The sequence below is a fragment of the Bradyrhizobium sp. Kon58 genome (assembly GCF_055807455.1).
In genome coordinates this window covers 381,473-437,684 of sequence record NZ_JBVVOT010000002.1, presented here as the reverse complement: position 1 = coordinate 437,684, position 56,212 = coordinate 381,473, and the positions used below count along the sequence as shown (strand labels likewise).

The window sequence follows — 56,212 nt, the reverse complement described above, 5'->3', positions numbered from 1 at the left end:
GAGCCGCGTCTCGTGGCCGGACTCATCCTGTTCGGTGCATTGGCCAAGGGCTGCTGGTCGCAGGATTATCCGCACGCCTTGCGCGCCAGCCAGTACGATGCCTGGAGCAAGCACCTCATCGCGCAATGGGGAGGTCCGGTGGAGATTGAGACCTTTGCGCCCAGCCTTGCCGGCGATCCCCAGGCCCGCGCCTGGTGGGCCGGGCTATTGCGCGCGGCCTCCAGTCCCGGCGGCATCTCGGCGGTGCTCGAGGCGTTTCGCGACGCCGACGTGCGGCAGCTTTTGCCGCAGATTGCCATGCCGACGTTGGTGCTGCATCGTCGTGACGACAAGGCGGTACGAATCGCGGCCGGCCGCGATGTGGCGAGCCGGATCAAAGGTGCGCAATTCGTCGAGCTCGACGGCAATGATCACTGGTTCTTTGCGGGTGATCAGGGACCGGTGCTGGAGGCGATCCGGCGCTTCATTGCTGCGTTACCGAGGGAGCGGCTGCGAGCGCTGTAGCCCGGATGAGCGGAGCGACATCCGGGGACAGCCGTCCCGCATGTCGCTGCGCTCATGCGGGCTACGGGATGGGCGCGATCACACCGCCTCTAACTGATCCGCCGCGCGCTTCTTCTTTGCCTTGGGCTGGCTGAGCAGGGGACCTGCCGTCAGCGCCGCCGTATCCGCGACGCCCGGATCGCGCGACACCATCGCTGCGACGATGGCGCCGTCGATCAACAGCCCGAGTTGATGTGCGAGCACGAGGGGCTCGTTCGAACCGAGCTCGCCGGCGAGCTTCTCGATATGGCCGAGCACGATCTTCTTGTGCTTCATCGCGATGTTGCGGAACTGCTTGGCGTCCTTGTCGTGCTCGCCGACCGCGTTGATGAAGGGGCAGCCGTAGAAGCGCTCCTCCGCGAACCAGCTCTTCAGGGCCGGGAAGATGCGCGTGAGCTTGGCTTGCGCATCGCCGCCGCCTTCTTCCATGGCGCCGATGAACCATTCGCGCCACTGCTTGCCTTCGCTCTCCAGCACGGCGTTGACGAGATTGGTCTTGGAGCCGAACAATTTATAGAGCGTGGTCTTCGCGGTGCCGGCTTCCGCGATAATCGCGTCGATGCCGGTGGCGTTGATGCCGTTCTTGCAGAACAGATGCGTCGCGGCGTTGAGCAGGCGTCCGCGCGCGGACTCGTCGTCACTGGCGCCGCCGTGCGGCGAATGAGACTTCTTCCTTGACGTCTTGTTCGGTGAGGGCTTGGCCATGAGTCCAAACTTACCCGCAGCCGCGCCGCATCAGCAAGCCGCATCTGTTCGCGCTGAAAAGATTCGCACGGGAAAGCCCGTCTGCATCGCCTTTGAGCAAACGGCGGCTGATCAATCCGCAGGCAGTGTTCGCTAAGCGGCTCCAATGCTTCGCCTTTTGATTTTGGCCTCATCTGGCACGCTCCATGCAAGGAAACAGACCGTTCGGTATCCTACCGATTTCCACTTCTGCCAGGGAGAAGATGATGACTGCCGTCGTTCAAAAGACAGTGCTGACGGGTTGCCTCGCGCCCATCGACAAGAATGGCCTCGAGCAACTGATCGCCAACGGCAAGGCCAATCCGAAGGTCATCAAGACCTTGAAGTGCAAGACGGTCGCCGAAGGAAAATTCCGCCACGCCAACTACATCCGCAATTTGCAGCCCTACATCGTCGACGAGCCGCCCGGTCTGCTCGGCGACGACACCGCGCCCAATCCGTCCGAAGCCTCGCTGGCCGCGCTCGGCTCCTGCCTTGCCGTCGGCCTGCACGCCAACGCCGTGCATCGTGGCTGGATCGTCAACAAGCTCGAGCTCGAGCTCGAGGGCGATCTCAACATCACCGCGGTCTGGGGCACCGGCGACGTCTCGGACAAGCCCGTTGGATTTACGGATGTGCGCGTCAAGGTCGACATGGAATGTGAGGGGATCTCGCCGGACGAGATCAATGCGCTGGTCGCCCATGTCAAGCAATGGTCGCCGGTCGCCAACACCTTCACCCGCCCGGTCAATCTCGAGGTCGGCATCTGAGCTGACGGCAACAGGAAGGTGCGGGAGACGATCATGGGTTCACTGGCTTTATCACGGACCGAAGTTTTGGATCAGCCCGCACCGTCCATTGCAGGTGAGGTGGCGCGGATTGCACGGGAGCAGCTCGCGCCACTCGCCGCCGGCATTGATGCCGGCACCATTTATCCCGCCGATGTGCTGCGCAAGTTCGGCGAGATCGGCGCCTGGGGCAGTCACGTGCCGCACGAAGGGCCTGCCGATTTGCGCTGCGCCATCCAGGCGATGGCTGAGATCGGCGAGGTCTGCGGCAGTACCGCCTTCATGGCGTGGTGCCAGAACACGCTGGTCTGGTACGCCGCCAACTCGACCAACATGAAGCTGGCAAAGCGCTTCGGCGATGCGTTCTCGACCGGCCGCGTGCTCGGCGGCACCGGGCTCTCCAATCCGATGAAGAGCTTTTTCGGCATCGAGAAGCTCAAGCTGAAGGGGCGCAAGGTCGAAGGCGGCTACATCGTGCGCGGCGCGCTGCCCTGGGTCTCCAATCTCGGCCCGGGCCATTATTTCGGCACCATCTTCGAGCGCGAAGACGAGCCGGGCCAGGTGATGTTCCTGGCCGACTGCTCGGACTCCGCGATCACGCTGACGCCATGCAAGCCGTTCCTCGCCATGGACGGCACCGGGACCTATGGCGTGCAGTTCCGTGACGCCTTCGTGCCGGACGAGCTGATCCTGGCCGATCCCGCCGGCCCCTTCGTGAAGAAGATCCGCGCCGGGTTCATCCTGCTGCAGGCCGGCATGGCGCTCGGGCTCATCAAGGACTGCATCAACATCATGGACGAGGTCGATAATCCCCTCGGTCACATCAACCGCTATTTGCCGCAACAGCCGGTGCACTTCCGCGATCTCGCCGCCGAGCTCGAAGCCGAGACCATGGCGCTGGCGCGCGATCCCTACAATGAAGAGGAGACCTACTGGCGCAAGGTGATCGCGCTCAGGCTTCGTGCCGGCGAGGCCAGCGTCGCGGCAGCGCATGCGGCGATGCTGCATTGTGGCGCGCGCGGCTACCTCAAGTCCCACCGCGCGCAGCGCCGCCTGCGCGAGGCCTATTTCGTCGCGATCGTCACGCCTGCCACCAAGCAGTTGCGCAAGATGCTCGCCGATTCCTGAGTTTTACGAGCCCACCCACCATCTAACCTCAACGGAGAGGCTGCCAATGACGGACGTTCTGATCTCTGCCAGCGAACTTGCCGATCTCTTGAAGACCGAGCCCTGTGTCGTGATCGACACCCGCAACCCCGACGCCTATGGCGCCGGGCACCTTCCCAACGCCGTGAACGTGCATGAGATATTCACGTTTCTTGCGACCTCGACGCCGGAGGGCATGGCCGAGCTGAAGACCAAGTTCGCCGATGCCTTCGGCGGCGCGGGTCTGTCCGGCAAGGAGACGGCCGTGATCTACGAGCAGTCGATGAACTCCGGCTTCGGCCAGTCCTGCCGCGGCTACTACCTGCTCACCATGCTCGGCTACCCCAAGATCAAGGTGCTGCATGGCGGCTTCGATGCCTGGGCGGCCGCAGGTCTTCCGGTGACGAAGGATGTGCCGGCACCGGCGAAGGCGTCGTTCGGAATCGTGCCTGAAGCGGGCGATATCCTGATCGACGCCAAGACCATGCTGGGGGCGGTCGGCAAGCCCGGCGTCGCCATTCTCGACGTGCGCGACGTCGACGAATGGATCGGCGACAGCTCGTCGCCCTACGGGAAGGATTTCTGCCCGCGCAAAGGCCGCATCCCCGGTGCGGTGTGGCTGGAATGGTATCGCATGATGAAACCGACCGCCGAGGGCCCGCGCTTCAAGTCCAAGGACGAGATTTTGGCGGAATGCGCCACTGTCGGCATCTCGCCGTCGACGCCGGTCTACCTCTATTGCTTCAAGGGGGCGCGCGCCTCGAACACGTTCCTGGCGCTGAAGAACGCCGGCGTGAAGGACGTGCGGATGTATTTCGGCTCCTGGAACGAATGGTCGCGTGATCCGTCGCTGCCGATAGAGCAGGGATTGCCGATCGCATCGGAGGTCACGACCAAGGCGGCGTGATCGCCGCTAGCCGCCGGCCCGCGGACGGGGCGCGATTCCCAGCGCCTTGATCCGCGAGGCCAGCGTGGTCGGCTTGATATCCAGCATCTCGGCCGCGCCACCGGGGCCGAACACTTTTCCGGCGCAGCCCTCGAGCGCGGCCAGGATGTTGGCGCGCTCGTGGTCGCGCATTTCGGATGACGTCATCACAGCGGGCCGTGCGTCAGCCTTCTGCCGCGCGGCGCCGGCTGGGGCCTGCGTGCCGGAGGGATCGGGCAGATCGATCCGCAAACGGCCGTTCTGCGACAGGATCGCGGCGCGCTCGATCACGTTCTGTAGTTCGCGGACATTGCCCGGCCAGTCATAGCGCGTCAGCCGACGCGCGTCGCCTTCCGACAAGCGCAGATTCGATTTCAGCGCCTTGCTCTCGCGCGTCAGGAAATGCTGCGCGAGCAGCGCAATGTCCTCGCGCCGTTCGCGCAGGGGCACCGTCTCGATCGGAAACACGTTGAGGCGGAAATAGAGGTCCTCGCGAAAACGCCCGCGCTGCACTTCCTGCTTGAGGTCGCGGTTGGTCGCGGCGATGACGCGGACGTCGACCGCGCGGGTGCGCTCCTGGCCGACGCGCTCGAAATTGCCTTCCTGCAATACGCGCAGCAGCTTGCCTTGCAATTCGAGCGGGATCTCGCCGACCTCGTCGAGGAACAGCGTGCCGCCATCGGCAAGCTCGAAGCGGCCGATGCGGTCGCGCGTCGCGCCGGTGAAGGCGCCGCGGACATGGCCGAAGAACTCGCTCTCGAATAATTCGCGCGGGATCGCGGCGCAGTTGACCCGGATCAGCGGCCGGTCGCTGCGGGTGGAATCCTCGTGAATGGCGCGCGCGATCAACTCCTTGCCGGTGCCGGACTCGCCGGTGATCATCACCGCCGCGCTGGTCGGCGCCACCAGCTTGACTTGGCGCAGCGTCGTCTGGATCGCCTCGCTGCCACCGATGATGCCGCGCGGATTGGTCTCGATGCGGATTTCTTCCTGGAGGTAGGCGTTTTCGAGCTCGAGCCGTTCGCGGAGGCGATCGACCTCGGCGAGCGCGGCGTGCAGCTTCTCGTCGGCCTCGCGCCGCTGGCTGACGTCGCGAAACACCACGACGGCACCGACCACCACGCCGCGGTCGCGAATCGGCGTGGAGGTGTATTCGACCCAGGCCGGCGAGCCGTCCTTGCGCCAGAACACCTCACCGTCGACCTGGTGCACGGCGCCGTCCCGGAACGCTGCGTAGATCGGGCAGTCATGGTTGTGATAGTGCCGCCCGTCATGGTGGGTGTGGTGCATGATGGGATGGATTTCCTTGCCGACCAGCTCCTCGGCAGTCCAGCCCAGCATCCGCTCGGCGGCGGGGTTCACGAAGGTGGTCTTTCCTTCCGCGTTGACGCCGTAAATGCCTTCGCCGGCGGCGCGCAGGATCAGCTGGTTCTCGCGCTCGATGTCCTGGAACACGCGCTCGACCCGCTGCCAGGTCGAAATGCCGCTGCGCATGTGGTCTTCGGCGGCGGCATCGACATTGCGGCGGCGGCGCGCTTCGAGATCGGTCAGGGTGAGCTGGACCAGCGTGCGGCCGTCATGGGGCAGCACGCTTCCTGCATATTCGAGCCGGAGATTTTGCCCGGTGGCATGGCGTGGTTTGAGCGCGGTGGTCCAGTAGGCGCCCTTGTGCAGCACGGCCTGGGTGAACACGGTCAGCGCCGGAATCTCGCCGGCATGCAGCGTGCTCGGCCTGGTCTGGCGGAGCAGAGCGCGGTCGTAGCCGAGCAGGGCGCAGGCGGCGGGATTGGCATCGACGATCTGGTCGCCGAAGGGATCGACCAGCAGCGTCGCCTCGACCGAGGATTCGAAGGCCGCGACGCGCGGATCGATGGTCGGGGCCACATCGTCGTGGGCGAGTATTGGCGTCGTTGCCATTACGAAATCTCGTTATTCAACTACGAAATATCGTTTATCACGAATTTTCGTAATGACCAAGTGTGAGCGAAAGTGCTGCGTCATCAAGGCACTGGCCGGCCTGAAGGTGATGGCATGCTCCTTGCGTAATTCTCCTCGCAATGACGCGCAGGAGGTCCGATGTCCACTTTCGACAATCCGTTTGATCCCGATCGCAAACTGCGAGCCGGCTGTGCCTGTGGTCAGCATCAATCCGTGGCGGAGCATGAGCAGGCAACCGCGTTGCGCTGTGATCCCGTCGAGAGCGAAGAGAAGCGCTACGAGGGCGTCGTCGCCTCTGCCGTGATGCGCGCGATGTTTCCGCAGGATGTGGCGCGGCGCGCGTTTCTGAAATCGGTCGGGGCCTCCACCGCGCTGGCCGCGCTGTCGCAGTTCTTCCCGCTTCAGACCGCCACCGAAGTCTTTGCGCAAGCCGGCACGCCGGAAAAGAAGGACCTCAAGGTCGGCTTCATCCCGATCACCTGCGCCACGCCGATCATTATGGCCGCGCCGCTGGGCTTCTATGCCAAGCACGGCCTCAACGTCGACGTGGTCAAGACCGCCGGCTGGGCCGTGATCCGCGACAAGACCATCAACAAGGAATACGACGCCGCGCACATGCTGGCGCCGATGCCGCTCGCGATCTCGCTGGGCTTAGGTGCCAACGCCATTCCGTTCGCAGTGCCCGCGATCGAGAACATCAACGGCCAGGGCATCGTGCTGGCGAGCAAGCACAAGGACAAGCGCGACCCGAAAGACTGGAAGGGCATGAAGTTCGCCATCCCCTTCGACTATTCCATGCACAATTATCTGCTGCGCTACTATCTCGCCGAACACGGCATCGACCCCGACACCGACGTGCAGCTGCGTTCGGTGCCGCCGCCGGAAATGGTGGCAAACCTGCGCGCCGACAACATCGACGGCTTTCTCGCGCCCGACAATATCTGCCAGCGCGCGATCTATGACGGCGTCGGCTTCATGCATCTGTTGTCCAAGGAAATCTGGGACGGCCATCCCTGCTGCAGCTTCGCCGCCAGCCGCGAGTTCATCACGACGGCGCCGAACAGCTTTGCCGCGCTGACGCGCGCGATCGTCGATGCCACGGCCTATGCGTCGAAGGCGGAGAACCGCAAGCAGATCGCCGAGGCGATCGCGCCGGCGAACTACATCAACGCGCCGGTCACGGTACTGGAACAGGTCTTGACCGGCACCTATGCCGACGGCCTCGGCGGCGTGAAGACGGATGAAAAGCGCGTCGATTTCGACCCGTTCCCCTGGCAGTCCTTTGCGGTGTGGATGCTGACGCAGATGAAGCGCTGGGGCCAGATCAAGGGCGATGTCGACTACAAGGCGGTCGCCGAGCAGGTCTATCTCGCCACCGACACCAGGAAGCTGATGACCGAAATGGGCCTGGCGCCGCCAGCCGGCAGCTACAAATCGTTCGCGGTGATGGGCAAGACTTTCGATCCGGCCAAGCCCGAGGATTATTTGGCGGGCTTCAAGATCAGGAAGGCGTCGTGAGCGGCCGCGCTCTCTTTTCACCTCGCCCCGCTTGCGGGGAGAGGTCGGATCGCATCGTTAGATGCAATCCGGGTGAGGGGGACTCTCCGCGAGTTCGTCTCTCACCGAATATGCGGAAGCATGCCCCTCACCCCGACCCTCTCCCCGTAAGAACGGGGAGAGGGAGATGACCACCGCCTCCCTCCGTCTCCGCGCTGGCCTGGTCTCGATCGTGCTGCTCGTCGCGTTTCTCGGCGTCTGGCATCTCGCCGTGCGCTCGGCGGCACCGGTGGCCACGATGAGCCCGGAATACGCCAAGCTGATGGGCCTGACTGCGACGCAGGGCAAATCCGCCATGCCCGGGCCGGTCGATGTCGCCGCAAAACTCTGGGAGCATTTGAGGAGGCCGTTCTACGACAACGGGCCGAACGACAAGGGGCTCGGCATCCAGCTCGGCTACTCGATTGCGCGCGTCGGCACCGGCTATCTGCTTGCGGTGCTCGTCGCCATCCCGCTCGGTTTCCTGATCGGCATGTCGCCGCTGCTGAGCAAGGCACTCGATCCCTTCATCCAGGTCTTGAAGCCGATCTCGCCGCTGGCGTGGATGCCGCTCGCGCTCTACACCATCAAGGATTCCTCGATCTCCGCGATCTTCGTCATCTTCATCTGCTCGATCTGGCCGATGCTGCTCAACACCGTGTTCGGGGTCGCGAGCGTCCGCAAGGAATGGATCAACGTCGCGCGAACGCTCGAGGTCGGAACCATCAGGCGCGCCTTCACCGTGATCCTGCCCGCGGCAGCACCGACGATCTTGACTGGCATGCGCATCTCGATCGGCATTGCCTGGCTGGTGATCGTCGCGGCCGAAATGCTCGTCGGCGGCACCGGCATCGGCTATTTCGTCTGGAACGAGTGGAACAATCTGTCGATCACCAATGTGATCATCGCGATCCTCCTGATCGGGGTCGTCGGCATGCTGCTCGACCAGATCCTCGCGCGCTTCACGCGCATGGTCACGTTTCCGGAGTAGGGCCGTTGACCGAAAAATTCATCTCCATCGAAGCCATCGCAAAGCGCTATCCGGGCGCGGACGGAGCGACAACGGCGGTCTTCGAGAATCTCTGGTTGTCGATGGCGCGCGGCGAGTTCTGCTGCGTGATCGGCCATTCCGGCTGCGGCAAGACCACGGTGCTCAACATCCTTGCCGGCCTCGATGCGCCGAGCGACGGCGCGGTGATCGTCGATGGGCAAGCCATTTCAGGGACGAGCCTCGACCGCGCCGTGATCTTCCAGAGCCATGCGCTGCTGCCCTGGCGCACCGTGCTCGGCAACGTTGCCTACGCCGTGAGCTCGAAATGGCGGAGCTGGGATCGCGCCAAGGTGAAGGCGCATGCGCAGAAATTTATCGATCTCGTCGGCCTGACGGGTTCGGAGCACAAGCGACCTTCCGAGCTTTCCGGCGGCATGAAGCAGCGCGTCGGCATCGCGCGTGCACTGTCGATCACGCCAAAGATGATGCTGATGGACGAGCCGTTCTCGGCACTCGATGCGCTGACGCGCGGCACGCTGCAGGACGAGGTGCGGCGCATCTGTCTGGAGACCGGGCAGACCGCGTTCATGATCACTCATGACGTCGACGAGGCGATCTACCTCGCCGACAAGATTTTCCTGATGACCAACGGTCCCGGCGCGGTGCTGGCGGAAGTGGTCGAGAACCCGCTGCCGAGGGACCGCGGCCGCACCGATTTGCACCGCCACCCGCTGTACTACGCGCTGCGCAACCACATCGTTGATTTCCTGGTAACGCGCAGCAAGACTTTCGCGGCTGAGACGCCCGGTCACGATCCGCGCAATGTGCCGGTGGTGCGTATCGGCAAGCCCGGACTGACCGTCGCGTCCGGTGGCGACGAGCAACGACAGACCTGGATACCTGGGACCAATCCCGGGCTGACTGCTTGAAAAAGGAGACCCTGACATGAAACGCGAAGACCTCACCGAGAAGCTGCTCGACATCAAACGCGAGAAGGGCTGGAGCTGGAAATATATCTGCGAGCAGATCGGCGGCTATTCCGAGGTGCTGATAACAGGCGCGATCCTCGGCCAGATGAAATTGACCAAGCCGCAGGCCGCAAACGCCGCTGAACTGTTCGGCCTGACGAAGGCCGAGACCACGATGCTGAACGAGACGCCGATGCGCGGCATGCCGATGCCGCCGACCGATCCCTTGATCTATCGTTTCTACGAGCTGGTCATGGTCAACGGTCCGGCGTGGAAGGCGCTGATCGAGGAGGAGTACGGCGACGGCATCATGTCGGCGATCGATTTCGACATGGTGATGGAGCGCCTGCCCAATCCGAAGGGCGACCGCGTCAAGATCACCATGAGCGGCAAATTCCTGCCGTACAAATATTACGGCGCCAGCGGCAACGTGCCGGAATATGGGTTCAAGGAGGGATAACTGGTAGGCATTCCGGGGTGCGTCGCAGACGTCCCCCGGAATGACGCTTCGCCTTATTTCCCGGCCTTCACCTCGGCCGCCGCCACCGCGATCAGCTCGTTCATCTTGGCGCGAATCACCTGTTCGGTGACGGCGACGTTCTTGGCGGCGAAATCGGCCATGACCTTGCGCAGGACGTCGGCGTCACCGGCTTCCTCGAAATCGGCCGCGACCACCTCCTTGGCATAGGCCGTGGCGGCATCGCCGCTGATGCCGAGCTTTTCGGCCGCCCACAGACCGAGCAGCCGGTTGCGGCGGGCTTCCGCCTTGAATTTCTGCTCCTCGTCGAGGGCGAACTTCTTCTCGAAGCCTTCCTCGCGCTTGTCCAACGTGCTCATGCCTTTTCCAATTCCCTGCTGACTGGACCCGGCTGGCCCTCGTTGCGAGAGCCCCGGTGCATGCCTAGATAGGGGGCACGAATCGGCAAAACAACGAGCCGTTAAGCCGCAGGCAAGACGGTATAAGTTTGATGCCGGACGGCCGGATCGATTGTGCTGGGACGGCCAATCGGATAGGTTGCCTAAGGCTGGGTTCCCGTTCTGTTTCCAGGGGTTCCGGGCCGTTCACGGCAGCTCCGCTGTGGGTCGTAGTCTCGTCAACCGGAGCACACCAAATACATGGATTTCAACAAAACACGGTACATCCCCATGAGCCGTCGGCGTCGCATTTATGAAGGCAAGGCAAAGGTTCTTTACGAAGGCCCGGAGCCCGGTACCCTGATCCAGCACTTCAAGGATGACGCCACCGCGTTCAATGCGAAAAAGCATCAGGTGATCGAGGGCAAGGGTGTCCTCAACAACCGGATCTCGGAGTACCTGTTTCAGCACCTCAATGACATCGGGGTGCCGACCCATTTCATCCGCCGCCTCAACATGCGCGAGCAGTTGATCCGCGAAGTCGAGATCGTGCCGTTGGAAGTGGTGGTGCGGAACGTTGCCGCCGGCTCGCTGTCGCAGCGCCTCGGCATCGAGGAGGGTACGCAGCTGCCCCGCTCGATCATCGAGTTCTATTACAAGAACGACCAGCTCAACGACCCCATGGTGTCGGAAGAGCACATCACCGCTTTCGGGTGGGCGACACCGCAGGAGATCGACGACATCATGGCGCTTGCCATCCGTGTCAACGACTTCCTCACCGGTCTCTTCCTCGGCATCGGCATCCGCCTCGTCGACTTCAAGATGGAGTGCGGCCGACTGTTCGAGAACGACATGATGCGGATCATCGTCGCCGACGAGATCTCGCCGGATAGCTGCCGTCTGTGGGACATCAAGTCGAACGAGAAGCTCGACAAGGACCGTTTCCGCAGGGATCTCGGTGGGCTGCTCGAGGCCTATACCGAAGTCGCCAAGCGTCTCGGCATTCTCATGGAGAACGAGCGTCCGGCCGGTTCCGGCCCGGTGCTGGTGAAGAGCTAAGAGGGATCTGACGTGAAGGCACGTGTTACCGTGACGTTGAAAACGGGCATCCTCGATCCGCAGGGCAAGGCGATCGAGGGTGCGTTGAAGTCGCTCGGCGTCGACGGCGTCGCCAGCGTTCGCCAAGGCAAGGTGTTCGACATCGAGCTCGCCGGCGCGGACAAGGCCAAGGCAGAGGCGGCGTTGAAGGACGCCGCCGACAAGCTGCTGGCGAACACCGTGATCGAGAATTATCGGGTCGAGCTGATCGGGTGAACGGGATGGCTCACAGCCATCCGACCCGACGAAAACGCCAGTACAGCGCGCCGCACGCCGTCAGCATCACGCCGAGCAGCGTGTAATAGCCGTACTCCCAGTCCAGCTCCGGCATGTGCTTGAAGTTCATGCCGTAGATGCCGGCAAGCGCGGTCGGGATCGCGATGATCGCGAGCCAGGAGGCAAGCTTCTTGGAGACCGCCGTCTCCTGGGCCTGGCCGACCAGCAGGCTCGCTTCGAAGGCGAAGGCCAGCACCTCGCGCATCGAATCGATCCGCTCCTGGATGTTCCTGACGTGGTCGGTGACGTCGCGGAACAGCGGCTGCATCGTCGCGCGCACCATCGCCAGCTCGTCATGCTCGAGCCGGCGGCAGACCTCCACCAGCGGGCCGATTGCGGTCCTGAGCCGCAAGAGGTCGCGGCGCAGCATGTAGAGCCGCTCGATCTGCGCCTTGCTGATTGCCTTGGAGAGCACGTCGTCCTCGATGCTCTCGACCTCTTCGTGAATGCTCTCGAGCACGGGCGAGTAGTTGTCGACGATGAAATCGAGGATGGCGTAGAGGATGTAGTCCTCGCCGCGCGCGAGCGCGCGCGGGCAGCTTTCGCAGCGTTCGCGCACCGGCGTGTAGGACGTCGACGCGCCGTGGCGCACCGAGACCAGATAGCCTTCGCCGACGAAGATGTGCGTCTCGCCGAAGGCGATCCGGCCCTCGATCAGTTGCGCGGTCCGCGCCACGATGAACAGGGCCTCGCCATATTGCTCGATCTTCGGTCGCTGATGGGCGTGGTTGGCATCCTCGGCGAGCTCGTGCAGGTCGAACTGCTTCTGCACCGCGCTGAGCAGCGCCATGTCGGGCTCGTGCAGCCCGATCCAGACCACGTGGCCGGGTTTCGCGCGCCAGCTCGAGGCCTCGCTGATGGCGATATTGGCGACGCGCCGGCCGTCGACATAGGCACCGGCGGCAATGACGCCCTCGGTGGACACCGGCTCGGAGAGGGATGCGGGCAGCGACGGGACATTCATGGCTTTAATCCCGGGCGAATCGATCGGCCGAATGGCGGGCTATGGCCTGTGCACAACGCTCGCCGCCAAGGCTAGCACTGGTAAAATCCCCGTCAAATGGATATGTCTGCTGCCGATTTGGCAGCCGTGCCAGCCCCATTCCAATCCTCGTTCGGAACCTCTGCCATGAAAGCCGCCATCCTCGTCTTTCCCGGAATCAACCGCGAGCGCGACATGGCGCGTGCCTTGAGGCTGATCTCGGGGAGCGAGCCCACAATGGTCTGGCATGCCGAGACGTCGCTGCCCGACGGCACCGACCTCGTGGTGGTGCCCGGCGGTTTCTCCTATGGCGATTATCTGCGCTGCGGCGCGATTGCGGCGCGGGCGCCGGTGATGGACGCGGTGCGCGACTACGCGGCCAAGGGCGGCCTCGTGCTCGGCGTCTGCAACGGATTTCAGATCCTCTGCGAATCCGGCCTCTTGCCCGGCGTCCTGATGCGCAATGCGCGGCTGAAATTCATCTGCCACGACGTGCATCTCCGTGTCGAGCGCTCCGACACGCCGTTCACGCGCGGCTACAATGCAGGGCAGGTGATCCGCGTGCCCATCGCGCATGGCGAGGGCAATTATGCGGCGGACGCGGAGACCATCAAGCGGCTCGAAGGCGAGGGGCGCGTGCTTTACCGCTATTGCTCGGCCGACGGCGCGATCGACGATGTCAGCAACATCAATGGCGCCGCGCAATCCATCGCCGGCATCGTCAACGACAAGGGCAACGTGCTCGGCATGATGCCGCATCCGGAAAACCACGTCGAAGACATCATGGGCTGCACCGACGGCCGCGGCCTGTTCGCCGGCCTCACCGCGCATCTGGAAAAAGCCGCGTGATTGCGTTCGTGCTGAAGCGGCTGCTAGCCGCTGTCGCCGTCGTTGCGTTCGCGACGGCCGCGTTCGCGCAAGATTTCCCCAAGCGTCCCGTCACCATGATCGTGCCGTTCGCGGCCGGCGGCACGTCCGACGTGATCGCGCGCACCGTTGCCGAGCAGATGGGCATCGCGCTCGGCCAGACCATCGTGATCGAGAACGTCGCCGGCGCCGGGGGCTCGACTGCACTGGCGCGCGCCTCCCGCGCCGAGCCCGACGGCTACACCATTGCGATCGGCAATGCCGGCACCAACGCCGCGACCTATACCATCTATCCCAAACTGCCGTTTACCCCGGACTCCTTCGTGCCCATCGCCATGGTGGCGAAGACGTTCGGCATCATCGCTGTGCGCAAGGATTTTCCGGCAAAGGACCTCAAAGAGTTCATCGCCTACGCCAAGGCGAATCCCGGCAAGATCAATCTCGGCCATGCCGGCGTCGGCTCTTCGAACTACCTGATCTGCAAGAGCTTCGTCACAGCCGCCGGGATCGACGCGACGCTGGTCGGCTATCGCGGCGCCGCGCCCGCGCTCACCGATGCGATCGGCGGCCAGATCGACGGCGTCTGCGATGCGGCAGCCTCGGTCTCGCAGTCGATCAACGAGAAGCTGGCGCGCGGACTCGTGGTCGGCTCGACCGTCCGGCTCGCCACAGTGCCCGACCTGCCGACGTCGGCCGAAGCCGGCCTCCCCGAATTCGAAGCGCAGGGCTGGAACGGCCTGTTCGCGCCGAAAGGCACCCCGCCGGCAATCATCGCCAAGCTGAATGCCGCTGCACGCACGGCGGTCGAAACCGACGCGGTGAAGAAACGGTTCGCCGATCTCTCGACCGTGGCACCCGATGCCGACGAGCACACGCCCGAGGTGCTGCAAAAGCTCGTGACGCGCGACGTCGAGAAGTATCGCAAAATGCTGGCCGACGACGCCAAGTAGTAGCTCAAGTAATAGCTAGCGTCGTTTCAGCCGCTCCGTCGGCACCGTCATGGCGGCGACGCCCGCCATGACCAGCACCAGGCCCAGCACCAGGTTCGAGGGCACGCTCTCGCCGAGCAGCAGCACGGAGAGGCCGACGCCGATCGGGATGCGCAAATAGCCTTGCGCGTTCGTCGTCAGCGTGCCGAGCCGTCCCAGGCACATGTAGAACAGCATCAGCCCCAGGGCGCTGGAGACGATGCCCATGACGATGGTGGCTATGATCGCCGTCGGCGTCGGGTGCAGCGTCCAGGGCTGGTCGATGATCAGCGAAGGCGGCAGCAGCACCAGGCCGCCGAACAGCAGCGAACCGGCCGCCACCACCATCGGGTCGTATTCGGACAGCCGCAGGCCGAAGATCGTGGCACAGGCAAAGGAGATGGTGGCGAGCAGGATGGCGATCTCCGCCACGATCTCGCTACCGAAGCCGCGCAGCGCATCCAAGCCAACGATGACGATGGTGCCGGCAAGGCCAAGGAGCGCGCCCGCGAGCTTCAGCAGCGTTGCCGGCTCGTGGCGCGTGATCAGGGAGGTGATCAGGAAGGCGAAGATCGGCGTGGTCGAGGCCAGCACCACCGTGTTCGACGCCGGCACATATTGCTGAGACCAGGTGATGATCAGGAACGGAAAGGTCGAGTTGATCAATTGCTGGGTCGCGAACAACTTCCAGGCCTTCGCATCGGTCGGGATCCTGACGCCGCGCATCCACAGGATCGCGAACAGGAAGGCGGCCGCGATCAGCGAGCGCGCCGAGATGAAGGTCACGGGTGGGATCGTATCCAGCGCGAGCTTGGCCAGTGGATAGGTTGAGCTCCAGCAGCAGGCGAGCGCGACCAGCAGCGCATAGTCGCGCCAGCTCCGCGCGCCTGTGGCAGCCATGGACGGCAATTGCGAGGCCGTGGCGCGAGCCGTCGGCGGTGTGCTCTGCGGCACCTTGATATTGCTCCCCGGCGCGACAGCGCTCGACACAAGTCTGGGCGAGGGGGCGCCAAAAGGGAAGGCGGCGAGCTATGCGTTTGGCTGCGGTGCCGGCTTCCGCTTCACCCGCTTGATCGTGCCGGAGAAGGTGAACAGCGGCCGCCCGCCCGATGTCAGCTTGCCGCGCAGGAAGATCAGCGAGCCGCCGGCGCGGGAGACCTCGCCGACGCATTCGATCAGCTCGCCTTCGCGCGCCGCGTCGAGGAAGTCGCAGGCGAAATTGGTGGTCACCGCCGGCCCATCCAGCTCGTGGGTGGCGATCGCGAACAGGCAGTAGTCGGAAAACGCCATGAAGCAGCCGCCATGGACGTTTCCGGAGCCGTTGAGGTGCTTTTTCTCGACCCGGAACGCCGAGCGGACGCTGCCGTCGTCCTCGATCTTGTGCCAGAACGGGCCGATATGGCTCTCAAAACTGTCGCGAATCCAGGTGCGCCAGCCCTGGAATTCACCCTCGGTGGCGACGTGGAGGTCGGGGCGGCGAGGCGGGGGCGCTTTGGTCAATTCGTGCAAGGAAATGGGCCTTCAATTGCGGGTCGTTTGCCCTTAAATCCGATCTGTCCGCGCTGTGCAATTCCTGTTCCCGCAGCCCCCGGCCGCAAAACGTGGGACAGCGGGAAAATGCGCCATAAAGGGCTTTTCCAAGCCGCCCGATGTTCCTAAGAACGGCCAACTGCTGCCGAAAGCCCAAATTCCATGAAGAACGAACCCAAGATCACCCCCGAGCTGATTGCCGCCCACGGGCTCAAGCCCGACGAGTATGAGCGCATTCTGAAGCTGATCGGGCGGGAGCCGACCTTCACCGAGCTCGGCATCTTCTCGGCGATGTGGAACGAGCACTGCTCGTACAAATCCTCGCGCCTCCATCTGAAGGGTCTGCCGACCAAGGCGCCCTGGGTGATCCAGGGTCCTGGCGAGAACGCCGGCGTGATCGACATCGGCGACGGCCAGGCCGTGGTCTTCAAGATGGAGAGCCACAACCACCCGAGCTACATCGAGCCGTACCAAGGCGCCACCACCGGCGTCGGCGGCATCTTGCGCGACGTCTTCACCATGGGCGCGCGTCCGATCGCCTGCCTCAACGCGCTGAGTTTTGGCGCGCCGGAGCATGCCAGAACCAGGCATCTCGTCTCCGGCGTCGTCGCCGGCGTCGGCGGCTACGGCAATTCCTTCGGCGTGCCGACGGTCGGCGGCCAGGTCCGTTTCCACACCCGCTATGACGGCAACATTCTCGTCAACGCGATGGCGGTCGGCCTCGCCGATACCGACAAGATCTTCTATGCGGCCGCCTCCGGCGTAAATATGCCGATCGTCTATCTCGGCTCCAAGACCGGCCGCGACGGCATTCACGGCGCCTCGATGGCCTCGGCCGAGTTCGACGACAAGTCCGAAGAGAAGCGTCCGACCGTGCAGGTCGGCGATCCCTTCGCCGAAAAGCTGCTGCTCGAGGCCTGCCTCGAGATCATGGAGAAGGGCTGCGTCATCGCGATCCAGGACATGGGCGCGGCGGGGCTGACGTGTTCGGCGGTGGAGATGGGCGCCAAGGGCGACCTCGGCGTCGACCTCGATCTCGATGCGGTGCCGACGCGCGAGATCGGCATGAGCGCCTACGAGATGATGCTCTCGGAGAGCCAGGAGCGCATGCTCATGGTGCTCAAGCCCGAGAAGGAGAAAGAGGCCGAGGCGATCTTCAAGAAGTGGGGCCTGGATTTCGCCGTGGTCGGCTACACCACGCCGAGCAAGCGCTTTGTAGTCAAGCATGGCGGCGACGTCATGGCCGATTTGCCAATCAAGGAACTCGGCGACGAGGCGCCGCTCTATGACCGCCCGCATGTCCCCTCCGCCGCTTTGCCGGTCGTGCATGCGCGCGAGGTGGGGGCGCCGATGGGTCTCGGTGCCGCGCTCGAAAAGCTGATCGGTACGCCCGATATGTGCAGCAAGCGCTGGGTCTGGGAGCAGTACGACCACGTCATTCTCGGCAACACCATGCAGCGTCCCGGCGGCGATGCCGCCGTGGTCCGCGTGCAGGACGGCCCGAAGGGCCTGGCGCTGACCGTCGACGTGACGCCGCGCTATTGCGAGGCCGATCCCTATCAAGGCGGCATGCAGGCCGTGGCGGAAGCCTGGCGCAACATCACCGCTGTTGGCGGCAAGCCGCTTGCGATCACCGACAATCTCAATTTCGGCAACCCTGAACGCCCCGAGATCATGGGCCAGTTCGTCGGCTGCCTGAAGGGCATCTCGGAAGCCTGCCGCACGCTCGACTTCCCGGTCGTCTCAGGCAATGTCTCGCTCTACAACGAGACCAATGGCCGCGCGATCCTGCCGACGCCCTCGATCGGCGGCGTCGGCCTGCTCGATGACTACACCAAGTCAGCCTCGCTCGCGTTCAAGGCCGAAGGCGAGGCGATCCTCTTGATCGGCGAAACTCACGGCTGGCTCGGTCAGTCGGTTTACTTGCGCGACATCTGCGGTCGCGAGGAGGGGGCGCCGCCGCCGGTCGATCTCGCCGCCGAGAAGCGCAACGGCGACTGCGTGCGCGGCATGATCCATGCGGGCACCGCGACCGCCGTGCACGATCTCTCCGACGGCGGTCTTCTGATCGCGCTCGCCGAGATGGCGATGGCGAGCGGCATCGGCGCCAAACTGCTCGAGGCGCCAACCTCGTTGGTGCCTCAGGCCTATTGGTTCGGCGAGGACCAGGCGCGCTATCTCGTCACCGTGCCTGAAACCGAGGCCGGGCGCGTGCTCGCCAAGATGCGCGGCTGCGAGGTGCCCTGCGTGCGGATCGGCACCACCGGCGGCGACGCGATCGCGATCGCGGGCGAGGCGCCTGTAACGATCGGCACGCTCAGGGCATCGTTCGAGCGCTGGCTGCCGGAATATATGGGCGGCAAGGCGGCGTAAGGGGCTGAACCCGTAGCCCGGATGAGCGAAGCGACATCCGGGTCTTTGTCGAGAGGTTTCCCGGATGTCGCTGCGCTCATCCGGGCTACGAGCGTCGTGCCTCACAACACGTGCGACGCCCCCGGAATCTTCCGCAAGCCCGCCGTCAGTCCCCAGCTCAGGATCACCGTGAGCACGAAGCCGATCGTGGCTTTCACGATCGCAGGCCAGCCGTAATCGAACAGCGCGTACTGAATCCACAACGCGATCGGATAGTGCACCAGGAAGATGCCGTAGGCATCCGCCTGCATGCGGTCGAGCAGGTTCGGGCCCGGCGACTTCTGGTGCAGGAAGAAGGCGAGGATCGCGAGCAGGATCGAGCCTGAGAACAGCACGAAGAACGTGCCGTAGATGGCCTGGTACCAGTGCGGCTGCGGGTCGGGATTACCGAGTATCTCGCGCTTGATGTAGATCATGACCCACATCATGCAGTAGGGGATCAGCGTGGCGATCACCCACAGCCAGCGCTGTTTCGGCAACTGGCCGTCGGCGCTGAGAATACCGCGATTGAAGTTCGCAGCTCCAACGCTGACGCCGATGAAGAAATAGGCGAAGTAGAGCAGGATGCGGCTCGCCTGCACGGAGAACGGCCCGAACTCGAACCATTTGCTGCCGCCGAAATAGAGCAGCGCCGGCACGTAGGCGATCGTGGTGACGACGACGAGCAGCAGCCAGAATGCGGCCGGCTTGTCGAATCCGCGTAGCGACACGCGATTGCCCGGATCGACCAGATGCGCGGAAACCCGGTAGAGCAGGCTCGCGCTCAGGTCGAATGCCAGCAGCACCCACACGAACCAGATCGGGCCGCTCGGCCACGGGCCAACCGTGATCGTCTTCCACCAGAACGCCGTGAAGCTCAGCCCGGGATCGTGCCGCAGCGCGATCGCGTAATAGGCGAGCGGGATGACGGTGAACGCCGCGATCGCGAACGGCAGCCCGAGCCGCAACAGGCGGTCGCGGAGAAAAACTGACGGCGCCTTGCGCGCGATGCCCGGCCAGGTGAACAGTCCCGACAGGAAGAAGAACATCGCCATGAAGAAGCTGTCGGTGGCGAGCACGACCACGTCGAAACCGGCCCAGGACGCCGAATCAGTGTGCCCGAAATAGGTGTAGGGGATGACGGCGTGGTGCAGCAGCACCACCAGCGTGAGGAAGGTGCGGGCGCGATCGAGCGACAGATTGCGCGCCTTGGCCTTCGGCGCCGCATGCGCCTCTGCTCCGATCGTCGCTGAATGTGACATCGTCATCGTGGCCGCCCCGGTCGCGCTTTCCGTCCCGGCCGGACTTTGCCGCCGGGAACCGGATTCAGCAAGGGTCGTTTGGGACGCCCGCAGGGCCCGCTGCCGCTAGGAACCAGTTCCCTGCGACGCAGTTAGCGTTCGCCAAAAGGGTTTGAGGGCCGCGACAGGCGGTACAATTTCGGAGCTGGCGATGACGATCCTGAAATGGGCGCTGATCTTCTTACTTGTCTCGATCGTGGCCGGCGTGCTCGGCTTCACCGGCATCTCGGCCGCCTCCGCCGACATCGCCCGCTTCCTGTTCTATGTGTTCGTCGCGATTTTCCTGGTGCTGCTGATCCTGGGGCTCACGATATTCAGGGCGTAGCGGGGCTCGCGTCAGCCATCGCTGCCGTCATGGCCGGGCTTGTCCCGGCCATCCACCCCTCGCCGCGCATGTCCAAGAACGTGGATGGCCGGGACGAGCCCGGCCATGACGGAAGCAGCTACCCCACTTCCTCGATCTTCACCTTGTCCGGATAGAAGGCGAGATGGCCCGAAATCTCGGTCATTGCGGGAAAGGGTGCCTCATAGGTCCAGATCGCGTTGTCCAGCGTCTTGCCGTCGGCCTTGACGCTATAATAGCTCGCATCGCCCTTGTAGGGGCAATGTGTGACGCGGTCGGTGCGCTCCAGCAGCGCCATGTTGGCGTCCTGTCGCGGCACATATTGCACCGCCGGATATTTCGCCTCTTTCAGCGTCAGCGCCTTGGTGGTCTCGGCGATCACGATGTCGCCAGCCGTGACGCGGACGCGCCGGGGATTTGGGGTGATGGTGATGGGGTGGTCGGGCCCTGGAAGCTTCATGATTCACGCCTTTTTCGATCACTCTGCCGCGCGCGGCACTTTGTCGTGGCTTTATCCAGATCGGATCACCGATATAGTGCCGGAAGGCGTGACGTAGAAGGCCGTTCACGCTAAGTTTGGCCCCGCCGGCAAGTTTGGCTTTGCAGATCCGGACCCCGGCAGCGATTCGACGACAAAGGCTGATTGCAGCCGAGACAGGAGCACGACCCGAATGCCTATGGACGCCCACGATATCGAGGCGATGATCAAGGCGGCGATCCCCGATGCCGAGGTGACCATCCGTGACCTCGCCGGGGACGGCGATCACTATGCCGCGACCGTGATCTCGGAGACCTTCCGCGGCAAGTCCCGCGTCCAGCAGCACCAGATCGTCTATCAGTCCCTGCGCGGCCAGATGGGCGGCGTGTTGCATGCGCTGGCGCTGCAAACCGGGGTGCCGGGCGCCTGATCCGATCGTGACGGGGGCATGACGATGGCTGCGGACAATCCGCGCGGCGCGATGTTTCGCGTCATCCTGCCGAACCAGCACAGCCGCGTCACCAATGCCGAGCTGTTCTTCGACCTGGTCTTTGTTTTCGCGATCACGCAGGTCTCGCACACATTGCTGCACCATTTCACGCCGCTCGGTGCGGTGCACGTCGCGGTGCTGTTTCTCGCGGTATGGTGGGTGTGGGTCTACACCGCCTGGGTCACCAACTGGCTCGATCCCGAGCTGACGCCGGTCCGGATCCTGATCTTCCTGATGATGCTGGGTGGCCTCGTGCTGTCCACGACGATCCCGACCGCCTTCGAGGGGCGGGGGCTGTGGTTCGCGATCGCCTACGCAACGATGCAGGTCGGGCGCACCGCCTTCTGGATGTTCGCGACTCCGCGCCACCGGACGGCGGTCCGGCACAATGCGATCCGCATCCTGACGTGGCTCTCGGTGTCCGCGATCTTCTGGATCCTCGGCGGCCTCGCCCATGACGAGGCGCGGCTGTGGTTCTGGATCATGGCACTGACGATCGAATACATCTCACCGGCGGTGCGCTTCTGGGTCCCGAAACTGGGCTTCTCGTCGGTCGAGGCCTGGGCCGTCGAAGGCGGCCACATGGCCGAGCGCTGCTCGCTCTTCGTCATCATAGCGCTCGGCGAGGCCGTCGTGGTCAACGGTGCGACGTTTGCCGAGCTGGACTGGACCGCGGACAACATTTTGGCCTTCGTCTCCGCGCTGGTCGGCAGCATCGCGATGTGGTGGGTCTATTTCCACAAGGGCGCCGAGGCCGGCGCCGAGCGCATCTCGAAATCCGCCGAATCCGGCCGGTTGGCGCGGCTCGCCTACACCTATTTGCACATGCCGATCGTCGCCGGAATCATCCTGACCGCGGTCTCCGACGAGCTGGTGCTGAAGCATCCGGTCGGGCATTCCGATATCAGGACCATCGTGAGCACGATCGGCGGTCCCTTGCTGTTCCTGGTCGGCACCATCCTGTTCAAGCACGCGATCCGCGGCTTTCTCCAGCTCTCGCACGGGATTGGCATCATCGCGCTCGCGGCGCTCTCGTGGTTCGCCGCCGAACTGTCCCCGCTATGGCTGTCGGTCGCCGCGACGGTGATCATGATCGTTGTTGCGGTATGGGAATCGGTCTCGCTGGGATCGGCGCCGGAAGAAGCCGAGGAGCATTGAGCCGGCGCCATTGGCGCCGGAGCGCTTACTCCGCCGCCTCCAGCGCATGCACCGAGAACATCTTCGCCGCATCCGTCCAGCTCTCGCGCACCCGCCAGCCCGCGCCTTGCGCCAGCGCCGCGAACCGATCGATGCTGTATTTGTAGCTGTTCTCGGTGTGGATGCTTTCGCCCGCGCGGAACGAGAAGCTGGTGCCGAGCAGGCGCACGGTCTGGCTCTTCTTGCTGATCAGGTGCATCTCGATGCGGTGCCGCTCGCGATTGTAGATCGCGCGATGGGTGAAGGCGGAGAGGTCGAAATTGCCGCCGAGTTCGCGATTGATCCGTACCAGCACATTAAGGTTAAAGCGCGCGGTGACGCCGGCGGCATCGTTATAGGCGTCGTGGAGCAGGCGCTCCTCCTTCTCGAGGTCGGCGCCGATGATCATCTGCGCGCCGCGGCCCAGGATAGCGCGCGCGCTTCTCAGGAAGGCCTGCGCTTCATGCGGCTCGAAATTGCCGATGGTCGAGCCCGGGAAGAACCCGACCTTGGGCATGGTCGCCACTGCCTTGGGAAGCTCGAACGGCGTGGTGAAGTCGGCCGCCACCGGGTAGATGCCGAGTGACGGAAAATCCCGCTTCAGGCCGTTTGCCTGCGCCGTCAGGAAGTCGCCGGAGATGTCGACGGGCACATAGGCCGCGAACTTGCAGTGGTTGAGCAGCAGGCGAACCTTTGTGGTCGCGCCTGCGCCGAATTCGACCAAGGCCGCGTTCTCCGGAATGATTTTCGCGATCTCGCTGCCGCGCTCCTTCAGGATCGCAAGCTCCGTGCGCGTCGGGTAATATTCCGGCAGCCGTGTGATCGCTTCGAACAATTCCGATCCGGCCGCATCGTAGAAATATTTCGGCGACAGCTTTTTGGGCTGCTGCGAGAGGTCCTCGATGGCCTCGCGCGCAAAGGCGGTGGTTTGTTCGTCGGGAAGATGGGCTTCGGCCAAAGCGCTGGCGTGCACATTCATGATACTCTCCTGAACGCGCTGTCCGGCGCGCATTTGTCGTCGGATGAGAATTTTACTCGTAGTCGGCGAGCCGCAGTCCCGTGAATTGCCAGCGGTGGTGCGGATAAAAGAAGTTGCGGTAGGTGATACGGCTGTGCCCCTCCGGGGTTGCAAGCGAAGAGCCGCGCAGCACCAGCTGGTTGACCATGAACTTGCCGTTGTATTCGCCGAGCGCGCCTTCGATGGCGCGATAGCCGGGGTAGGGCGAGTAGGACGATCGCGTCCACTGCCAGACGATGCCGAACGCATCGTTGAGCTGGCCCGCGCGGGCCGCGACCTCCCATTCCATCTCGGTCGGCAGATGTTTTCCGGCCCAGCGCGCAAAGGCGTCAGCCTCGTAATAGCTGACGTGGCAGACGGGCGCGTCGGGATCGACCGGCTTGAGGCCGGCCAGCGTCATGACATGCCATTGACCGTCGATCTCGCGCCAATGGCCGGGGGCGTCCCAGCCCTCGTTGTTCACGGCTGCAAAACCGTCCATCAGCCACAGCGTTGCGGTCCGGTAGCCGCCGTCGCGCATGAAGGCGAGCCATTCGCCATTGGTGACGAGATTGCGTGCGAGCTTGACTGGGCCGACGAGGGCGCGATGCGCCGGCTTTTCGTTGTCGAAATGAAAACTCTCGTCGACATGACCGACGGTGTGGATGCCTTCGTTCAGCGTTAGCCAATCCTCGCTGGCCGGCGTTGCGGCCGGGAAGCGCCAGTCCGGATCATAGGCCGGCGGGATCGGGTTCTGCGCGAAGGCGTGCAGGATGTCGGTGAACATCAATTCCTGATGCTGCTGCTCGTGGTTGAGGCCGACCTCGACCAGCGGCGCGATCGCGCGAAGCTTGTCCTCACCGGCGTCGCGGAAGAATTTCACGACGGCAGCGTCGACATGTTTTCGATAGGCGCCGACCTGATCGGCGCTCGGACGGGTGATATCGCCGCGGTGATTGCGGGAATGGCGTGGGCCGGCGCTGACGTAATAGGAATTGAACAGGAAGGCGAAGTCAGGGTGAAAGAGCCGGTAGTCCGCACAGTGCTCGCCGAGCACGAACTGCTCCCAAAACCAGGTGGTGTGCGCCCGGTGCCATTTCGTCGGGCTCGCATCCGGCATGGACTGGATCTGCTGGTCCTCCGGCGACAGCGGCGCGGCCCGGCGCTCGGTCTCGTCGCGGACGGCGAGAAACGCGTCTTCCAGCCTCTGGGCAAGGCCGCCCAAATCGGCCGACGGTGACGGAGCGGGGGCCGTAGCGGAGGCTTGTTTCGTCACGTTTTTCTCCAGACAGGACAAGAGAACGTTGTTGGCGTTGTCGGGTTCCAAAACGCCGGGTTCGTCCTAGATAGGGGCTCCGTGACGGTATGAAAGTCCTCCCCGGCGATGATATTCGTGGCATCATGCAATGGGCCAGTGCAGCCGAGAGCGGTCCACCCAGGGGCCGCTCGCCGCCATTTTACTTTGGATGCACAACGGTTTGGGCTACATATATAGGCAGGGATCGGGTTAAATCGGCTGAGCCAGCCCGAAGCGATTGGAGTGGGCTCCGCCCCAGAAGGACACGGATATGAGCATCGAGGAATTCATCGCCAACGAAGTGAAGTCGAACGACGTGGTTCTGTTCATGAAGGGCACACCGCAGTTTCCGCAGTGCGGGTTCTCAGGCCAGGTCGTCCAGATCCTCGACCACATCGGCGTCGGCTATAAGGGCCTCAACGTTCTCGAATCCGCCGAACTGCGCAACGGCATCAAGGACTTTTCGAACTGGCCGACCATCCCGCAGCTCTATGTGAAGGGCGAGTTCGTCGGCGGCTGCGACATTGTCCGCGAGATGTTCCAGGCCGGTGAATTGCAGCAGCTCTTCTCCGAAAAGGGCGTCGCTGTCGCGGCCTGATACGTGACCCAGCTGACGCGCCGGATCGGCGGCGCGGAGCTCAAGGTCATCGTTGCTGACATCACCACGCTGAGCGTTGACGCCATCGTCAACGCGGCCAACACGTCGCTCCTGGGTGGGGGCGGCGTGGATGGCGCGATCCATCGGGCGGCCGGGCCCGGGCTTCTCACCGAGTGCCGGAAGCTCGGAGGATGCCCGACCGGCGATGCGAAGATCACGAAGGGTTACCTTCTCCCTGCGCGCTATGTGATCCATGCGGTCGGCCCGGTCTGGCACGGCGGCACTCGCGGTGAGGCAGAGGCGCTGGGCTCATGCTATCGCCGTGCCCTTGAGCTCTGCGGGGCCAATCAGCTGACCTCCGTGGCGTTCTCCGCAATTTCGACCGGGGTTTACGGCTTTCCGGCCGACCAAGCGGCGAAGATTGCGGTCCATGCCACCATTGAAGCCCTGCCGGCCGCGCCGCTGGTCGCCGACGTCATATTTTGTTGTTTCTCGGAAAAGAGCGCGGCTGTGCACGCGGACGTTTTGGCGCGGCACGGCGGCCCTTGTGCCTGATGACGTGGTCGGTACACTCCGCCCGGCCATGTTCCGGGGAGGGGATATGATTTCACGATCTGGACTGCGCGCGCTGGTCTGCGCCGCGCTCGTGTCGTTGGGTACGATGTCGTTCGCGCGGGCGGAGGGCACCTACGAGATTCCGGCCGGCGCGCATTTCAACAAGGACAAGCTCGCGAGGGTCACCGAGTTCTTCAAGAACGAGGTCGCGACCGGCAAGATCGCCGGCGCAAACGTGCTCGTCAAGCAACATGGCAAGCCGGTGTACCACGAAGTCTTCGGCGTGCAGGACGCGGTCAGCAAGGCGCCGATCACCGACAAGACGATCTTCCGCCTGTTCTCGATGAGCAAGGCGATCACGTCCGTCGTCGCAGTGAAACTGATCGAGGAAGGTACGATCAAGCTCGACGATCCCGTCTCGAAATACATTCCGTCCTTCGCCAATGTGAAGGTCGGCGTCGAGAAGAAAGCCGAGGACGGCACCAAGTCGCTCGAGCTCGTGCCGCCGAGCCGGCCGATGAAGGTGCACGATTTGATGACGCACACTTCGGGCGTCACCTACGGCTTCTACGGCGATAGCCTGGTCCGCAAGGCCTATCGCGACGCCAACATCTATGCCGGCGATTTCGACCTCGCCGAGTTCGCCGAGCGCATCGCAAAACTGCCGCTGCACAACCAGCCGGGCGCGCTGTGGCAATACGGCCATTCCACCGACATCCTGGCGCGGGTCATGGAAGTCGCTGCCGGCAAGCCGCTCATCGAGATCGAGCGGGAGAAGCTGCTCGACCCGCTCGGCATGGTCGACACCGGCTTTTTCGTCACCGATCCCGTAAAGCAGAAGCTGCTGGCGCAGCCGGTGCCGAACGACAGCGATTTCCGGGTCGGGAGGATCAACGATCCGACGGTCGTCAAGAAGATCCAGTTCGCCAGCGGCGGTATGGTGACGACCATGGCCGATTATGAGCGCTTTACGCAGATGCTGCTCAACGGCGGCAGCCTCGACGGCAAGACGATTCTCAAGCCCGAGACGTTCAAGCTGATGGTGACCGACCAGATCGGCCCCAAGTCGGGCGTCGATCGCGATTATTTCTACTTCCCCGGCGATGGTTTCGGCTTCGGTCTCGGACTTGCGGTGCGCACCGATCCCGGCAACGCCAAACCGCCGCCGCCCGGCGATCTCGGCGAATTGAAATGGGACGGCGCCTCCGGCTGCTATTTCGTGATCGACCCCAAGCAGGACATGTTCTTCGTGCTGCTGGAGCAGACCCCGACCGAGCGCCAGCGCGTGCAGCGGACATTGAAGCAGCTGGTCTATGAAGCGTTGGAGAATTGACATGTTCGGGCGCCGCGCATTGATCGCGGCGCTCGTCCTTTTCGCCGGCGGCATCGTTGCGAAGGCAGGCTCCGAGAGACCTGCGGTCCGCACGCTCTCGCCCGCGGGGCTGGCGAAGGTTTCCGACTACATCCGCAACGAGGTCGCCACCGGCAAGATCCCCGGCGCCATCCTGCTGCTTCAGCAGCACGGCAAGCCGGTATATTACCAGGATTTCGGCGTCCGCGACGTCGCGACCGAGTTATCGATGAGCGCGGACACGATCTTCCGCCTCTACTCGATGTCGAAGCCGATCACCTCAGTCATGGCGATGATGCTGGTTGAGGAGGGCAAGCTGTCGCTCGACGATCCCGTCTCGAAATACATTCCGGCCTTCGCCGGCATGAAGGTCGGCATCGAAAAGAAGGCCGAGGACGGCAAAGTCGCCCTGGCGCTGGAGCCGCTGGAGCGACCCATCACGATCAAGGATCTGCTGCGCCACACCTCCGGGCTGCCTTACGGCTATTACGGCGGCGGCATGGTGCGCGAGCTCTACGCGGACGCCGATCTCTTCAACAGCAATCTGACCAACGCCGAATTCGCCGCCAAGATCGCCACGCTGCCGCTGGTCGAGCAGCCCGGCACGGTGTGGGACTATGGCTATTCCACCGACGTGCTCGGCCGCATCGTCGAAATCATCGCGGGAAATACGCTGCTGCAGTTCGAGAAAGAGCGGCTGCTCGATCCGCTCGGCATGACCGAGACGGCTTTCTTCGTCGCCGATCCCGCCAAATTCCCGCGCATCGCCGAGCCGATGCCGGAGGATCGCAACATCAATCCGACGACGCAGGTCCGCGACATCAGGCGGCCCGCGACATGGGAATCGGGCGGCGGCGGCATGGTCGGCACGGTCGGCGACTACGCCCGCTTCGCCCAGATGCTGCTCAACGGCGGCACTTATGACGGCCGGCGCTATCTCAAACCGGAGACCATCGCGCTGATGGCCTCGGATCATATCGGGCCGGAGACGAAGATCGCGCGCGACCAGAACTATTATCCGGGCGGATCTTCCGGCTTCGGTCTCGGCTTCGCCGTGCGTACCTCGGTGCCCCCCGGCACATCGTGGCCACTTGGCGAATATCGCTGGGACGGCGTCGGCGGCACGTTCTTTTTCATCGATCCCGAGGACGATCTGTTCGGGATCTTCATGGTGCAGACCCCGACGCAGCGCGGCCGGATTCAACTGGCGCTGAAGACGCTGATCTACCAGGCGATGGGGCGGTGAACCGCCGTTGTTTTGCCGCCGGATAAGAGCAGTAGCCCGGATGAGCGCAGCGACATCCGGGATCCCTGCGAGTGAAGTCCCCGGGTATCGCTGCGCTCACCCGGGCTACGGGACTGCTCGGCTTACGCTCCGCGCACGATCTCGCGGATATATCCGATCGTCTCTTCGATCTGACTCGCATTGACGTCGAGATGCGTGCAGGCGCGGATGCGGCCGTCCATCATCGCAAGCGTCACACCGCGCTGGCGCAGCGCCGCGACCATCTTGTCGCCGGGAATGCCGGCACCATCGGGCTTGAAGAACACCAGGTTGGTTTCGGGCTCCTGCACCTCGACGCCTGCGATCTGCGACAGTCCGCGGGCGAGCGCACGCGCATTGGCGTGATCGTCGGCGAGCCGATCGACATGATGGTCGAGCGCGTAGATGCAAGCCGCCGCGCAGATTCCGGCCTGTCGCATCGAGCCGCCGAGTCGCTGCTTCCACTGCCAGACCGCATCGATGAAGGCGCGCGAGCCCGCCAGCACGCCGCCGATCGGCGCGCCCAAGCCCTTGGAGAAGTCGATCCAGGCCGAATCCCAGCCCGCGGTCATGTCGCGCGGGGAGATGCCGCTCGCGACAGTGGCGTTGAGCAGGCGCGCGCCGTCCATGTGGGTGACGAGGCCATGTTGTTTCGCGATCGCGACGATCTCGTCGAGCGCGGCTTTCTTCCAGATCGTGCCGCCGCCGATATTGGCGGTCTGCTCGACGCTGACCACCGTCTGCGGCGGCTGGTAGCGGGTGCGCGGATGCAGCGCTCTGCGAAAGGTCTCCGGCGTGAACTGGCCGTCGGGTCCCTTCAGCTGCGTGACCTGGAAGCCGCCGATCGCGGCATGCGCGCCGCCTTCGCGTGCGATGATGTGTGCGCTCTCGTGCGCCAGGATCTCGTCGCCGGGGCGGCAATGCACCAGCGTCGCGGTGACATTGCACATCGTGCCTGACGGCATGTACACAGCGGCTTCCTTGCCGAGTAGCTCGGCGACGCGGTCGCACAGGGCATTCACGGTCGGATCGTCGCCGACCTGCTCGTCGCCGACCTCCGCCCGCGCCATCGCCTCGCGCATTGCAGGTGTCGGCTTTGTCTGCGTGTCCGACAGCAGATTGATGCGCACCGGCGGCGCTTTGGGATCGATCGGGGGAGGGGTGTAGAGCATGCGACGCCTCCTGAAAGTAAACGGCCACTGAAGTGTGGCTCTTTAAGCAAAAAGGCCCCGGCGAACCGGGGCCTTTCGATATTCAGATCTTAGCGCGAATAGAATTCGACGACCAGATGCGGCTCCATCTGCACCGGGAACGGCACGTCCGAGAGGTGCGGGATGCGAATATATTTCGCGGTCATCTTGCCGTGGTCGACTTCGAGATAGTCGGGGGTGTCACGCTCGGAGAGCTGGCTGGCTTCGAGGACGTGGGCGAGCTGCTTGGAGGATTCCTTGACCTCGATCACATCGCCGAGCTTGACCAGATAGCTCGAGATGTTGACCTTGCGGCCGTTCACCTTGACGTGGCCGTGGTTGATGAACTGGCGCGCGGCGAAGATCGTCGAGACGAACTTGGCACGGTACACGACCGCGTCCAGACGGCGCTCGAGCAGGCCGATCAGGTTCTCGCCGGTGTCACCCTTGAGGCGGCTGGCCTCGACATAGATGCTGTGGAACTGACGCTCGGAGATGTTGGCGTAGTAGCCCTTCAGCTTCTGCTTGGCGCGCAGCTGCACGCCGAAGTCGGAGAGCTTGCCCTTGCGGCGCTGGCCGTGCTGGCCGGGGCCGTATTCGCGGCGGTTCACGGGGCTCTTCGGGCGGCCCCAGATGTTCTGGCCCATACGGCGATCGAGTTTGTACTTCGCCTCACTGCGCTTAGTCATCGCGTCCTCTTCAGGTACATGGTTTGAGGAAACGCGCCCTCCTGTGTGACGGGCTAGCCCGGCACTGACAGGTCCAATCCCAAAGCTTAAGGGACAGGACCACGGGTCGCGAAACGCTTCGCGGGCCGAAATCGGCCCGCGAGCAAGCGGCTTTTAGGAGGATTTGGGGCTCGCTGTCAATGCGAATGGCCCGGACTCACGTCCCGACCGCCCGGATCGGCTTCGACCCGGCCGCCCGCAATTCGGCAGCGATTTCAGTGTTCAGGACCTGTTCAAGGCGGGTCAGGACCCGGGCGATCGGGGCGGCGTCGGTGACCCGGTGATCCCAGCGGATCACGACATGGATGGTCTGGTCAGGTCCGACCACGCCATAGCTGAGAATGAAGGGGCCGGGCGTGATCGGGTGAAGCTCGCCACCGCCATAGGCGGCCACCGAGCTCACCGCGAAGCTGCCGAACCAGTTGCCGCGCTGCCGGCCGAAATTCAGTCCTGTCGCCCAGGACAACCGCCGCAGCGGCAGCGGTAGACGGGTCACCCGCATGATCTTGCGAAACATGGGAATTTCGTCGATCGGGGCGGTCTTGGCGCGCCGGATCTCGGCGTCGACCGCAGCCAGGGTCATGGCCTCGGGAGCTGCGATTCGCTGCGGGATCACGCATTCCTCGCCACCCTCGACCCGGGCAATGGCCACCGAGGCCACACTCTTCGGCAGCTCGTAGAGCGACGGCCAGGGCCATTTGGCATAGACGGTACGCAGGACCGGTTCGTCCCTGGCGACGAGGGCAAAAGCCTTGACGAACATGGCCGCCCAGCCGGCTGGTGCCATCGCGCCCGCGCGGGCCTCCAGCAGGGGGCCGATATCGAGCGAACGGGACAGGGACACAAAGGGCACGCTCATCGAGGCGCGCATGAGGTCGATAATCAGGCGACGCGGCAGCGAAATGGTCTTGGACGTCCCGCGCATCGCTTTTAGGTTCCCCCTGATTAAAATTTGTGCAGCGAGCGGGTTCCCGCTCGCCGCCTGCTCTAGCACGAACCAACGAGCTCAGGGCCGGTCGGTTCGCCGCATCAGGGCGCCGGCGAGGCCAGCGGCTTGGTCTTGTCGACGATGTAAACTCCAAGCACTTTCATAGTCTTGTCGCCGTGGGCTTTGGCGTCGTGCACGACGCCTGCCGGGATCTGGTAGGAATCGCCGGCTTTCAGCGTCTTTTCCGGCTGCCCGTCGATGAGGAGATTGAGTTCACCTTCGAGCACGTAGCCGGTCTCGATGCCCGGATGGGTATGGCGTCCGGCCGCGCCGCCCGCCGGGACCTCCGCGATGGCGGTGATGGTGTTGTAGCCATCCGGAAATTCGACCTTCTGGAGCGGGGTGCGCTTGATGCCGGGCTGCTGGGCGAAGGCGGCAACGGCGAGGCCGGTGAAGGCGAGAGCGAGCAAGGTCTTTTTGAGCATGGTTTTTTTCCTCCCTGGAACGACTGAGCCTAGCAGCGCAGCAGTTCCCGGCAAGGTGGCAATCGGCTTTGCCGTCAGCGCTTGATCCCCTCGAACGCCGCCATGATGCCGCGCTGGAATAGCGACCAGTCGAAGCCGAGCGCGATCGCGCGGTAGCCCCGGTCGATCAGCTGGTTGGCCTGGTCTGCGGTCCGCGCCACGCCGCCGATCGGTACGCCGCTCCTGAGGATGCCGGCCTCGGCCCGCGCCACCAGCTCCAGCAATTCCGGATCGTCCATCTGGCCGCGCTTGTTGATGGAGGTGGCGAGATCGCCGGGGCCGATCACGGCGACGTCGATGCCGGGCGTGGCCATGATCTCGTCGATGCGGTTGACGGCGTCGACGTGCTCGATGGTGATCATGCAGATCATCTCGTCGTCGGCGCTGGCCATGTAGTCCGGCATCGACTGGCCCCAGCGGAATGGCGCATGGAACGGACCCCAGAGCCGATCGCCACGCGGCGGATAGCGCACGCTGCGCACCGCTTTCTCGGCTTCAGTGCGATTGGTGATCATCGGGAAATTGATGCCGAAGGCGCCGATGTCCATCGGTGCCTTCGCAAGCCATGGCTCGTTCGCCGCGATCCGCACCAGCGGTGTGCACGGCGTGCCGGTGGTGGCCGCGATCATCGCATGTGCTTCGGTCAATCCAATCGGCCCATGCTCGAGATCGACGATGATCCAGTCGAGCGAGCGCGCCATGATCTGCACGGTCTGCACGCTCGGGATCGTCGCGATCGCGCCAAAGGCGGGACGACCCTCGCGCCAGAGCTGGCGGAGACGGTTGAGCGGCGTTGCGGGGACCGACATGGGAAGAACCTGTAGGAAACGACGAGGGCGGAGCCTAGCAGCGCGCCGTCGAGGCGCAAGGTCAGGCTGGAATGCGGCCGCCGAAGAACGGCATCAGCGTGGCCGAAAGACCATGCACGCGGTTCGAGGTGAAGATCATCTCGGCGCCGGATTGCGCGATACCGCCGGTGTGCGGGCCGAGCAGATCCGAGACGCGGCGGGCGATCGCGGGCGCCGGATCGATCCAGTCGACCGGCCAGGGCGCGAGCTTTTTCAGCCGGTCGAGCAGCAGCGGGTAATGCGTGCAGGCGAGCACCACGGTGTCGGTGCGTGCGCCTGCGTCCCCGGCATCGCCGACGAAACACGGGGCGAGCTCGGCGAGAATGGCGTCGTCGCCGACGGGAGAGCCGCTGAGCTCGGCTTCGGCCAGCGCGGCCAGCTCGGGCGAGCCGACCAGCGTCACCTCGCAGCCTTGCGCGAAATCGCGGATCAGCGCCTTGGTATATTCGCGCTTCACCGTGCCCTTGGTGCCGAGCACCGACACCCGCCGGCTCCTCGATTGCGCGCAGGCCGGCTTGATCGCCGGCACCGTGCCGACGAAGGGCAGGGAATATGCGGCGCGCAGATGCGATAGGACCAGGGTGGACGCCGTGTTGCAGGCGATGACGACGAGGTCAGGATCATGCGTGCCGACCAATTCCCCCATCAGCGGCACCACGCGGGCGATAATCTCGTCCTCGCTGTGGTGGCCGTAGGGAAAGAAGGCGTCGTCCGCGACATAGACGTAATGCGCGTCGGAGCGCGCGGCCACGACCTCACGCAGGACCGTGAGCCCGCCAAGGCCGGAATCGAACACCAGAATCGTCGGGGAATTGGTCACGTGATCACTCTAGCCGGACATGGTTACCATTCGGTTTTTGGGGCGGTTTTGCGGCAGGGGCGCTTAGGGCTAATTTGGAACGATTCGATTTCGCGATTGCCGCATGGTCCCGGTATCAGCTGCCGTACTGCGGTGCGGATGGGGACAGGCCCGCAAAACTCCGGAGAACCGACATGATCAGAAATACCAGTCACGGCTGGGGCAGCATTTCCCGATGGCTGCACTGGGTTCTGGCGCTGACCATCATCGGCATGATCGGCTTCGGGTGGTGGATGAACCACGTCCCGGCGCGTCCCGACCGCTTCTTCTATCGCTCGATCCACGCCGATATCGGCTATGTGATCCTGCTGCTCACGGTGCTGCGCCTGGTCTGGCGCCTTATCAACCCGACGCCCGATATGCCGGCCGAGACCTCGCGCTGGCAGAAGGTCGCGGCCCACGTCAGCCACGGCGCGCTCTACCTCGCCGTCATCGTCGTCACCATGTTCGGCTGGGCGCATTCCGGTGCGCACGCACCTGATTATTCGGACTTCTTCGGCCTGTTTCACGTGCCGCAATTCACCGCTCCCGACCGCGCGGCGGCGGGCGCCTATGAAGACCGCCACATCCTCTTTGCCTATGTACTGCTCGCCTTGATCGCGGTTCACGTGATCGCCGCTCTCTGGCACCACTTCATCCGCCGCGACCGCGTCGTGGCGCGGATGGTGACAGACGAGGCGTAGTCGCAACCACACCTATGCGTTCTCGTGGCACATCCCACATTCTGCTTCATGTCTTCAGGAGGCCTCATGCTCATCGTCCATCATCTCGGCAAGTCGCAGTCCGAGCGTATCGTCTGGCTGTGCGAGGAGCTGGGGATTCCCTACGAGCTGAAGCGCTATACGCGCGATCCCGTCACCATGCTGGCCCCGGCCGAGTACAAGGCGCTGCATCCGATCGGGGCGGCGCCGGTGATCACCGACGGCGAGCTGGTGCTGGCGGAATCCGGCGCGGTCGTCGACTACATCGTTGCAAAATATGGCAACGGCCGACTCGTGCTCGGTCCCACTGATCCCGCCTTCGCGCAATTTCTGTATTGGCTTCATTTCGCCAATGGCACCCTGCAACCCGGCATGGGGCGGATGATGATCCTGAGCCGGCTCGATCTCGAAGGACAATCCGACCCTGCTCGCGATGAAGGGGCGTCTCGATCGGGCCTACGATCTTCTCGACGCAAGGCTTCGCGAGGCGGAATATCTTGCAGGCAGCGCCTTCACGACCGCCGACATCATGACGCTGTTCTCGCTCACCACCATGCGCTACTTCCAGCCCTATGACGTGTCGCGCTGTCCCAACGTGGTCAAATATCTCGGCCGCATCAGCGCGCGGGCGGGCTATCGGCGTGCGATGGAGAAGGCCGATCCGGGCATGGCGTTGCTCTTGAACTGAACGGCGGCGCGCACTCGATCACGCGATCCTGTTCGTGGTGGCCGCCCGCTCCGACGCCAGCTGCGTCTGGAGGCGCTCGATGTTCTGCAGTAGCCGCTGGCTGGTCAGCACCAGGAAGTAGTAGCCGAACTGCGGATCCTGGAAGTAGATCTCGAGTAACCGGTCATAGGTGATCGTCAACACCTGCCCGTCTTCGATGCATTCGATCGTGCCTGTGCGCCGGTTGCCCGGTGTGAGGAAGCCGAGCTCACCCATCAGCGCGCCCGGCATGATCTCGATATTGATCTCCTTGACCAGGAACTTGCCGGTGACCGTAAGGAGCATCTCCTTGGCTGGGTCGCCCAGTTTGAACAGCGTGTCGCCGCGGCGATATTTGCGTTCGGTCATGAACGGCTTGAGCCATTCGATCGACATGTCGCCTTCGGCCGCATGGCGCGCCTTCTTGACGAGCTTGAGCATCTGCCGCAGGCGCAAGGCGTTGATCGGTAGCAGCAGGAGATAGAGCAAGAAGGTCGAGACGTTGGCAGAGAGCGCGCCGAAGACGGCGAAGAACGCGCAGCCGACCATGTTGGCGACGCGCAACGGAACCATCGTCCGCATCAGGAGCGTGGCGACGAAGAAGCCGGCGCCGACCGCGGCAAACATATTGGCCAGCGTGATGTTCTGGACGAAGATCTCCAGCATCCGATTGAAGATCGAGTCATAGGTGACGTTGTTCGGATCGAGGCCCATCTGGACCAGGATCTTCGCGATCCTGAGGTTATCCGTCGCCGCCTCGAGAATGCGGTCGAGGATCGACGAAATGTCTGCGCTGCCGGACGGCATGGTACTATCCCCGCGTAAGGCCTTCAGTCACGGTCGGTCTTCTCGACACCTATAGCCGAAATCGAACGACGACCGCTTGAATGAAGCTTTCGGCCGCCGTGCCGCAAGAGGCAAATTTTAGCCTGATCGGGCGTTTCGGCAATTGCCTGTTTGGCGGTGCGTATGGCCGTGGCGCGCCCGCGATTCGGGGGTCACCGGGGACGAGCCTCGGCGTGGTGGACCTCGGCGCCGGACAGGGCGGGGCGGGACTAGGCGTGGGCGTGGGGCGATCCCCGCTCTTAGGGTTTGGCGGCGGGCGGCACGACCTGCTGCTCGACCAGGCTGAGGTGCCCCGGCAGCGAACCGGCGCGCAGCAGCATGGCGACGCTGTTTGCTTCCTCCAGGGTGAAATTGCCGGAGATCTGGCCCGAGCCGCCGGTGATGGGCTCGCGGATCACGGGGGCGGAGATCACCTTGCCATCGAGCACGATGGCGAAGGGCTTTGCGATGTTCTCTTCGGTGATATGGGCAAAGCGCCGCGTGCCGCGGCCATTGAAGCGGAACGAGGCGATCGGCTCTTTTGTGGCGCTTGCAAACCCCGGGCCCGCATAGCTGATGTCGTCGCCGTCGAGCACGCTGTCCTTGGCGACCAGATAAAGGCTCTTGTCCTTGAAGCCGGGCAGGACTTCCGTGCCTGTCGGCGGCGTGCCGGATTGCGCCTGCTCCGGCGGCATGGAGAGGTCGATCAGGTGGAAGCCGACCTTGACCCTTCGGGCGAAGACTGCGGTGACGCGCTGGGGCTCCATCACACCGGGCAGGAAGATTCGGATGCGGTCGGTGCCATCGGGCTGGACGCTGGCGAGCTGGACGCCAGCCTCCTTCAGACGCTGCTCGATCATGGCGATGGCATCTTCGACGAGTTCGTGCAACCGCGTGGCGGATGCCGCATTGGTCGGCGCGAGCCTGACCAGTCCGTCGCCGCCGTCAGTCACGGCGAGTGCATGCGACGGCAATCCTTCCGCGGCCGACGCGAGCTTGCGTGCGAGTTGCTCGCGGCCCTTGACGTCGGCAATCTTCAACTCGACGCCGCCGTCGCGGATCGCAAGACCGGAGAAGGCGATCTTGCCCTCGCGCAGGTTCTTGTAGACGTCGTCGCGCAAATCCGTAACGACGCTCTCGCGCAGGCCATCGGTGTCCACCTTGTAGACGATGCGTGACCCGCCGAGCTTCTCCATCTTGTCGCTGATGAAGGCCGAGATCTTGGCGCGCATCTTGTCGATCTGGCCGTCCTCGGCGTGTGCCGGGCGGGGCAGGGCGAGCACCGATGTCATGATCCCTGCTGTCACGGCGAGCGCGATGAACAGCCGGGTGGCGCAATCCCGCGGGGGCGTGGTCATGATCACCTCAAGTCTTGCGCCAGGGCGCTGGCAAGGACACCGGCATGTGAGTCCAATGCCAGTTCTTGGTCCCCGGATCGGGCGCGCAGGTTCAAAAGCCTCTCACCAGAGCCCGATTACGGCGGCCGTTAGGTCATGGACGAACGCCAAATCATCGATCATTCTGCCCTTGCTCGGCCGGCCATCGGTCGAGGTCTCGCCAACCCAAAAAGTCAAAAGACAGGGCGCGGGGACATGCATCTGAGGGAGGACGGAATTCCATGGCGGGCATCCACGCGCTCGATCGCTTCATCGGCAACGACTATCCGGACCTGGCAACGGACGCAGAGGTTCGAGCCTTCGAGCAGGTCCCTTACGTCGATCGCGTCGCGGCCGAGAGCACTTACGACGCCATCAGGCTGGGTGCGGCCCGTAACCCCGACGGGCCGGCGCTCCAGTTCCTGCAAAACGCCGATCCCGCCGACACGCCGGTCGTGGTGACGTACCGTGATTTCATCGCGCGCGTCACGCAGGCCGCCAACATGTTTCACGCGCTCGGCGTCGAGAAGGGCGACGTCGTCAGCTTCATGCTGCCGCTGGTGCCGGACGCCTTCGTAACGCTGTTCGGCGCGGAGGCCGCCGGCATCGCCAATCCCGTCAATCCGCTCCTGGAGCCGCACCAGATCGCGGAAATTCTGGAGGCCGCGAATACAAAAGTCCTGGTGGCGCTCGGGCCGATGCCGGGCACCGACATCTGGCAGAAAGTCGAGCAGATCAGGCCGCAACTCAAGCACCTCAAGGCGATCGTGCAGGTGTTCGGCGGTGGCGATCCGGCGACAGGAATCTTTGCCTTCAACGACCTCATCAAGCCGCAGCCTTCGGACCGCCTTATCACCGGGCGCAAGATTCTCGGCAGCGACATCGCCGCCTATTTCCACACCGGCGGCACCACCGGCACGCCAAAGCTGGTGCGGCACACGCATGCCAACCAAGTCTATCAGGCCTGGGCGCTCAATCTGCTGCTGGAGTCGAAGCCGGGCGCCAACATGCTGTTCGGCATGCCGCTGTTTCACGTCGGGGGCTCGTTGACGCAGGTGTTGACGACGCTATCGGCGGGCGGTTCGCTGGTCGTGCTGTCGCCGAGCGGATGGCGCAATCCGAATGCGGTCAAGAACATCTGGCAACTGGTCGAGCGCTTCAGGCCCGAAGCGCTGTCGAGCGTGCCGACGGTACTCGCCGCAACGCTCGCGGTGCCGCCTGGGAATGCCGACATCTCCAGCCTGAAATATGCAGCCGGTGGCGGCTCCGCGATCCCGGTCGCGGTGGGGTCTGCGATCCAGGACAAGCTCAAGCTGCCTGTCGTCGAGGTCTACGGCATGACCGAGACCTCGAGCGTTCACACGCTGGCCTATCCGTCGCGCCCGATCCGGCTCGGCTCGGTCGGCCTGCCGATGCCCTATGCGCGAGTCCGCATCGTCCAGCTCGATGGCGAGGGCAAGCTGATCCGCGACTGCGCGCCGGACGAGATCGGTGTCGTCATCATGGCCGGGCCCGGCGTGTTCGGCGGCTATCTCAACGACGAGCACAACAAGGGTGCCTTCGTCGACGAGGTCTGGGTCAATTCCGGCGATCTCGGCCGGCTCGATGCCGACGGCTATCTCTGGATCACCGGCCGCGCCAAGGATCTCGTGATCCGCGGCGGCCACAACATCGATCCGGCACCGATCGAGGAGATCATGTTCCGGCATCCTGCGGTCGGCTTTGCCGCGGTGGTCGGTCAGCCCGACGCCTATGCCGGCGAACTGCCGGTGGGGTATGTGCAGCTGAAGCCCGGCGCGACCGTCGAACCGGGCGAGCTGGAGACATGGGTGCGCGAGCGTACGCCGGAACGCGCGGCTGTCCCGGTGCAGGTCATCCCGATCGATCCGATGCCGGTGACCGGCGTCGGCAAAGTGTTCAAGCCGCAGCTGCGCTGGGACGCAGCCCAGCGCGTGTTCACGAAGGTGCTGACACCGCTTGCCGAGCGCGGCATCGACTGCAAGGTCACGGTCGGCGCTCACGGCAGCCACGGCTCGATCGCCACCGTGACGCTGGCGGGCCTGCCGGCGGATCAGCGCGAGGCGGTTGCGCGCGAGGTGCACGCATTGCTTGCACCGTTCGTGATGCGCCACGAGGTGCTGCAAATGTAACGGACCCAACAGACGGCTTCGGTGTCAGCTCGAAAGCAGGGCGACGCTTCGCCGCATTAGCCATACCCCCGATAGAGCTCCCTATGTGACAAGCATCACATAGGAAGAATTGGCAATCGGCGATGCTACCGAATAGTCTCATGGAATTGCATCCGGGGGGACGCAAGTGATTCCGTTTCGGTTATTTGCTTTGTTGATTTTGGCCATTGGCCTTGCCTGCGGACCGGCACATGCAGACCGGCGGGTTGCGCTTGTCATCGGCAATTCCGCCTACAAGAGCGCGCCCAAGCTCGGCAACCCCGTCAACGATGCCACTCTGGTCGGCGGCATGTTCAAGAAGGCCGGATTTGATTTCGTCGACGTCAGGCTGGATCTCAGTGCGAGCGAGATGCGGCGCATGTTGCGTGAGTTCGCCGGCAGGACCCGCGATGCCGACATGGCGGTGATCTATTACGCCGGTCACGGCATCGAGCTGGACGGCACTAACTATCTTATTCCGATCGACGCGACGCTGGAGACGGATGGCGACGTGCTCGACGAAACCATCCCGGTCGAGCGCGCGCTGTTCGCAGTCGAGCCGGCCAAGCAGCTGCGCCTGATCATCCTGGATGCCTGCCGCGACAATCCATTTTCCAAGACCATGAAGCGGACGCTGGCCTCGCGCGCGATCGGTCGCGGGCTTGCCAAGGTCGAGCCGACCAGCCCCAACACCATGATCGCCTTCGCCGCAAAGGCCGGTTCGACCGCGTCCGACGGTGACTCCAGGAACAGCCCGTTCGCCGTCGCTTTGGTCGAGCACTTGCCCAAGCCGGGCCTCGATTTACGCAAGGCGTTCGGCTTCGTGCGCGACGACGTGCTCAAGAGCACGGGCTATAAGCAGGAGCCCTATGTCTATGGCTCCCTCGGCGGCGACGATGTGCCGCTGGTCGCGACCAAGCCGCCAGCGACCGGTCCGCAGGCCAATCCGCAGGATTCTATTCGCAGGGATTACGAGCTCGCGCTGCAGCTTGCCACGCGCGACGGTTGGGAAGCGTTCCTGGCGCAATATCCCGAAGGTTTCTATGCCAATCTGGCCAAGGGCCAGATGAACAAGATAGCCGCCGAAGAGACGCGCGCCTCGGCCGAGCAAAAAGCGACTGCGGCCGAGCAGCAGAAGGCAAGGCTCATTGCCGAACGCGCCCAGAAGGCCGAGCAGGACAAGGCGGCCGCGGCGGCCAAGGCGGCCGAAGAGGCACGTGTCGCAGCGGAGAAGCAAAAGCAGATCGAGCAGGCAAGGGCCGACGCGGCGGAGCAGCAGCGCAAGCTGGCCGAAGCCGCCGCGGCGAAAGCACAGGCCGAGAAGCAGGCGGCGGAGAAAGCGAAGGCCGAGCTTGCCGCCAAGCAGGCCGCCGAGAAGGCGGAACAGGCGGCAAAGCCTGTGGCCGATCGGCAGATGCCTGAGGTCGAGCAAAAAGTTGCAGCCCTTTCACCGGCGCCGGCATCCACATTGTCGGCGGCTGATCTGACAAAATCCGTGCAGGGTGAATTGCGCCGCGTCGGCTGCCTGTCCGCCACCGCGGACGGCGACTGGAGCGCAGCATCGCAGCGTTCGCTGACCCTGTTCAACAAATATGCCGGCACCCAATTCGACGCCAAGCTCGCAAGCGTCGACGCGCTCGATGCCCTGAAAGCGAAGCCCGGACGGGTTTGCCCGCTGGTTTGCAATTTCGGCTTCAAGGCGGATGGCGATCAATGCGTGAAGATCACCTGCCGCGCCGGCTACCGCGTCGGCGACGACAACGACTGCGAGAAGGTCCAGGAGAAGAAGCCGGTCGCGACGCGGGATGACGCGAAGAAGCGGGATGCTGAGCGTAAGCAGGGCGACTCCTCGCCGCCATCGCCTCAAGCCAAGTCATCGGGACAAATTTACTGCAACAGCGCTGGCTGCCGTCCCGTTCGACCGGGTTGTCGTCTGCAAGCTAGTACTTCCCTAGCTGGTTCGGCGGAGGCACGGATATCTGGTGCAGAGGTCTGCAACTGATCGCAAAGTCAATCCAAAACCCGCGGATGTATTGCGTGAACATCGCTCGATATTTCTTCCTATTCATATTTGCGGCTCTTTGCACCTGCGCGCCGGCGCAGGCCGAGAAGCGCGTTGCGCTCGTGATCGGCAATTCCGCCTACAAGAACGCGCCGCGGCTCGCGAACCCGGTGAACGATGCCGGGCTGGTCGGCGGCATGTTCAGGAATGCGGGTTTCGATACGGTCGAGATCAGGCTGGATCTCAATGCCAGCGAAATGCGGCGATCGCTGCGCGAATTCGCGGCCAGGACGCGCGATGCCGACATGGCGGTGATCTACTATGCGGGCCACGGCATCGAGCTGGACGGCAGCAACTACCTCGTTCCGACCGATGCCATGCTGGAAACCGACGGCGACGTCCTCGATGAGACGATCGCGCTCGACCGCGCGCTGTACGCGGTCGAACCGGCCAAACAACTCCGTCTCGTCATCCTCGATGCGTGCCGCGACAATCCCTTCGCCAAGACGATGAAGCGCACCCTGGCCTCGCGCGCGATTGGCGGCGGGCTTGCCAAGGTCGAGCCGACCAGTCCGAACACGATGATCGCCTTTGCGGCCAAGGCGGGATCGACGGCGTCGGATGGCGACTCCCGCAACAGCCCGTTCGCGGTCGCGTTGACCGATCATCTGCCGAAGCCCGGGCTCGATTTGCGCAAGGCGTTCGGGTTTGTCCGTGACGACGTCTTGAAGAAGACCGGCAACAAGCAGGAGCCGTATGTCTATGGCTCCCTGGGCGGCAGCGATGTGCCGCTGGTGCCGGCAAGGCCGGCCGCCGCAGCCGGTCCGCTGGCAAATCCGCAGGACAGTGTGCGCAAAGACTACGAGCTTGCCCTTCAGGCCGGCCTGCGCGAGGCTTGGGAGGCATTCCTCCAGACCTATCCGGACGGCTTTTACGCCAACCTCGCCCGCGTGCAGTTGAAGAAGATCGCCGCCGAGGAGGATCGCACGGTGGCGACAGAGAAGGCGCGTCTGGCCGAACAGGAGAAGGCGAGGCTCGCGACCGAACGAGCCCAGAAGGCCGAGCAGGAGAAAGCCGCCGCAGCTGCCAAAGCCGCGGAAGAGGCGAGGATCGCGGCCGAGAAAGCCAAGCAGATCGAGCAGGCCAAAGCGGAGGCGGCCGAACGAGATCGCAAGGCGGCGGAAGCTGCCGCGGCCAAGTCGCTCGCGGAGAAGCGAGCGATGGAGAAGGCGGCGGCTGAGGGCGCAGCGAAGCAGGCCACGGACAAGCAGGCGGCTGACGCCGAAAGCAGGAAGGTCGCCGCGCTGTCGCCGCCGCCAAGCTCCCCGCCGTCCGGCGATCTCACGAAGTCTGTTCAGAGCGAGCTACGCCGGGTCGGCTGTCTTTCGGCCGCAGCTGACGGCGACTGGAACGCCGCGACGCAGCGCTCGCTGACGCTGTTCAACAAGTATGCCGGCACTCAATTCGACGCGAAGCTTGCGAGCGTCGACGCGCTCGATGCGCTGAAGGCGAAGCCGGGACGGGTCTGCCCGCTGGTGTGCAATTTCGGCTTCAAGGCCGACGGCGATCAATGCGCGAAGATCACCTGCCGGGCAGGCTATCACGTCGGCGATGACAACGAATGCGAGAAAGTGCCGGAGAAGAAGCCGGTGGCGACGCGCGAGGATTCGAAGAGGCGGGACACGGACCGGAAGGCAACCGAATCTTCGCCGTCCAAGCCCGAGGCAAGCGGACAGATATTCTGCAATTCGGCGGGCTGTCGTCCAGTGCAGAAAGGATGCCGGCTCGTCAATGGGCTTATCCCCGGCAGGGCCGCCTCAAACGCGGCCGCCGGTGGGTCGTACGAGGTGTGCAATTGAGAGCCGGGCTAAGTTGATGCGGTGGAGCGCGTAAATCCTACGCCGCCGGTATCCATTCGTGATGCTGCATGAGATGGTGCGCTGCAGGTGAGGGCAGATGACACAAGGCTTGCATGCCTCGCCGCAAGCGAGCATCATTCCCCGAAAAAATGGGGGAAATCCATGCCACAACTCTCTCGCCGCCGCCATCTTCAGCAATTGTCGGCCGTGGTCGGATCCGCCGCGTTGTCAGGATGGTCGAGGCCGGCAGAGGCTTCGGAGGCAGACATTCCTCCCGAGGGCATCGGCAAGGGGATCAAGCACGTCTCCTATAGCGACATCGGCGGACGGCCCGACAGTGTGCAGGTGATGTTCAATCGGCAGCACGTCTATGTCGGGCACATGTTCAGCGACGGCGTGACGATTCTGGACGCATCCGATCCGCGTGCGCTGAAGCCGGTCAATTTCTTCACCGCAGGACAATACACCCGCACCCATCATTTACAGGTGGCGGAAGACCTGCTGCTGCTTGCGAACGGCGCCAACATCGTCGCGATGCAGTCCTACGACAACATGCGCGGCTATTTCGAGAACACGCTGGTCGACAGCATCACCAAGGCCAAGAAATTCCGCTCCGGCCTCTCGATCCACGACATCTCGAAGCCGAACGAGATGCGCGAGATCGCGTTCCTCGAAATGCCCGGCTTCGGCATCAACCGTCTGTGGTGGCCGGGCGGCCGCTATGCCTATGTGTCGGCGCATCTCGACGGGTTCACCGACCACATCCTTTGCGTGGTCGATCTCAAGACAACAAGCCGGAGATCGTCGCGAAATGGTGGCTGCCGGGCATGAACCGCGCGGCCGGCGAGCCGGCGACGCCGAAGGGCAAACGCTTTGCGCTCCATCACATGATCACGGCGGGTGATCGCGGCTACGCTGCCTGGCGCGATGGCGGCTTCACCATTCACGACATCAGCGATCCCACGAATCCAAAGCTACTGTCCCACATCAACTGGTCGCCGCCCTTCGCCGGCGGCACGCATACGCCGCTGCCGCTGCCCAAGCGACAGCTCGCAATCGTCGCGGACGAAGCGAACGCGGACAATTGCGCCAAGGGCCTGTTCCATACGTTCGTCCTCGACGTGCGGGCGCCTGGAAACCCGGTGCCGATTGCAACTCTGCCGACCCCACGCGACCGCGACTTCTGCACGAACGGCACCTTCGGGCCGCATAATCTGCACGAGAACCGCCCGGGCTCGTTCCAGAGCGAGGAGACGATCTTCGCGACCTACAACAATGCCGGCGTCAGGGTGTTCGACATCAGGGACGCCTTCTCACCGAAGGAGATCGCGTATTGGGTGCCGCCGACACCGAAAAAGCTCATCGACCCCCGCCCGAACGTCGCGCTCGCGGCCAAGACCTGTGACGCCTATGTCCGGCCGGACGGGCTGATGTTCGTCTCCGACTGGAACGCCGGCATGCACGTGCTGCAATATCAGGGATGAGCGATGGGCAGGAGGCTCTGTTCACGTCATGAGACGGGGAATCGTAGCCCGGATGAGCGCAGCGATATCCGGGACCTTGCTGCAAATCTGGTGAGAGCTGTCCCGGGTGTCGCTTCGCTCACCCGGGCTACGAGTGCGGCGATTGCAGCTTCACTCTGCCGGCATCCGCGTCTCCACCAGGCGCGCCCAATAGGACGCGCCATGGCCCAGGATGTTGTCGTTGAAGACATAGGCCGGGTGGTGGCACTCGTTGCCGTCGCCCATGCCGACCAGGATCATCGCGCCGGGGCGCGCTTCCAGCATGAAGGAAAAGTCTTCGGCGCCCATCATGGGAATGAACTTGTCGTTGACGCGCTCGGCACCGACGATGTCGCGGGCGACGTCGGCGGCAAGGCCAGCCTCGCGCGCATGGTTCATCGTCACCGGATACATCCGCGTGTACTTCGTCTCGGCCGAGCCGCCATAGGCGCGGGCGACGCTGTCGGCGACTTCGCCGATGCGGCGCTCGACGAGATCGCGCACCTCAGGGTCGAGCGTGCGCACGGTGCCGCCGAGCTCGGCGACCTCCGGGATGATGTTGAAGGCCGTGCCGGAGTGGAATTGCGTGATCGAGATGACGGCTGATTTGAGCGGGTCGACGTTGCGCGACACGATCGATTGCAGCGCATTGACGATCTGCGAGCCGATCAGCACACTGTCGACAGATTTGTGCGGACCCGCGCCGGCATGGCCGCCCTTGCCGTGGACCGTGATCTGGATGTTGTCGGAGGAGGCGAGCATCGCGCCGGGCGTGGTGGCGAAATGGCCTTCGGGCAGGCCCGGCATGTTGTGCATGCCGTAGACCTCCTGGATGTTCCAGCGCGTCATCAGCCCGTCCTCGACCATCGCCTTGCCGCCGCCCCCGCCTTCTTCCGCGGGCTGGAAGATCACGACCGCGGTGCCGTCGAAGTTGCGGGTCTCGGCGAGATATTTGGCGGCGCCGAGCAGCATGGCGGTGTGGCCGTCATGGCCGCAGGCGTGCATCTTGCCGGGGACCTTGGAGGCATAGGCGACGCCCGACGTCTCCATGATCGGCAGCGCGTCCATGTCGGCGCGCAGGCCAATGGTCTTGCCGGAGGCGGACTTGCGGCCGCGGATCACACCGACGACGCCGGTGCGGCCGATCCCCGTCACCACCTCGTCGCAGCCGAACTCGCGCAAGCGGTCGGCGACGATGCCGGCGGTGCGGTGGACGTCGTATTGCAGCTCCGGGTTCTCGTGGAAGTCATGGCGCCAGGCGGCCATTTCGTCGGAGAGGGCGGCAACGCGATTGACGATGGGCATGAGGAAGGTCCGCCTTGATTTGTAGCCCGGATGAGCGAAGCGACATCCGGGATCTTTGTGAGGGAAGTCCCGGGTATCGCTGCGCTCACCCGGGCTACGAATGACGATCAGCTTTCGCCGAACACGCGCTTGAAGATCGTGTCGACGTGCTTGAAGTGATAGCCGAGGTCGAACTGCTCCTCGATCTCGGCGTCGGTGAGATACTTCTTCACTTCAGCGTCGTTCTTCAGGAGCTGGAGGAAGTCGCCTTCGCCGCGCCAGACCGGCATGGCGTTGCGCTGCACGAGCTTGTAGGCGTCCTCGCGGCTCGCGCCCTTCTGCGTCAGCGCCAGCAGCACGCGCTGCGAATGCACGAGGCCGCCGAGGCGGTCGAGGTTCTTCTGCATGTTGGCGGGGTACACCAGCAGCTTGTCGATCAGGCCGGCGAGGCGCACCAGCGCGAAATCGAGCGTCACGGTCGCGTCGGGGCCCATCATGCGCTCGGCGGAAGAGTGCGAGATGTCGCGTTCGTGCCAGAGCACGACGTTTTCCAGCGCCGGCGTCACATAGGCGCGCACCATGCGCGACAGGCCGGTGAGGTTTTCCGACAGCACCGGGTTGCGCTTGTGTGGCATCGCCGACGAACCCTTCTGCCCTTCGGAGAAGAACTCTTCGGCTTCCAGCACTTCGGTGCGCTGCATGTGGCGGATCTCCACCGCGAAACGCTCGACCGAGGAAGCGATCACGCCGAGCGTCGAGAAATACATCGCGTGGCGGTCGCGGGGAATGACCTGCGTCGAGATCGGCTCGGGGACGAGGCCCATGGCCTTGGCAACATGCTGTTCGACGCGCGGATCGATCTGGGCAAAAGTGCCGACCGCACCTGAGATGGCGCAAGTCGCGACTTCCTTCCGCGCCGCGATCAGGCGTTCCTTGGCGCGCGAGAATTCCGCATAGGCATAGGCAAGCTTGAGGCCGAAGGTCACGGGTTCGGCGTGGATGCCGTGGCTGCGGCCGATGGTCGGCGTCATCTTGTGCTCGAGGGCGCGCTTCTTCAGCGCCGCCAGCACCTTGTCGAGGTCGGCGAGCAGCAGGTCGGCGGCGCGGGTGAGCTGGACGTTGAGACAGGTGTCGAGCACGTCGGAGGAGGTCATGCCCTGATGCACGAAGCGCGCCTCGGGGCCGACGATCTCAGCGAGGTGGGTGAGGAAGGCGATGACGTCGTGCTTGGTCTCGCGTTCGATCTCGTCGATGCGGGCGACGTCGAAAGTGGCGTCCTTGGCCTTGGCCCAGACCGTTTTGGCGGCCTCCTTGGGGATCGTGCCGAGCTCGGCAAGGGCGTCCGCCGCATGCGCCTCGATCTCGAACCAGATCTTGAACCGGGTCTGCGGTTCCCAGATCGAGGCCATTTCCGGGCGAGTATAGCGGGGGATCATTGGACTGCTCCAGGAAGGTGGGCGGGCGACCCAGAAGGGGGCGACCTGCCAAAATGTTTTTTACGCCGTGATCTAGCAGAGCAGGGAGGGCGAAACAAACGGCACCGGCAACGTAGCGGGGGATGATTGGGCTGGACAGGATCATCGGCCCGGCGGCGGTAGGGCGATGGGTGGCCGGTCTCAAGAGGGATGCCCGCAGATATTAACTGTCAATCACGGATCATTGACTGACAGATATTGAAATCTGTCAGCGAGACGTGTATATCCATTCTCGGACGCTCCGATTGGGCGTCTGGCGGCATCCCGGGAGCCCGACGTCCCAAGCAAATGTGGGATTGAGGGTCGCAATTGAACAACGGGGACCGCCAATTGATTGGAGACTTACGACAATGACGACCGAAATCATCAATTTGACCGGGACGATTGGGCACTGGCTCAATTTACTGGTGGCGCGCCAGATCGCGGCGCAGGCTGCAAAACTGCCTCATTAAGGCGAGAGCTTTCCGAAACGACCGGCACGGGCGCTTCGGAAGCAGCTCCGTCGGCGGGTAACTGAACCCTCAACGGGAACATGGTGCTGGCATGAACGAAGCCGTTATCTTGACGCCGGAGCGGATCCTCGAAGTCACCGAGGACGTGCTGCGGCGTTACGGACTCGCCAAGGCCACCGTGGTCGACGTAGCCCGTGCGCTCGATGTGAGCCATGGCAGCGTCTACCGCCATTTCCCGAGCAAGGCCTCATTGCGCGAGGCCGTCGCCAAACGCTGGTTGGACCGCATAGACGCGCCCTTACGCCAGCTCGCCGAAGAGCAGGGTCCGGCGCCGGCGCGGCTCGACCGCTGGCTGCGCACGCTGTTCGCCGCCAAACGTTCGCGCGTGCTCGACGACCCCGAGATGTTCGACACCTATCTGACCCTGGCGCGCGAGGCCTGTGCAGCCGTCAAATGTCACAAGGACACCATGATCGACCAGATCGCGGCGATCCTGTCCGATGGCGTGACGCAGGGCGTGTTCGCCGTGGACGACGTCAAGGCCACCGCACGCGCCATCTTCGACGCGACCGTCCGCTTCCACCATCCGGCTCATGCCGACGAATGGAAGGACGCCGATCTCGCGGCGCGCGTCGATGCGACGCTGGCGCTGGTATTGCGCGGGCTGAAGGCGGCGTGAGGTTGCGGAGCCTGCGCGGCATCGCAGCTTGGGGCTTGATCCGCTCCTGCTCATGACTTTGGCGATCGGCAGGATGACGGGCCTGGCCTCGACGATTCTGTCGTGACCACCATCCCATCATCCTGCGAGGGTTTGAGTCGTCAGATGACGAAGTCCGTTGGATGCAGGGCCGCCGTGTGCACGCCGTCCAACGTGATCGTATCGCTGGCGGTGAGGTGGATCACGGCATCGCCAGCGCTATTGTCGCCGATGAGGCTGGAGACGGCTGCCCAGTCCGCGAAGCCGTAGTCATGCAGGTTGATCAGGTCATGCTCGCTGGTGGTGCTGCCGACAGCCTGGTTTCCTTGATTGAAGTCGTTGATGATGTCCTGGCCGGAGCCCGTGTTGAACACGAACGTGTCGTTGTTCGGGCCGCCCCACAGGAGATCATTGCCGCCGCCACCGTTGAGGGAATCCGTGCCTCCGGTGATCGAGCCGGGTGAGGAAGGCGCGTAGCTCATGGCATCGCCCGCCAGGCGATCGGGGCTCGATCCGCCGGTGAGAATGTCGTTCCCGCCGTGAGCATTGCCCGACATCGTGGGAGCGTCGCCGTACAACGTCGTGCTGAAAGCAGCTCGCTCGCCATCGACGACGGCAGTGAGGATATCGTTCCCGCCCTGGGTATTGTCGGACATGGACGTTCCGGAATCGCCCGACAGGCTTCCTCCTCCGAGCTGGGCGTCGCTGCTCGCCGCAAAGGTCAGGATGTCGTTTCCGCCGACCGCATTGTCGGTCATGGCGCCAGTGGCATCGCCGCTGAGTGCGTCGCCGCCGCCATTTATCCCATAGTCCGTCGCGCTCAGCGTATCATTCCCACCGTGCGCATTGCCGCTCATGGCACCACCAGCGTCCCCGCTGAGCGACCCCAACGATCTCCATCCGGTCGACGCCGTCAGCGTGTCGTTTCCGCCTTCCGCGTTGCCCGACATGTCGCCTTGGACGTCGCCATAGAGATAAACATTGGTGTAGAGCGAGTTGTGGGCATCGACATTGAGGGTGTCGTTACCGCCCTGGGTGTTGTCCGCCATGGATTGGGCATCACCAACGGCGACGGCACTATCCCAGCCGCCATCCACGTTCACCACGAGACTGTCGTTTCCTCCGTGAGAATTGCCATGCATGGCCACCAGGTCTTCCCCAACGAGCGTCACGTTCGAGTTGAGACTCGATATGGCTGCCGTCAGCGCATCGTTTCCGCCCCAGTCATCGGTTGCCAATCCGGGATCTCCGAGCACGGTCATGGATTGACCGAAGTCCGGCAGGGTGACTGCGATAGTGTCGTTTGGCAGTTGGTGCATGTCGCTTCACTCCGATTTCATTTCAGTCGCGGGGCCTGAAAGCAGCGGAGCTCTTTGCGAGACGCGCTGTGGCCGCGCTTGACGTTGAATCTGCTCGGAGTTGATGGCGGAGATTTGCTTTGGGTTGGATTCATTGCGACCGAAGGAACTTCGGCGCAGCGTGGCGGAACTCGACCGACGTCAAGTCTACCGCGCGCGCCATCTTCGATGCGACTGTTCGCTTCCACCATCCGGCCCCACGCCGACGAGAAGGACGCCGATCTCTCCGCGCGTGTCGATGCGACGCCCGCGCTACGCGGGCTGAAGGCGTAGGCCAACTTCCTTCACGCGTTCCGAAGCCGTCACACCTGACGTGACCTGTCGCGGTTCTATCTCAGACCTTATGGGCAACGCTGCCATTGCCGAGCGAGCGCGGATGATGGGTCTTTTTCCGCGGACGTAAGGCGGCGTTGGCCGATGGCACGACCGACGGGCTTTCCGGATAGGTATTGACTTCGATTTCGACCACGTCCTTTGACCGCTTTCGAAGGCGGTAGAACGCAAGTTCCTGTTCGAGAATGGGGCAGTGGAATTGGATCGTCGCTGTGTCTGGCAGACGGCAGAGCTCATCGATGAGCTCGCCGACAGTGATGATCGGGGGATGATGGATGGCTTCGCGGATAGCCTTACTCATGGCGCAACTCCCTCACTCCGCTACTAACCTCGGCGCGACGGCGTCAGTTCCAATCCCACTCGGCCACACATGATCTAAAGGTGCGAGCCACGCCGGCGCCCTAGAGCGCGGGCGCCAAACGCGAGCTGCGCAACTGCAATATGCCGAACGGGTCTTCGCGCCCCGCGAATTTGCGATAGGTCGCAAGGTCGTCAAGTGTCGGACCTTCCCCGCGTCTGACATTCACGCCCGCAACCGTTGCAACCGGAATCGACGTGCCGAGGCCTGCGTAGAGATAGTTGTCGCCGAAAGCCTTCTTGAGCGCGGTAAAAGTCGGCTCACCGGTGCAATGTCCCGGGGCTACGCTTTCCACCTTGAACCTGTCCTTTAGGGCGGTAACGACTTTCGCGATAGCTTCGTCAGGTGCGACGACCAGATGAAATCCTCCCGCGATGAGATGAATCCTGGGATTGATACCCGTCGCCGCTTCGACGATGCGCTCGATCCCGGGGTGCGAGCAACCGACCAGAAGGACCATGCCGTCGGCCGTGTTGACGGCCAAGGACAGCTCCTTGAGTTCTCTCGTCCCCGGTGCGTCGGAAATCAGCGAGATGAGTGTGATACCAGGAGCGATCTCGGTGGTCTGATCGATCAGTTCGAAGTTCGCGTGGGCCCACGCGGTGCCGAACTTCATCACCGCGGGCGGCTTGCCTGCATAGTACCGCATCTCCGGCGGCAAGGCCTCGTCTTTCCGGTAGAAGGAGGAAGGCAGAGACGAGCCGTAGATGCCAAATCCTTCCTTCGGCGCGTAGATCTTGACGGTTGGATTGATGCTCAGGAGGTAGGACAAGCCCGCCATGTGATCGGAGTGGCGGTGCGACAGAACGACAAAGTCGAGGTCCGAGAGATCAACTCCCTTGGCCTTCACGTTCGCCGCGAAGATTTCGGGATCGTTACCCGTATCGAACAGGATGCGTTTTCCCGCGATTTCGACAAGGGCGGAGAAACCCCAGTCCTTCGTCATCGCCTCATCTGTGCCGAAGGCGTCATAGAGAATCGTGATCTGGTTTTTCGCGTCAGCTGCCGCGCTTTCGGTGAGCCCGGCCGCGAAAGCGCTGAAGGCGATCAGTGCTGCAAGAAGACTGTCCCTGATGTTCATGAAAGCGTCTCCTGTTGTCGTGCAAGACATACAACGGGAACGAGGGCGGCTCTCGAGAGCCGTCCAAATTGGCTCTCGACAAAAGATCGGAGCCGGACACACATCCGCTGGCCGCTTGATGCCGTGCCTGTGGCGGAGCCTAGCACAATCTAAGAGAGACTTGGAGACCTTCGTTGGGGGTGGCCAGTCGGGAACCAGATATTGTGGTCGCAGCAAACGGCACGCCGTCACCCTCTAGATCTTCGTCAGCCCACAATTGGCCGCCAATCGCACGAGCTGCGCATCCGTGCGCGCGCCGGTCTTGGTCTTGATCAGATAGTGATAGTTCTGCACCGTCTTGACGCTGAGATTGAGATGCGCCGCGATCTGTTCGGTCGTGGCGCCGCCGGCGAACTGGCGCAGGATCTCGATCTCGCGTTCGCCCAGTTGATCGAGCGCCGAGCCCGCCGACAGGCTGTCCTCGGCCAGGATGTGCGCGATGTCGTCGCTCATCGCGCGTTCGCCGCGCGCCACGCTGCGGATCGCGGACACGACCGCGGACGGCTCGCTGCTCTTGGTGACGAAGCCGCTGGCGCCGGCACTGAAGGCTGCCTTCACCAGCACGGCCTCGTTGTGCATGGTGAAAACGAGGATCCGCGCCCGCGGGCTGCGCGCACGGATGTTGCGGATGGCTTCCAGCCCGCTCGCGCCGGGCATCGAGATATCCAGCAAGACCACGTCGGGATCGCGCGCCTTGAAGGCGCTGTAGGCATCCGCGGCGTTGTCGGCTTCCGCCACGACATGCAGATCGCCCTCGCTTTCCAGCACGCGCCGGTAGCCTTGCCGCACGATCGGATGGTCGTCGACCAGCAGCACGGAGATGCCTGTTGCCGCAATCTCGTTCATGCCGGCCTCACGCGGCGAGCGGGATGGTGGCGGCGACGCTGAGTCCGCCTCGGGCGGGCAGGATCGAGAATGAGCCGCCGGCCGCTGCGACGCGCTCGCGGATGCCCGTGAGGCCGAAACCGGCCGACTGCTTGACGCGTGCTGCGTCGCCGCCACCATCGTCCTCGACACGGATCAGCAACGCATCGTCGTCGCCCGCGCGCCGTTCCACGCTGAGCGAAATCTCCCGTGCCGCGCCGTGGCGCAACGCGTTGGTCAGGCATTCCTGGGCGACGCGATAGGCGGTGGTGGCGGCCGGGCCGCTGATGTCGGTGAAGTCGCCCTTGAGATCGAGCTGGATCGTCGGTCGCGCCGCGCTCTGCGAGCGCCAGCTATCCACCAAATTCACGAGGCTCGCCTCCAGTCCAAGCTCGACGGGCAGGGGATTGCGCAGGCGCTTCAGCGCGTCGCGCAGCGAGGCCATCAGATGATGCGTGGCCTGCGAGATCATCCGCGCGTCCTGCACGATGTCGTCGCGCTTGTCTGCTTTCGTGCTCGCCGTCTCGATGGTGTTGGCGAAGGCGAGGATGGCCGAGAGATTTTGCCCGAACTCGTCGTGCAGCTCGCGGGCGAGCGCGCGGCGTTCGTCGTCGCGGATCTCGATCAGGCGCCGCGTCAGCGCCGCGCGCTGTTCGGTGGCTTCTTCCAGTCGGGTGCCGAGCGCGTCGACGGCGCCGCCGATCATCGCCAGTTCCATCGAGCGGAAGCGCGGCAATTTCGTGCGATACTGACCGCGGGCCATGCGCTGCAAGGCGGTGACGATGGTGCGCGCCGGCGCCAGCGCATGCGCGATCGCGAGCGAGGCCAGTAGCGCGATCGCCGCCGCCATCAAAAGCGCGACGTCGATCACGTTGAGGATGTACTCCCAGGCGAGCGAGATGGCGGCTGCTTCATCCGGCGTCGCGACCACCGTTCCGGCGGTCGCCGCACGCGGACTGACGGGCCGTATCGCTTCGGCATGGCTGCCGAGGAAGGTCGGCACAATCGACGCAAACCAGCGCGGCGGCGCCTTGCCGAGGCCCTCGCTCTGGCCGCAGAGCGGCTTTTCGAATGCGATGGCCGGTTGGAATTCGACGCAGACGCCGGGTGAGATCAGCTTCATCGTCTCCAGCGTGCGCCACTCCGGAACCGGCAGAAGCTGCTCGCGTGTTCTGCTGCTACGCAACAAGAATTCGCGCCAGTACAGGGCTTGCAGCGCCTGGGCGACCCGCTGCGCCGAGGCCGCAGTCGCCCGGTCGACGCTGCGATAGGCGTCGAACGTGGCCCAGATGGTCGCCGCCCCGAGGCAAAGCGCGACGATGAGAAGCAGACGGGCGACAAGCTGAAGCACAAGGCGCATGCGATCACCCCAAAGTTTGGTAAGGTCAGCCTAACAACGCCGCCGCGCCTTGCCAATTGCGAGGCACGGCAAGATGGCAGCTCGGGCAAATTTCCCAAGCCGGATTGGGCATGGCTCTTTGGACCGGGCGCGACGGCTTTGATCTAATGGGCGGAATTCACGGCCAGGAGCGGTGCAGCATGAGTTCGATGACGATTGGGCCGATTGCGGGGTCTGCTGCCGACCCATCCGAGCGCAGCGCGCTCCTGTTCTGGATGATCTTCACCGGGCTTTCGATCTTCGCCGTGGTGCTGCTATGGCGGTTCGGCCTGGTCCGTCTGATGCTGACCTCGGACCGGACCTACATTTCCAGCGTGATCGCGCTGCTCTATGTCCTAACTTGCGGTCACTGCTTCCTGCGTACGCGGGCCATTGCCCGTGAGGGCGCGGCGGCCCGGCGCTGCCGCGCGCTGCTCGCGGCGCCCGAGGGCGGCAAAGTGCTCGATGCGAGCGCGACCGGATTGCCGCGCGGCCTGGTTCGCGACCATATCGAGAGCCTGGTGACAAAGGCGGCCGCGCAGGACTACCGCCCGGTGGACCAGACGCTGCTGCTGCGGACGCTCGCCGACCGCTTGCGCGGCTCCAACGGCTTCGGCGCCTTCGTCTCGGATACGCTGATGAAGCTTGGCCTGCTCGGCACCATCGTCGGCTTCATCATCATGCTGGCGCCGATTGCGGGGTTGGATGCCGCCGACAAGGTCGCGATGCGATCCTCGATGGGACTGATGAGCGACGGCATGGCGGTCGCGATGTACACGACTCTGGCGGGCCTGGTCGGTTCGATCCTGGTCCGCATCCAGTATTACATGCTGGATGCCGCGACCCAGAAGGTGTTCTCGGATGCGGTGGTGCTGACCGAGACTTATGTGACGCCGGTGCTGGAGCGCAAGGGCGCTGGAATCGCGACATGATGGATGATTTCGGTCTCTATCCGCGCGAGGAGCCGTTCGATCCCTTGGGCGTGATGCTGTTCAAGGCGCTCCAGGTGATCGCTTTTCTGTTCTTCCTTGCGTTGCTCGCGGTCTCGCCGGACGCCAAGGACGGCAAGATCGATTCAAAGGCCGAGTTCATGATCACGCTGGACTGGCCCGACAGCCATCCCGACGATCTCGACCTGTTCGTGCAGGATCCCGTGGGCAACATCGCCTGGTACCGCCACCGCGAGGCCGGCTTCCTCACGCTCGACCGCGACGACCGCGGCGGAGCCAACGATTTCATCGTGGTCAACGGCAAGAAGATCGCCTCGCCGATCCGCGAGGAGATCGTCACGGTGCGGGGCATCGTTCCCGGCGAATACACCGTCAATGTCTCACATTTCGTGGCTACGACCGGCGAGCCTGTGACGGCCAATGTGAAGGTGCAGAAGCTCAATCCCACGGCGCAGGTGGTCTTCGACAACAAGTTCACGGTCGATCACACCGGCGACGAGAAGACCGCGGTGCGGTTCCGGCTCGATGCGGAGGGCAAGGTCGTCAATGTGGATCAGCGGCCGAAATCGCTGCTGGAGACGTTTCGCAGCGGCTGGCGCAACGGCGCCGATCTCGACCCGAGCACTGGCGTGAGCAGGAACGCTGTGAGAGTGCGCCGTGACTAGCCTGCAGACGGTCATCCTTACGCTATCGATAGCTTACGCCGTCATCGGCGCGCTGCTGCTGGTCGTGTTGGTCTATGCGCGGCTGCACTGGTCGATCAAGGCCGTTGCGGTGGTCGTGACCAGCGCCTTCTATGTCGTCAGCTTCACGGAAATGCGCGGGCTGCTCGGCTGGGCCAGCGCCGGCCGGCTGCCGGCCTCCTTCAAGCTGCTGAAGGCCCGCATCGTCGAGCCGCATTCGCTGGAAGGCGATCCCGGCTCGATCTATCTCTGGGTCGAGCAGCTCGACGAGGACAATCGCCCGAGCGGCATACCGCGCGCCTTTCGTGTGCCCTACAATGACAGGCTGGCCGACAAGACCCATGCGGCGGAGAACGAGATCGCGCTGGGACATCCGCAAGGCGGCCGGGCCGCCGATTTCGGCGGCGGCGATGGCAGCCTCATCGACATGGTCAGGGAATATGTGACGCCCAAGACCATCCTGGAGACGAGCGGAGGCGATTCCTCGACCGGCGAATTCCTGGCGCCACCGGCCGGCGCGCAGGGCGCCGTGTTCACCCCGATTCCGCCGCCCCGGATGCCGCCGAAGGACGAGCAATAGGCTCTTCACCATCGCGACAGGGCAGCGCTGGCAAACCGCGCGCCGCTGGCGCATGTTCTTGACCTCCCTCAATTTGGCCTTATCGGCTC

53 protein-coding genes and 3 pseudogenes (1 of these 56 only partly in view) are annotated in these 56,212 nt (G+C 64.0%); 31 read left to right on the top strand and 25 right to left on the bottom strand.

Features of this window, described 5'->3' with window-relative positions; genetic code table 11:
- On the top strand, positions 1-504 hold the 3' portion of the coding sequence (locus AC0L20_RS05930; RefSeq protein ID WP_473287793.1) for a bifunctional AfsR/SARP family transcriptional regulator/alpha/beta hydrolase. Its footprint begins 1,056 nt before the window's first position; the window shows 504 of its 1,560 coding nt (coding positions 1,057-1,560); the start codon falls outside the window, past its left edge; the stop codon is at positions 502-504.
- 78 nt (positions 505-582) lie between these two features.
- On the opposite strand, the gene AC0L20_RS05925 is transcribed toward AC0L20_RS05930, so the two are convergent.
- Positions 583-1,248 (bottom strand): TetR/AcrR family transcriptional regulator, encoded by a 666-nt coding sequence (locus AC0L20_RS05925; protein WP_473287792.1) that lies wholly within the window; start codon positions 1,246-1,248, stop codon positions 583-585.
- 245 nt (positions 1,249-1,493) lie between these two features.
- Here AC0L20_RS05925 and AC0L20_RS05920 point away from each other — a divergent pair, with 245 nt between their 5' ends.
- From AC0L20_RS05920 to AC0L20_RS05910, 3 genes are read left to right on the top strand one after another with little or no spacing between them, the layout of a single operon-like run.
- Positions 1,494-2,036 (top strand): OsmC family protein, encoded by a 543-nt coding sequence (locus AC0L20_RS05920; RefSeq protein WP_007612153.1) that lies wholly within the window; start codon positions 1,494-1,496, stop codon positions 2,034-2,036.
- 33 nt (positions 2,037-2,069) lie between these two features.
- Entirely contained in the window at positions 2,070-3,182 is a 1,113-nt protein-coding gene (locus tag AC0L20_RS05915; protein ID WP_473287791.1) for an acyl-CoA dehydrogenase family protein, read from the top strand.
- Positions 3,183-3,228: 46 nt separating this feature from the next.
- Entirely contained in the window at positions 3,229-4,107 is an 879-nt protein-coding gene (locus AC0L20_RS05910; protein ID WP_473287790.1) for a sulfurtransferase, read from the top strand.
- Between the two features lie 6 nt (positions 4,108-4,113).
- Here AC0L20_RS05910 and AC0L20_RS05905 read toward each other — a convergent pair whose 3' ends face one another.
- Entirely contained in the window at positions 4,114-6,042 is a 1,929-nt protein-coding gene (locus AC0L20_RS05905; RefSeq protein WP_473287789.1) for a sigma-54 interaction domain-containing protein, read from the bottom strand.
- A 159-nt stretch (positions 6,043-6,201) separates the two neighbouring features.
- On the opposite strand from AC0L20_RS05905, the gene AC0L20_RS05900 reads away from it, so the two are divergent.
- The 4 genes from AC0L20_RS05900 to cynS all read left to right on the top strand — a co-directional run bounded on the left by AC0L20_RS05900 (position 6,202) and on the right by cynS (position 10,018).
- On the top strand, positions 6,202-7,581 hold the full coding sequence (locus AC0L20_RS05900) for a CmpA/NrtA family ABC transporter substrate-binding protein (protein WP_473287788.1): 1,380 nt from the start codon (positions 6,202-6,204) through the stop codon (positions 7,579-7,581).
- Positions 7,582-7,747: 166 nt separating this feature from the next.
- Positions 7,748-8,590: a nitrate ABC transporter permease gene (gene ntrB / locus AC0L20_RS05895; protein WP_473287787.1), complete on the top strand. Its 843-nt coding sequence runs from the start codon at positions 7,748-7,750 to the stop codon at positions 8,588-8,590.
- Positions 8,591-8,595: 5 nt separating this feature from the next.
- Entirely contained in the window at positions 8,596-9,519 is a 924-nt protein-coding gene (locus AC0L20_RS05890) for an ABC transporter ATP-binding protein (RefSeq protein ID WP_473287786.1), read from the top strand.
- 16 nt (positions 9,520-9,535) lie between these two features.
- Complete coding sequence (gene cynS, locus AC0L20_RS05885) at positions 9,536-10,018, top strand: cyanase (protein WP_456769210.1); 483 nt, start codon at positions 9,536-9,538, stop codon at positions 10,016-10,018.
- Between the two features lie 53 nt (positions 10,019-10,071).
- Here cynS and AC0L20_RS05880 read toward each other — a convergent pair whose 3' ends face one another.
- Complete coding sequence (locus AC0L20_RS05880; protein WP_473287785.1) at positions 10,072-10,395, bottom strand: DUF1476 domain-containing protein; 324 nt, start codon at positions 10,393-10,395, stop codon at positions 10,072-10,074.
- Positions 10,396-10,704: 309 nt separating this feature from the next.
- On the opposite strand from AC0L20_RS05880, the gene purC reads away from it, so the two are divergent.
- Positions 10,705-11,472, top strand: coding sequence for a phosphoribosylaminoimidazolesuccinocarboxamide synthase (purC, locus tag AC0L20_RS05875; protein WP_171944915.1), 768 nt, complete (start codon positions 10,705-10,707; stop codon positions 11,470-11,472).
- A gap of 12 nt (positions 11,473-11,484) precedes the next feature.
- Entirely contained in the window at positions 11,485-11,727 is a 243-nt protein-coding gene (gene purS / locus AC0L20_RS05870) for a phosphoribosylformylglycinamidine synthase subunit PurS (RefSeq protein WP_007602264.1), read from the top strand.
- 10 nt (positions 11,728-11,737) lie between these two features.
- Here purS and AC0L20_RS05865 read toward each other — a convergent pair whose 3' ends face one another.
- The gene (locus AC0L20_RS05865; RefSeq protein WP_473287784.1) at positions 11,738-12,751 is read right to left on the bottom strand and encodes a magnesium and cobalt transport protein CorA; all 1,014 of its coding nucleotides are present in this window, start codon (positions 12,749-12,751) and stop codon (positions 11,738-11,740) included.
- A 165-nt stretch (positions 12,752-12,916) separates the two neighbouring features.
- Between AC0L20_RS05865 and purQ the strand changes: the two genes are divergently transcribed.
- Both purQ and AC0L20_RS05855 read left to right on the top strand, forming a co-directional pair.
- The gene (purQ, locus tag AC0L20_RS05860; protein ID WP_473259103.1) at positions 12,917-13,618 is read left to right on the top strand and encodes a phosphoribosylformylglycinamidine synthase subunit PurQ; all 702 of its coding nucleotides are present in this window, start codon (positions 12,917-12,919) and stop codon (positions 13,616-13,618) included.
- On the top strand, positions 13,615-14,586 hold the full coding sequence (locus AC0L20_RS05855) for a tripartite tricarboxylate transporter substrate binding protein BugD (RefSeq protein ID WP_473287783.1): 972 nt from the start codon (positions 13,615-13,617) through the stop codon (positions 14,584-14,586). The genes purQ and AC0L20_RS05855 overlap by 4 nt, the downstream gene beginning before the upstream one ends.
- A 15-nt stretch (positions 14,587-14,601) precedes the next feature.
- Here AC0L20_RS05855 and AC0L20_RS05850 read toward each other — a convergent pair whose 3' ends face one another.
- Entirely contained in the window at positions 14,602-15,558 is a 957-nt protein-coding gene (locus tag AC0L20_RS05850; RefSeq protein WP_473287782.1) for a DMT family transporter, read from the bottom strand.
- Between the two features lie 75 nt (positions 15,559-15,633).
- Positions 15,634-16,113, bottom strand: coding sequence for a PaaI family thioesterase (locus AC0L20_RS05845; RefSeq protein ID WP_473287781.1), 480 nt, complete (start codon positions 16,111-16,113; stop codon positions 15,634-15,636).
- Positions 16,114-16,296: 183 nt separating this feature from the next.
- Between AC0L20_RS05845 and purL the strand changes: the two genes are divergently transcribed.
- Positions 16,297-18,507, top strand: coding sequence for a phosphoribosylformylglycinamidine synthase subunit PurL (gene purL / locus AC0L20_RS05840; RefSeq protein ID WP_473287780.1), 2,211 nt, complete (start codon positions 16,297-16,299; stop codon positions 18,505-18,507).
- A 101-nt stretch (positions 18,508-18,608) separates the two neighbouring features.
- On the opposite strand, the gene AC0L20_RS05835 is transcribed toward purL, so the two are convergent.
- On the bottom strand, positions 18,609-19,787 hold the full coding sequence (locus tag AC0L20_RS05835; RefSeq protein WP_473287858.1) for an acyltransferase family protein: 1,179 nt from the start codon (positions 19,785-19,787) through the stop codon (positions 18,609-18,611).
- Between the two features lie 190 nt (positions 19,788-19,977).
- Here AC0L20_RS05835 and AC0L20_RS05830 point away from each other — a divergent pair, with 190 nt between their 5' ends.
- Positions 19,978-20,151: a DUF1328 domain-containing protein gene (locus tag AC0L20_RS05830; RefSeq protein ID WP_007602280.1), complete on the top strand. Its 174-nt coding sequence runs from the start codon at positions 19,978-19,980 to the stop codon at positions 20,149-20,151.
- Positions 20,152-20,269: 118 nt separating this feature from the next.
- Here the strand turns inward: AC0L20_RS05830 and AC0L20_RS05825 are convergent, their stop codons facing one another.
- A complete protein-coding gene (locus AC0L20_RS05825; RefSeq protein WP_027567668.1) occupies positions 20,270-20,629 on the bottom strand; it encodes a DUF427 domain-containing protein in 360 nt (119 codons plus the stop codon).
- Positions 20,630-20,840: 211 nt separating this feature from the next.
- On the opposite strand from AC0L20_RS05825, the gene AC0L20_RS05820 reads away from it, so the two are divergent.
- Positions 20,841-21,077, top strand: a complete 237-nt coding sequence (locus AC0L20_RS05820) for a BolA/IbaG family iron-sulfur metabolism protein (RefSeq protein WP_007602284.1) — start codon at positions 20,841-20,843, stop codon at positions 21,075-21,077.
- 24 nt (positions 21,078-21,101) lie between these two features.
- A complete protein-coding gene (locus AC0L20_RS05815; protein ID WP_473287857.1) occupies positions 21,102-22,295 on the top strand; it encodes a low temperature requirement protein A in 1,194 nt (397 codons plus the stop codon).
- A gap of 25 nt (positions 22,296-22,320) precedes the next feature.
- On the opposite strand, the gene egtD is transcribed toward AC0L20_RS05815, so the two are convergent.
- Complete coding sequence (egtD, locus tag AC0L20_RS05810) at positions 22,321-23,292, bottom strand: L-histidine N(alpha)-methyltransferase (protein WP_473287779.1); 972 nt, start codon at positions 23,290-23,292, stop codon at positions 22,321-22,323.
- 52 nt (positions 23,293-23,344) lie between these two features.
- Complete coding sequence (gene egtB, locus AC0L20_RS05805) at positions 23,345-24,637, bottom strand: ergothioneine biosynthesis protein EgtB (protein ID WP_473287778.1); 1,293 nt, start codon at positions 24,635-24,637, stop codon at positions 23,345-23,347.
- A gap of 241 nt (positions 24,638-24,878) precedes the next feature.
- Here egtB and grxD point away from each other — a divergent pair, with 241 nt between their 5' ends.
- From grxD to AC0L20_RS05785, 4 genes are read left to right on the top strand one after another with little or no spacing between them, the layout of a single operon-like run.
- Positions 24,879-25,205 (top strand): Grx4 family monothiol glutaredoxin, encoded by a 327-nt coding sequence (gene grxD / locus AC0L20_RS05800; RefSeq protein WP_063995769.1) that lies wholly within the window; start codon positions 24,879-24,881, stop codon positions 25,203-25,205.
- Positions 25,206-25,208: 3 nt separating this feature from the next.
- On the top strand, positions 25,209-25,760 hold the full coding sequence (locus AC0L20_RS05795; protein ID WP_473287777.1) for an O-acetyl-ADP-ribose deacetylase: 552 nt from the start codon (positions 25,209-25,211) through the stop codon (positions 25,758-25,760).
- 46 nt (positions 25,761-25,806) lie between these two features.
- Complete coding sequence (locus tag AC0L20_RS05790; RefSeq protein ID WP_473287776.1) at positions 25,807-27,093, top strand: serine hydrolase domain-containing protein; 1,287 nt, start codon at positions 25,807-25,809, stop codon at positions 27,091-27,093.
- Position 27,094: 1 nt separating this feature from the next.
- A complete protein-coding gene (locus tag AC0L20_RS05785) occupies positions 27,095-28,357 on the top strand; it encodes a serine hydrolase domain-containing protein (protein WP_473287775.1) in 1,263 nt (420 codons plus the stop codon).
- Positions 28,358-28,479: 122 nt separating this feature from the next.
- Here AC0L20_RS05785 and AC0L20_RS05780 read toward each other — a convergent pair whose 3' ends face one another.
- The 6 genes from AC0L20_RS05780 to murI all read right to left on the bottom strand — a co-directional run bounded on the left by AC0L20_RS05780 (position 28,480) and on the right by murI (position 33,413).
- The gene (locus AC0L20_RS05780; RefSeq protein ID WP_473287774.1) at positions 28,480-29,547 is read right to left on the bottom strand and encodes a threonine aldolase family protein; all 1,068 of its coding nucleotides are present in this window, start codon (positions 29,545-29,547) and stop codon (positions 28,480-28,482) included.
- Positions 29,548-29,636: 89 nt separating this feature from the next.
- A complete protein-coding gene (gene rpsD / locus AC0L20_RS05775) occupies positions 29,637-30,254 on the bottom strand; it encodes a 30S ribosomal protein S4 (RefSeq protein ID WP_007602315.1) in 618 nt (205 codons plus the stop codon).
- Positions 30,255-30,450: 196 nt separating this feature from the next.
- Positions 30,451-31,218 carry an acyltransferase gene (locus AC0L20_RS05770; RefSeq protein WP_473287773.1) on the bottom strand — a complete coding sequence of 256 codons (768 nt, stop codon included), beginning with the start codon at positions 31,216-31,218 and terminating at the stop codon, positions 30,451-30,453.
- Positions 31,219-31,322: 104 nt separating this feature from the next.
- A complete protein-coding gene (locus tag AC0L20_RS05765) occupies positions 31,323-31,706 on the bottom strand; it encodes a cupin domain-containing protein (protein WP_473287772.1) in 384 nt (127 codons plus the stop codon).
- Between the two features lie 74 nt (positions 31,707-31,780).
- Entirely contained in the window at positions 31,781-32,554 is a 774-nt protein-coding gene (locus tag AC0L20_RS05760; RefSeq protein ID WP_211397685.1) for an HpcH/HpaI aldolase family protein, read from the bottom strand.
- Between the two features lie 61 nt (positions 32,555-32,615).
- Positions 32,616-33,413, bottom strand: a complete 798-nt coding sequence (gene murI, locus AC0L20_RS05755) for a glutamate racemase (protein WP_473287771.1) — start codon at positions 33,411-33,413, stop codon at positions 32,616-32,618.
- A 173-nt stretch (positions 33,414-33,586) separates the two neighbouring features.
- On the opposite strand from murI, the gene AC0L20_RS05750 reads away from it, so the two are divergent.
- Together AC0L20_RS05750 and AC0L20_RS05745 are read left to right on the top strand one after the other, a co-directional pair.
- Positions 33,587-34,135, top strand: a complete 549-nt coding sequence (locus AC0L20_RS05750; RefSeq protein ID WP_473287770.1) for a cytochrome b — start codon at positions 33,587-33,589, stop codon at positions 34,133-34,135.
- Positions 34,136-34,201: 66 nt separating this feature from the next.
- Positions 34,202-34,841, top strand: a pseudogene (locus AC0L20_RS05745) (glutathione S-transferase family protein).
- An 18-nt stretch (positions 34,842-34,859) separates the two neighbouring features.
- On the opposite strand, the gene AC0L20_RS05740 reads toward AC0L20_RS05745, so the two are convergent.
- Both AC0L20_RS05740 and AC0L20_RS05735 read right to left on the bottom strand, forming a co-directional pair.
- Positions 34,860-35,666, bottom strand: a complete 807-nt coding sequence (locus AC0L20_RS05740; protein ID WP_473287769.1) for a Crp/Fnr family transcriptional regulator — start codon at positions 35,664-35,666, stop codon at positions 34,860-34,862.
- A gap of 278 nt (positions 35,667-35,944) precedes the next feature.
- Positions 35,945-37,042, bottom strand: coding sequence for a SecDF P1 head subdomain-containing protein (locus AC0L20_RS05735; RefSeq protein ID WP_473287768.1), 1,098 nt, complete (start codon positions 37,040-37,042; stop codon positions 35,945-35,947).
- Between the two features lie 260 nt (positions 37,043-37,302).
- On the opposite strand from AC0L20_RS05735, the gene AC0L20_RS05730 reads away from it, so the two are divergent.
- The 4 genes and pseudogenes from AC0L20_RS05730 to AC0L20_RS05715 all read left to right on the top strand — a co-directional run bounded on the left by AC0L20_RS05730 (position 37,303) and on the right by AC0L20_RS05715 (position 44,573).
- Complete coding sequence (locus tag AC0L20_RS05730; RefSeq protein WP_473287767.1) at positions 37,303-39,210, top strand: acyl-CoA synthetase; 1,908 nt, start codon at positions 37,303-37,305, stop codon at positions 39,208-39,210.
- 166 nt (positions 39,211-39,376) lie between these two features.
- A complete protein-coding gene (locus AC0L20_RS05725) occupies positions 39,377-41,230 on the top strand; it encodes a caspase family protein (RefSeq protein WP_473287766.1) in 1,854 nt (617 codons plus the stop codon).
- A 26-nt stretch (positions 41,231-41,256) separates the two neighbouring features.
- On the top strand, positions 41,257-43,089 hold the full coding sequence (locus AC0L20_RS05720) for a caspase family protein (protein WP_473287765.1): 1,833 nt from the start codon (positions 41,257-41,259) through the stop codon (positions 43,087-43,089).
- Between the two features lie 162 nt (positions 43,090-43,251).
- Positions 43,252-44,573 (top strand): annotated as a pseudogene (locus AC0L20_RS05715) (LVIVD repeat-containing protein).
- Positions 44,574-44,723: 150 nt separating this feature from the next.
- On the opposite strand, the gene AC0L20_RS05710 reads toward AC0L20_RS05715, so the two are convergent.
- Both AC0L20_RS05710 and purB read right to left on the bottom strand, forming a co-directional pair.
- The gene (locus AC0L20_RS05710) at positions 44,724-45,896 is read right to left on the bottom strand and encodes a M20 aminoacylase family protein (RefSeq protein WP_473287764.1); all 1,173 of its coding nucleotides are present in this window, start codon (positions 45,894-45,896) and stop codon (positions 44,724-44,726) included.
- Between the two features lie 107 nt (positions 45,897-46,003).
- Complete coding sequence (purB, locus tag AC0L20_RS05705; protein ID WP_473287763.1) at positions 46,004-47,311, bottom strand: adenylosuccinate lyase; 1,308 nt, start codon at positions 47,309-47,311, stop codon at positions 46,004-46,006.
- A 582-nt stretch (positions 47,312-47,893) separates the two neighbouring features.
- Between purB and AC0L20_RS05700 the strand changes: the two genes are divergently transcribed.
- Positions 47,894-48,481 (top strand): TetR/AcrR family transcriptional regulator, encoded by a 588-nt coding sequence (locus AC0L20_RS05700; protein ID WP_473287762.1) that lies wholly within the window; start codon positions 47,894-47,896, stop codon positions 48,479-48,481.
- Between the two features lie 140 nt (positions 48,482-48,621).
- On the opposite strand, the gene AC0L20_RS05695 is transcribed toward AC0L20_RS05700, so the two are convergent.
- Positions 48,622-49,818 carry a calcium-binding protein gene (locus AC0L20_RS05695; RefSeq protein WP_473287761.1) on the bottom strand — a complete coding sequence of 399 codons (1,197 nt, stop codon included), beginning with the start codon at positions 49,816-49,818 and terminating at the stop codon, positions 48,622-48,624.
- A 176-nt stretch (positions 49,819-49,994) separates the two neighbouring features.
- Here AC0L20_RS05695 and AC0L20_RS05690 point away from each other — a divergent pair.
- Positions 49,995-50,130, top strand: a pseudogene (locus AC0L20_RS05690) (TetR/AcrR family transcriptional regulator); the annotation flags it as partial.
- Positions 50,131-50,191: 61 nt separating this feature from the next.
- On the opposite strand, the gene AC0L20_RS05685 reads toward AC0L20_RS05690, so the two are convergent.
- The 4 genes from AC0L20_RS05685 to AC0L20_RS05670 all read right to left on the bottom strand — a co-directional run bounded on the left by AC0L20_RS05685 (position 50,192) and on the right by AC0L20_RS05670 (position 53,892).
- On the bottom strand, positions 50,192-50,491 hold the full coding sequence (locus AC0L20_RS05685) for a hypothetical protein (RefSeq protein ID WP_473287760.1): 300 nt from the start codon (positions 50,489-50,491) through the stop codon (positions 50,192-50,194).
- Positions 50,492-50,591: 100 nt separating this feature from the next.
- The gene (locus AC0L20_RS05680; RefSeq protein ID WP_473287758.1) at positions 50,592-51,629 is read right to left on the bottom strand and encodes an MBL fold metallo-hydrolase; all 1,038 of its coding nucleotides are present in this window, start codon (positions 51,627-51,629) and stop codon (positions 50,592-50,594) included.
- A gap of 234 nt (positions 51,630-51,863) precedes the next feature.
- Positions 51,864-52,514: a response regulator gene (locus AC0L20_RS05675; protein WP_473287757.1), complete on the bottom strand. Its 651-nt coding sequence runs from the start codon at positions 52,512-52,514 to the stop codon at positions 51,864-51,866.
- A gap of 7 nt (positions 52,515-52,521) precedes the next feature.
- Positions 52,522-53,892, bottom strand: a complete 1,371-nt coding sequence (locus tag AC0L20_RS05670; RefSeq protein WP_473287756.1) for a sensor histidine kinase — start codon at positions 53,890-53,892, stop codon at positions 52,522-52,524.
- 179 nt (positions 53,893-54,071) lie between these two features.
- Between AC0L20_RS05670 and AC0L20_RS05665 the strand changes: the two genes are divergently transcribed.
- From AC0L20_RS05665 to AC0L20_RS05655, 3 genes are read left to right on the top strand one after another with little or no spacing between them, the layout of a single operon-like run.
- Positions 54,072-54,842, top strand: coding sequence for a MotA/TolQ/ExbB proton channel family protein (locus tag AC0L20_RS05665; protein ID WP_473287755.1), 771 nt, complete (start codon positions 54,072-54,074; stop codon positions 54,840-54,842).
- Positions 54,839-55,525, top strand: coding sequence for a hypothetical protein (locus AC0L20_RS05660; RefSeq protein ID WP_473287754.1), 687 nt, complete (start codon positions 54,839-54,841; stop codon positions 55,523-55,525). Before AC0L20_RS05665 ends, AC0L20_RS05660 begins: the two co-directional genes overlap by 4 nt.
- Positions 55,518-56,123, top strand: coding sequence for a hypothetical protein (locus tag AC0L20_RS05655; RefSeq protein WP_473287752.1), 606 nt, complete (start codon positions 55,518-55,520; stop codon positions 56,121-56,123). The genes AC0L20_RS05660 and AC0L20_RS05655 overlap by 8 nt, the downstream gene beginning before the upstream one ends.
- The last annotated feature ends 89 nt before the right edge of the window (positions 56,124-56,212 follow it).

Excerpts from the sequence above, each read along its gene's own strand:
- AC0L20_RS05925 (WP_473287792.1), bottom strand. The coding sequence starts at position 1,248 with ATGGCCAAGCCCTCACCGAACAAGACGTCAAGGAAGAAGTCTCATTCG.
- AC0L20_RS05920 (WP_007612153.1), top strand. The coding sequence starts at position 1,494 with ATGACTGCCGTCGTTCAAAAGACAGTGCTGACGGGTTGCCTCGCGCCC.
- AC0L20_RS05915 (WP_473287791.1), top strand. The coding sequence starts at position 2,070 with ATGGGTTCACTGGCTTTATCACGGACCGAAGTTTTGGATCAGCCCGCA.
- AC0L20_RS05910 (WP_473287790.1), top strand. The coding sequence starts at position 3,229 with ATGACGGACGTTCTGATCTCTGCCAGCGAACTTGCCGATCTCTTGAAG.
- AC0L20_RS05905 (WP_473287789.1), bottom strand. The coding sequence starts at position 6,042 with ATGGCAACGACGCCAATACTCGCCCACGACGATGTGGCCCCGACCATC.
- AC0L20_RS05900 (WP_473287788.1), top strand. The coding sequence starts at position 6,202 with ATGTCCACTTTCGACAATCCGTTTGATCCCGATCGCAAACTGCGAGCC.
- ntrB (WP_473287787.1), top strand. The coding sequence starts at position 7,748 with ATGACCACCGCCTCCCTCCGTCTCCGCGCTGGCCTGGTCTCGATCGTG.
- cynS (WP_456769210.1), top strand. The coding sequence starts at position 9,536 with ATGAAACGCGAAGACCTCACCGAGAAGCTGCTCGACATCAAACGCGAG.
- AC0L20_RS05880 (WP_473287785.1), bottom strand. The coding sequence starts at position 10,395 with ATGAGCACGTTGGACAAGCGCGAGGAAGGCTTCGAGAAGAAGTTCGCC.
- purC (WP_171944915.1), top strand. The coding sequence starts at position 10,705 with ATGAGCCGTCGGCGTCGCATTTATGAAGGCAAGGCAAAGGTTCTTTAC.
- AC0L20_RS05865 (WP_473287784.1), bottom strand. The coding sequence starts at position 12,751 with ATGAATGTCCCGTCGCTGCCCGCATCCCTCTCCGAGCCGGTGTCCACC.
- purQ (WP_473259103.1), top strand. The coding sequence starts at position 12,917 with ATGAAAGCCGCCATCCTCGTCTTTCCCGGAATCAACCGCGAGCGCGAC.
- purL (WP_473287780.1), top strand. The coding sequence starts at position 16,297 with ATGAAGAACGAACCCAAGATCACCCCCGAGCTGATTGCCGCCCACGGG.
- AC0L20_RS05835 (WP_473287858.1), bottom strand. The coding sequence starts at position 19,787 with ATGTCACATTCAGCGACGATCGGAGCAGAGGCGCATGCGGCGCCGAAG.
- AC0L20_RS05830 (WP_007602280.1), top strand. The coding sequence starts at position 19,978 with ATGACGATCCTGAAATGGGCGCTGATCTTCTTACTTGTCTCGATCGTG.
- AC0L20_RS05825 (WP_027567668.1), bottom strand. The coding sequence starts at position 20,629 with ATGAAGCTTCCAGGGCCCGACCACCCCATCACCATCACCCCAAATCCC.
- AC0L20_RS05820 (WP_007602284.1), top strand. The coding sequence starts at position 20,841 with ATGCCTATGGACGCCCACGATATCGAGGCGATGATCAAGGCGGCGATC.
- AC0L20_RS05815 (WP_473287857.1), top strand. The coding sequence starts at position 21,102 with ATGGCTGCGGACAATCCGCGCGGCGCGATGTTTCGCGTCATCCTGCCG.
- egtD (WP_473287779.1), bottom strand. The coding sequence starts at position 23,292 with ATGAATGTGCACGCCAGCGCTTTGGCCGAAGCCCATCTTCCCGACGAA.
- grxD (WP_063995769.1), top strand. The coding sequence starts at position 24,879 with ATGAGCATCGAGGAATTCATCGCCAACGAAGTGAAGTCGAACGACGTG.
- AC0L20_RS05790 (WP_473287776.1), top strand. The coding sequence starts at position 25,807 with ATGATTTCACGATCTGGACTGCGCGCGCTGGTCTGCGCCGCGCTCGTG.
- AC0L20_RS05785 (WP_473287775.1), top strand. The coding sequence starts at position 27,095 with ATGTTCGGGCGCCGCGCATTGATCGCGGCGCTCGTCCTTTTCGCCGGC.
- AC0L20_RS05780 (WP_473287774.1), bottom strand. The coding sequence starts at position 29,547 with ATGCTCTACACCCCTCCCCCGATCGATCCCAAAGCGCCGCCGGTGCGC.
- rpsD (WP_007602315.1), bottom strand. The coding sequence starts at position 30,254 with ATGACTAAGCGCAGTGAGGCGAAGTACAAACTCGATCGCCGTATGGGC.
- AC0L20_RS05770 (WP_473287773.1), bottom strand. The coding sequence starts at position 31,218 with ATGCGCGGGACGTCCAAGACCATTTCGCTGCCGCGTCGCCTGATTATC.
- AC0L20_RS05765 (WP_473287772.1), bottom strand. The coding sequence starts at position 31,706 with ATGCTCAAAAAGACCTTGCTCGCTCTCGCCTTCACCGGCCTCGCCGTT.
- AC0L20_RS05760 (WP_211397685.1), bottom strand. The coding sequence starts at position 32,554 with ATGTCGGTCCCCGCAACGCCGCTCAACCGTCTCCGCCAGCTCTGGCGC.
- AC0L20_RS05750 (WP_473287770.1), top strand. The coding sequence starts at position 33,587 with ATGATCAGAAATACCAGTCACGGCTGGGGCAGCATTTCCCGATGGCTG.
- AC0L20_RS05740 (WP_473287769.1), bottom strand. The coding sequence starts at position 35,666 with ATGCCGTCCGGCAGCGCAGACATTTCGTCGATCCTCGACCGCATTCTC.
- AC0L20_RS05735 (WP_473287768.1), bottom strand. The coding sequence starts at position 37,042 with ATGACCACGCCCCCGCGGGATTGCGCCACCCGGCTGTTCATCGCGCTC.
- AC0L20_RS05730 (WP_473287767.1), top strand. The coding sequence starts at position 37,303 with ATGGCGGGCATCCACGCGCTCGATCGCTTCATCGGCAACGACTATCCG.
- AC0L20_RS05720 (WP_473287765.1), top strand. The coding sequence starts at position 41,257 with ATGTATTGCGTGAACATCGCTCGATATTTCTTCCTATTCATATTTGCG.
- AC0L20_RS05710 (WP_473287764.1), bottom strand. The coding sequence starts at position 45,896 with ATGCCCATCGTCAATCGCGTTGCCGCCCTCTCCGACGAAATGGCCGCC.
- purB (WP_473287763.1), bottom strand. The coding sequence starts at position 47,311 with ATGATCCCCCGCTATACTCGCCCGGAAATGGCCTCGATCTGGGAACCG.
- AC0L20_RS05700 (WP_473287762.1), top strand. The coding sequence starts at position 47,894 with ATGAACGAAGCCGTTATCTTGACGCCGGAGCGGATCCTCGAAGTCACC.
- AC0L20_RS05695 (WP_473287761.1), bottom strand. The coding sequence starts at position 49,818 with ATGCACCAACTGCCAAACGACACTATCGCAGTCACCCTGCCGGACTTC.
- AC0L20_RS05685 (WP_473287760.1), bottom strand. The coding sequence starts at position 50,491 with ATGAGTAAGGCTATCCGCGAAGCCATCCATCATCCCCCGATCATCACT.
- AC0L20_RS05680 (WP_473287758.1), bottom strand. The coding sequence starts at position 51,629 with ATGAACATCAGGGACAGTCTTCTTGCAGCACTGATCGCCTTCAGCGCT.
- AC0L20_RS05675 (WP_473287757.1), bottom strand. The coding sequence starts at position 52,514 with ATGAACGAGATTGCGGCAACAGGCATCTCCGTGCTGCTGGTCGACGAC.
- AC0L20_RS05670 (WP_473287756.1), bottom strand. The coding sequence starts at position 53,892 with ATGCGCCTTGTGCTTCAGCTTGTCGCCCGTCTGCTTCTCATCGTCGCG.
- AC0L20_RS05665 (WP_473287755.1), top strand. The coding sequence starts at position 54,072 with ATGAGTTCGATGACGATTGGGCCGATTGCGGGGTCTGCTGCCGACCCA.
- AC0L20_RS05660 (WP_473287754.1), top strand. The coding sequence starts at position 54,839 with ATGATGGATGATTTCGGTCTCTATCCGCGCGAGGAGCCGTTCGATCCC.